The 56,294-nt window shown below is 61.4% G+C and carries 54 protein-coding genes and 1 pseudogene; 43 read left to right on the top strand and 12 right to left on the bottom strand.

Annotation, left to right across the window (positions count from 1 at the left end; genetic code table 11):
• The first annotated feature begins 21 nt into the window (after positions 1 to 21).
• Positions 22 to 1,386, top strand: a complete 1,365-nt coding sequence (locus AC07W0_RS04865) for a DNA recombination protein RmuC (RefSeq protein ID WP_164887036.1) — start codon at positions 22 to 24, stop codon at positions 1,384 to 1,386.
• An 8-nt stretch (positions 1,387 to 1,394) separates the two neighbouring features.
• Here AC07W0_RS04865 and AC07W0_RS04860 read toward each other — a convergent pair whose 3' ends face one another.
• The 3 genes from AC07W0_RS04860 to AC07W0_RS04850 all read right to left on the bottom strand — a co-directional run bounded on the left by AC07W0_RS04860 (position 1,395) and on the right by AC07W0_RS04850 (position 5,989).
• Positions 1,395 to 4,865 (bottom strand): hybrid sensor histidine kinase/response regulator, encoded by a 3,471-nt coding sequence (locus tag AC07W0_RS04860; RefSeq protein WP_017845345.1) that lies wholly within the window; start codon positions 4,863 to 4,865, stop codon positions 1,395 to 1,397.
• Between the two features lie 132 nt (positions 4,866 to 4,997).
• Positions 4,998 to 5,381 (bottom strand): YbaN family protein, encoded by a 384-nt coding sequence (locus AC07W0_RS04855; protein ID WP_026139819.1) that lies wholly within the window; start codon positions 5,379 to 5,381, stop codon positions 4,998 to 5,000.
• A gap of 20 nt (positions 5,382 to 5,401) precedes the next feature.
• Positions 5,402 to 5,989 (bottom strand): UPF0149 family protein, encoded by a 588-nt coding sequence (locus AC07W0_RS04850; RefSeq protein WP_017845347.1) that lies wholly within the window; start codon positions 5,987 to 5,989, stop codon positions 5,402 to 5,404.
• Between the two features lie 275 nt (positions 5,990 to 6,264).
• Here AC07W0_RS04850 and recQ point away from each other — a divergent pair, with 275 nt between their 5' ends.
• Entirely contained in the window at positions 6,265 to 8,391 is a 2,127-nt protein-coding gene (gene recQ / locus AC07W0_RS04845) for a DNA helicase RecQ (RefSeq protein WP_017845348.1), read from the top strand.
• Positions 8,392 to 8,512: 121 nt separating this feature from the next.
• A complete protein-coding gene (locus tag AC07W0_RS04840) occupies positions 8,513 to 8,947 on the top strand; it encodes a MarR family transcriptional regulator (protein ID WP_017845349.1) in 435 nt (144 codons plus the stop codon).
• 135 nt (positions 8,948 to 9,082) lie between these two features.
• Here the strand turns inward: AC07W0_RS04840 and AC07W0_RS04835 are convergent, their stop codons facing one another.
• The gene (locus tag AC07W0_RS04835) at positions 9,083 to 11,272 is read right to left on the bottom strand and encodes a patatin-like phospholipase family protein (protein ID WP_102618103.1); all 2,190 of its coding nucleotides are present in this window, start codon (positions 11,270 to 11,272) and stop codon (positions 9,083 to 9,085) included.
• An 84-nt stretch (positions 11,273 to 11,356) separates the two neighbouring features.
• On the opposite strand from AC07W0_RS04835, the gene AC07W0_RS04830 reads away from it, so the two are divergent.
• Positions 11,357 to 11,644 carry an Rdx family protein gene (locus AC07W0_RS04830; protein ID WP_017845351.1) on the top strand — a complete coding sequence of 96 codons (288 nt, stop codon included), beginning with the start codon at positions 11,357 to 11,359 and terminating at the stop codon, positions 11,642 to 11,644.
• A gap of 41 nt (positions 11,645 to 11,685) precedes the next feature.
• Here the strand turns inward: AC07W0_RS04830 and AC07W0_RS04825 are convergent, their stop codons facing one another.
• The 3 genes from AC07W0_RS04825 to AC07W0_RS04815 all read right to left on the bottom strand — a co-directional run bounded on the left by AC07W0_RS04825 (position 11,686) and on the right by AC07W0_RS04815 (position 13,828).
• Positions 11,686 to 11,967, bottom strand: coding sequence for a hypothetical protein (locus tag AC07W0_RS04825; RefSeq protein WP_102618104.1), 282 nt, complete (start codon positions 11,965 to 11,967; stop codon positions 11,686 to 11,688).
• 127 nt (positions 11,968 to 12,094) lie between these two features.
• Positions 12,095 to 12,979, bottom strand: a complete 885-nt coding sequence (locus AC07W0_RS04820; protein ID WP_102618105.1) for a DMT family transporter — start codon at positions 12,977 to 12,979, stop codon at positions 12,095 to 12,097.
• 96 nt (positions 12,980 to 13,075) lie between these two features.
• Positions 13,076 to 13,828 carry an AraC family transcriptional regulator gene (locus AC07W0_RS04815; RefSeq protein WP_017845354.1) on the bottom strand — a complete coding sequence of 251 codons (753 nt, stop codon included), beginning with the start codon at positions 13,826 to 13,828 and terminating at the stop codon, positions 13,076 to 13,078.
• Positions 13,829 to 13,965: 137 nt separating this feature from the next.
• Here AC07W0_RS04815 and AC07W0_RS04810 point away from each other — a divergent pair, with 137 nt between their 5' ends.
• On the top strand, positions 13,966 to 14,775 hold the full coding sequence (locus tag AC07W0_RS04810; RefSeq protein ID WP_017845355.1) for a UDP-2,3-diacylglucosamine diphosphatase: 810 nt from the start codon (positions 13,966 to 13,968) through the stop codon (positions 14,773 to 14,775).
• Positions 14,776 to 14,906: 131 nt separating this feature from the next.
• On the opposite strand, the gene AC07W0_RS04805 is transcribed toward AC07W0_RS04810, so the two are convergent.
• The 3 genes from AC07W0_RS04805 to phhA all read right to left on the bottom strand — a co-directional run bounded on the left by AC07W0_RS04805 (position 14,907) and on the right by phhA (position 17,356).
• Entirely contained in the window at positions 14,907 to 16,103 is a 1,197-nt protein-coding gene (locus AC07W0_RS04805) for an amino acid aminotransferase (RefSeq protein ID WP_017845356.1), read from the bottom strand.
• Complete coding sequence (locus AC07W0_RS04800) at positions 16,103 to 16,459, bottom strand: 4a-hydroxytetrahydrobiopterin dehydratase (RefSeq protein ID WP_017845357.1); 357 nt, start codon at positions 16,457 to 16,459, stop codon at positions 16,103 to 16,105. The genes AC07W0_RS04805 and AC07W0_RS04800 overlap by 1 nt, the downstream gene beginning before the upstream one ends.
• A gap of 105 nt (positions 16,460 to 16,564) precedes the next feature.
• The gene (phhA, locus tag AC07W0_RS04795) at positions 16,565 to 17,356 is read right to left on the bottom strand and encodes a phenylalanine 4-monooxygenase (RefSeq protein ID WP_046382503.1); all 792 of its coding nucleotides are present in this window, start codon (positions 17,354 to 17,356) and stop codon (positions 16,565 to 16,567) included.
• Positions 17,357 to 17,612: 256 nt separating this feature from the next.
• Between phhA and AC07W0_RS04790 the strand changes: the two genes are divergently transcribed.
• Positions 17,613 to 19,196 (top strand): sigma-54-dependent transcriptional regulator, encoded by a 1,584-nt coding sequence (locus tag AC07W0_RS04790; protein ID WP_102618106.1) that lies wholly within the window; start codon positions 17,613 to 17,615, stop codon positions 19,194 to 19,196.
• A gap of 43 nt (positions 19,197 to 19,239) precedes the next feature.
• On the opposite strand, the gene AC07W0_RS04785 is transcribed toward AC07W0_RS04790, so the two are convergent.
• Positions 19,240 to 20,028, bottom strand: coding sequence for a hypothetical protein (locus AC07W0_RS04785; RefSeq protein WP_102618107.1), 789 nt, complete (start codon positions 20,026 to 20,028; stop codon positions 19,240 to 19,242).
• A gap of 596 nt (positions 20,029 to 20,624) precedes the next feature.
• Between AC07W0_RS04785 and AC07W0_RS04780 the strand changes: the two genes are divergently transcribed.
• From AC07W0_RS04780 to cspE, 35 genes are all read left to right on the top strand, one after another.
• Positions 20,625 to 21,365 carry a flagellar basal body rod protein FlgF gene (locus AC07W0_RS04780; protein ID WP_026139820.1) on the top strand — a complete coding sequence of 247 codons (741 nt, stop codon included), beginning with the start codon at positions 20,625 to 20,627 and terminating at the stop codon, positions 21,363 to 21,365.
• 67 nt (positions 21,366 to 21,432) lie between these two features.
• Entirely contained in the window at positions 21,433 to 22,218 is a 786-nt protein-coding gene (flgG, locus tag AC07W0_RS04775) for a flagellar basal-body rod protein FlgG (RefSeq protein ID WP_017845362.1), read from the top strand.
• Between the two features lie 53 nt (positions 22,219 to 22,271).
• On the top strand, positions 22,272 to 22,967 hold the full coding sequence (gene flgH / locus AC07W0_RS04770) for a flagellar basal body L-ring protein FlgH (protein ID WP_017845363.1): 696 nt from the start codon (positions 22,272 to 22,274) through the stop codon (positions 22,965 to 22,967).
• Between the two features lie 27 nt (positions 22,968 to 22,994).
• Positions 22,995 to 24,083 carry a flagellar basal body P-ring protein FlgI gene (locus AC07W0_RS04765; RefSeq protein ID WP_162231513.1) on the top strand — a complete coding sequence of 363 codons (1,089 nt, stop codon included), beginning with the start codon at positions 22,995 to 22,997 and terminating at the stop codon, positions 24,081 to 24,083.
• A gap of 4 nt (positions 24,084 to 24,087) precedes the next feature.
• Positions 24,088 to 25,353, top strand: a complete 1,266-nt coding sequence (gene flgJ, locus AC07W0_RS04760; protein ID WP_017845365.1) for a flagellar assembly peptidoglycan hydrolase FlgJ — start codon at positions 24,088 to 24,090, stop codon at positions 25,351 to 25,353.
• Positions 25,354 to 25,363: 10 nt separating this feature from the next.
• Positions 25,364 to 27,406, top strand: a complete 2,043-nt coding sequence (flgK, locus tag AC07W0_RS04755; protein ID WP_102618108.1) for a flagellar hook-associated protein FlgK — start codon at positions 25,364 to 25,366, stop codon at positions 27,404 to 27,406.
• Positions 27,407 to 27,420: 14 nt separating this feature from the next.
• Positions 27,421 to 29,022, top strand: coding sequence for a flagellar hook-associated protein 3 (locus tag AC07W0_RS04750; RefSeq protein ID WP_057003861.1), 1,602 nt, complete (start codon positions 27,421 to 27,423; stop codon positions 29,020 to 29,022).
• 279 nt (positions 29,023 to 29,301) lie between these two features.
• Positions 29,302 to 30,231: a ketoacyl-ACP synthase III gene (locus AC07W0_RS04745; protein ID WP_017845368.1), complete on the top strand. Its 930-nt coding sequence runs from the start codon at positions 29,302 to 29,304 to the stop codon at positions 30,229 to 30,231.
• Positions 30,232 to 30,508: 277 nt separating this feature from the next.
• Positions 30,509 to 31,924: a flagellin N-terminal helical domain-containing protein gene (locus AC07W0_RS04740; RefSeq protein ID WP_102618109.1), complete on the top strand. Its 1,416-nt coding sequence runs from the start codon at positions 30,509 to 30,511 to the stop codon at positions 31,922 to 31,924.
• 73 nt (positions 31,925 to 31,997) lie between these two features.
• Positions 31,998 to 32,348, top strand: a complete 351-nt coding sequence (locus AC07W0_RS04735; protein WP_057003864.1) for a flagellar protein FlaG — start codon at positions 31,998 to 32,000, stop codon at positions 32,346 to 32,348.
• 80 nt (positions 32,349 to 32,428) lie between these two features.
• Positions 32,429 to 33,832 carry a flagellar filament capping protein FliD gene (gene fliD, locus AC07W0_RS04730; RefSeq protein ID WP_102618110.1) on the top strand — a complete coding sequence of 468 codons (1,404 nt, stop codon included), beginning with the start codon at positions 32,429 to 32,431 and terminating at the stop codon, positions 33,830 to 33,832.
• Between the two features lie 140 nt (positions 33,833 to 33,972).
• A complete protein-coding gene (fliS, locus tag AC07W0_RS04725) occupies positions 33,973 to 34,377 on the top strand; it encodes a flagellar export chaperone FliS (RefSeq protein ID WP_102618111.1) in 405 nt (134 codons plus the stop codon).
• A gap of 24 nt (positions 34,378 to 34,401) precedes the next feature.
• Positions 34,402 to 34,698 carry a flagellar protein FliT gene (gene fliT, locus AC07W0_RS04720; RefSeq protein ID WP_057003867.1) on the top strand — a complete coding sequence of 99 codons (297 nt, stop codon included), beginning with the start codon at positions 34,402 to 34,404 and terminating at the stop codon, positions 34,696 to 34,698.
• Positions 34,699 to 34,868: 170 nt separating this feature from the next.
• Positions 34,869 to 36,344, top strand: coding sequence for a sigma-54 dependent transcriptional regulator (locus AC07W0_RS04715; protein ID WP_017845374.1), 1,476 nt, complete (start codon positions 34,869 to 34,871; stop codon positions 36,342 to 36,344).
• Between the two features lie 111 nt (positions 36,345 to 36,455).
• Positions 36,456 to 37,667 carry a sensor histidine kinase gene (locus AC07W0_RS04710; RefSeq protein ID WP_076963048.1) on the top strand — a complete coding sequence of 404 codons (1,212 nt, stop codon included), beginning with the start codon at positions 36,456 to 36,458 and terminating at the stop codon, positions 37,665 to 37,667.
• A 6-nt stretch (positions 37,668 to 37,673) separates the two neighbouring features.
• On the top strand, positions 37,674 to 39,050 hold the full coding sequence (locus AC07W0_RS04705; protein WP_017845376.1) for a sigma-54-dependent transcriptional regulator: 1,377 nt from the start codon (positions 37,674 to 37,676) through the stop codon (positions 39,048 to 39,050).
• A 131-nt stretch (positions 39,051 to 39,181) separates the two neighbouring features.
• Entirely contained in the window at positions 39,182 to 39,511 is a 330-nt protein-coding gene (gene fliE, locus AC07W0_RS04700; RefSeq protein ID WP_046382518.1) for a flagellar hook-basal body complex protein FliE, read from the top strand.
• 16 nt (positions 39,512 to 39,527) lie between these two features.
• Positions 39,528 to 41,306, top strand: coding sequence for a flagellar basal-body MS-ring/collar protein FliF (gene fliF, locus AC07W0_RS04695; protein WP_017845378.1), 1,779 nt, complete (start codon positions 39,528 to 39,530; stop codon positions 41,304 to 41,306).
• Complete coding sequence (fliG, locus tag AC07W0_RS04690; RefSeq protein ID WP_010563975.1) at positions 41,299 to 42,318, top strand: flagellar motor switch protein FliG; 1,020 nt, start codon at positions 41,299 to 41,301, stop codon at positions 42,316 to 42,318. The genes fliF and fliG overlap by 8 nt, the downstream gene beginning before the upstream one ends.
• A 10-nt stretch (positions 42,319 to 42,328) precedes the next feature.
• Positions 42,329 to 43,093 carry a flagellar assembly protein FliH gene (fliH, locus tag AC07W0_RS04685; RefSeq protein ID WP_017845379.1) on the top strand — a complete coding sequence of 255 codons (765 nt, stop codon included), beginning with the start codon at positions 42,329 to 42,331 and terminating at the stop codon, positions 43,091 to 43,093.
• The gene (fliI, locus tag AC07W0_RS04680; RefSeq protein ID WP_017845380.1) at positions 43,083 to 44,441 is read left to right on the top strand and encodes a flagellar protein export ATPase FliI; all 1,359 of its coding nucleotides are present in this window, start codon (positions 43,083 to 43,085) and stop codon (positions 44,439 to 44,441) included. The genes fliH and fliI overlap by 11 nt, the downstream gene beginning before the upstream one ends.
• A 3-nt stretch (positions 44,442 to 44,444) precedes the next feature.
• On the top strand, positions 44,445 to 44,894 hold the full coding sequence (fliJ, locus tag AC07W0_RS04675; RefSeq protein WP_017845381.1) for a flagellar export protein FliJ: 450 nt from the start codon (positions 44,445 to 44,447) through the stop codon (positions 44,892 to 44,894).
• Positions 44,895 to 45,012: 118 nt separating this feature from the next.
• Complete coding sequence (locus AC07W0_RS04670; RefSeq protein ID WP_017845382.1) at positions 45,013 to 45,318, top strand: STAS domain-containing protein; 306 nt, start codon at positions 45,013 to 45,015, stop codon at positions 45,316 to 45,318.
• Positions 45,315 to 47,033: an ATP-binding SpoIIE family protein phosphatase gene (locus tag AC07W0_RS04665; RefSeq protein ID WP_102618112.1), complete on the top strand. Its 1,719-nt coding sequence runs from the start codon at positions 45,315 to 45,317 to the stop codon at positions 47,031 to 47,033. Before AC07W0_RS04670 ends, AC07W0_RS04665 begins: the two co-directional genes overlap by 4 nt.
• Positions 47,034 to 47,063: 30 nt before the next feature.
• Positions 47,064 to 47,408 carry an Hpt domain-containing protein gene (locus AC07W0_RS04660; RefSeq protein ID WP_017845384.1) on the top strand — a complete coding sequence of 115 codons (345 nt, stop codon included), beginning with the start codon at positions 47,064 to 47,066 and terminating at the stop codon, positions 47,406 to 47,408.
• 98 nt (positions 47,409 to 47,506) lie between these two features.
• The gene (locus tag AC07W0_RS04655) at positions 47,507 to 48,883 is read left to right on the top strand and encodes a flagellar hook-length control protein FliK (RefSeq protein WP_102618113.1); all 1,377 of its coding nucleotides are present in this window, start codon (positions 47,507 to 47,509) and stop codon (positions 48,881 to 48,883) included.
• Between the two features lie 290 nt (positions 48,884 to 49,173).
• Positions 49,174 to 49,674, top strand: coding sequence for a flagellar basal body-associated protein FliL (gene fliL, locus AC07W0_RS04650; protein ID WP_017845386.1), 501 nt, complete (start codon positions 49,174 to 49,176; stop codon positions 49,672 to 49,674).
• 9 nt (positions 49,675 to 49,683) lie between these two features.
• Complete coding sequence (gene fliM / locus AC07W0_RS04645; protein ID WP_017845387.1) at positions 49,684 to 50,652, top strand: flagellar motor switch protein FliM; 969 nt, start codon at positions 49,684 to 49,686, stop codon at positions 50,650 to 50,652.
• A 56-nt stretch (positions 50,653 to 50,708) separates the two neighbouring features.
• Positions 50,709 to 51,176: a flagellar motor switch protein FliN gene (gene fliN, locus AC07W0_RS04640; protein WP_017845388.1), complete on the top strand. Its 468-nt coding sequence runs from the start codon at positions 50,709 to 50,711 to the stop codon at positions 51,174 to 51,176.
• Between the two features lies 1 nt (position 51,177).
• Entirely contained in the window at positions 51,178 to 51,642 is a 465-nt protein-coding gene (gene fliO / locus AC07W0_RS04635; protein ID WP_102618114.1) for a flagellar biosynthetic protein FliO, read from the top strand.
• Positions 51,642 to 52,385 carry a flagellar type III secretion system pore protein FliP gene (gene fliP / locus AC07W0_RS04630; protein ID WP_017845390.1) on the top strand — a complete coding sequence of 248 codons (744 nt, stop codon included), beginning with the start codon at positions 51,642 to 51,644 and terminating at the stop codon, positions 52,383 to 52,385. Before fliO ends, fliP begins: the two co-directional genes overlap by 1 nt.
• A 4-nt stretch (positions 52,386 to 52,389) precedes the next feature.
• Complete coding sequence (gene fliQ / locus AC07W0_RS04625; RefSeq protein WP_003175300.1) at positions 52,390 to 52,659, top strand: flagellar biosynthesis protein FliQ; 270 nt, start codon at positions 52,390 to 52,392, stop codon at positions 52,657 to 52,659.
• A 4-nt stretch (positions 52,660 to 52,663) separates the two neighbouring features.
• Positions 52,664 to 53,449 carry a flagellar biosynthetic protein FliR gene (gene fliR / locus AC07W0_RS04620; protein WP_017845391.1) on the top strand — a complete coding sequence of 262 codons (786 nt, stop codon included), beginning with the start codon at positions 52,664 to 52,666 and terminating at the stop codon, positions 53,447 to 53,449.
• A 3-nt stretch (positions 53,450 to 53,452) separates the two neighbouring features.
• Positions 53,453 to 54,589 carry a flagellar biosynthesis protein FlhB gene (flhB, locus tag AC07W0_RS04615; RefSeq protein WP_017845392.1) on the top strand — a complete coding sequence of 379 codons (1,137 nt, stop codon included), beginning with the start codon at positions 53,453 to 53,455 and terminating at the stop codon, positions 54,587 to 54,589.
• A gap of 378 nt (positions 54,590 to 54,967) precedes the next feature.
• A complete protein-coding gene (cspE, locus tag AC07W0_RS04610; RefSeq protein ID WP_017845394.1) occupies positions 54,968 to 55,171 on the top strand; it encodes a transcription antiterminator/RNA stability regulator CspE in 204 nt (67 codons plus the stop codon).
• A gap of 105 nt (positions 55,172 to 55,276) precedes the next feature.
• Here the strand turns inward: cspE and AC07W0_RS04605 are convergent.
• A pseudogene (locus AC07W0_RS04605) lies at positions 55,277 to 55,438 on the bottom strand (DUF6124 family protein); the annotation flags it as partial.
• 447 nt (positions 55,439 to 55,885) lie between these two features.
• Here AC07W0_RS04605 and AC07W0_RS04600 point away from each other — a divergent pair.
• Together AC07W0_RS04600 and AC07W0_RS04595 are read left to right on the top strand one after the other, a co-directional pair.
• Positions 55,886 to 56,011, top strand: a complete 126-nt coding sequence (locus AC07W0_RS04600) for a hypothetical protein (RefSeq protein ID WP_256580924.1) — start codon at positions 55,886 to 55,888, stop codon at positions 56,009 to 56,011.
• On the top strand, positions 56,008 to 56,294 hold a 287-nt coding region (locus tag AC07W0_RS04595), incomplete at its 3' end, for a PAAR domain-containing protein (RefSeq protein ID WP_495029326.1). The genes AC07W0_RS04600 and AC07W0_RS04595, both read left to right, overlap by 4 nt.

Genomic DNA, 56,294 nt, shown 5'->3' with positions numbered 1-56,294 from the left:
GCGCGCATGGCTGGCTGGGAATTGCTTGAAGAGCGCCTGACCACCGCGCAACTGGCCCAGGAAGGGTTGGCGGCCCAACTGGACGCCAGCCGTGACGAAATCAGCGACCTCAGCCAGGCCAACGCCGCCAAGCAGGCAGACCTGGCCGCCGTGCGCCGCGAAGTCGAATTGCTGCAGATCGATCGCGACAATGCCCGCGACGCCGCCCACGCCTGGAACCTCGACCGCAGCGCCAAGGAAGCCGAACTGCGTCGCCTTGACGCGTTGTCGGCGGCCTTGCGTGCGGAGCTGCGCGAGCAACAGGACAGCCATCAGCAACGCCTCGCCGACCTGCAGGGCTCGCGGGACGAATTGCGGGCGCAGTTCGCCGAACTGGCCGGGAAGATTTTCGACGAGCGCGAACAGCGCTTCGCCGAAACCAGTCAGGAGCGCCTCGGACAGTTGCTCGATCCCTTGAAAGAACGCATCCAGTCCTTCGAAAAACGTGTCGAAGAAAGCTATCAGAATGAAGCCCGCGAGCGCTTTTCCCTGGGCAAGGAGCTTGAACGCCTGCAGCAACTGAACCTGCGTCTGTCGGACGAAGCCACGAATTTGACCCGTGCGCTGAAAGGCCAGAAGACCCAGGGCAACTGGGGTGAACTGATTCTTGAGCGCGTGCTGGAACACGCCGGCCTGGAGAAGGGCCGCGAGTACCAGACCCAGGTCAGCCTGAAAGGTCCGGACGGTGAGCGCTTCCAGCCGGACGTGCTGATCATGTTGCCCGGTGACAAGCAGGTGGTGGTGGACTCCAAGGTCAGCCTGACGGCCTATCAGCAGTACGTGGCGGCGGACGACGAGGTGATCGGCCAGGCGGCGCTCAAACAGCATGTGCTGTCCCTGCGCAATCACGTCAAAGGCTTGGCCGGTAAGGACTACAAACGCCTGGAGGGCTTGCACAGCCTGGATTTCGTGTTGCTGTTCGTGCCGATTGAAGCCGCTTTTTCGGCGGCCTTGCAGGCTGAGCCCAACCTGTTCCAGGAAGCCTTCGACCGTCATATCGTCATCGTCAGCCCCACCACCTTGCTCGCCACCCTGCGGGTCATCGACAGCCTGTGGAAGCAGGAACGCCAGAGCCAGAACGCCCGGGAAATCGCTGAGCGCGCCGGCTGGCTGTACGACAAGTTCGTGCTGTTTATCCAGGACCTGGATGAAGTGGGTAACCGTCTGCAGCAATTGGATAAGGCTTACAGCGCAGCGCGGAATAAGCTGACAGATGGTCGCGGTAATCTGGTCAGCCGCACCGAACAGTTAAGGTTGCTCGGCGCCCGCGCCAGCAAGAGCTTGCCCGCCGACCTGCTGGAGCGGGCAATGACCGACTCCGACGGGGTGGCGCACCTGCCCGAATAGGTGGCTGATCAAAGGGGCAAATGCCGGCTGAGCAAGGCGCGCAACGCCGCCGGCTTCACCGGTTTGGCCAGATAATCCAGCCCCGCCGCATGCACTTGCGCCACCATCTCCGGACGACCGTCGGCGCTGATGACCACGCCGGGAATCGGCTCCGCCAACTGTGTGCGTAACCAGCCCATCAACTCCGTGCCGGTTTCGCCGTGGTCCAGGTGGTAATCCACCAGCGCCAGTTGTGGGCGCACGCCGTCGGCCAGCAGCGCCGCGCACTGTGCCTGGTCGGTGGCGGTCCATACTTCGCAGCCCCAGCGCGTCAGCAGGCTGCGCATGCCTATCAGGATGCTTTCTTCGTTATCCACACACAGCACCCGCGCGCCGCTCAGGGGCAGACCGGTTTCCTGCGCGGTCTTGATCGGTGTGCTGGTCTGGTTGCGAGCCAGCGGCACGCGCACGCTGAATACGCTGCCCTTGCCCGGCCATGAGCGCACGCTCAGGCGATGGTCCAATACGCGACACAGGCCATCGGCAATCGCCAGGCCCAGGCCGAGGCCCTTTTCGGCGCGGGTCTGGTGGCTGTCCAGGCGTTTGAACTCCTCGAAAATCACCTTCTGTTTATCCAGCGGAATGCCGGGGCCGCGATCCCAGACTTCCAGGCTCAACTCGCCCTGGTGTCGGCGTACACCCAGCAGCACTGGGCCGTCGGCATAGCGGAACGCATTCGTCAGAAAGTTCTGCAAAATCCGGCGCAGCAACTTGATGTCACTGTCCACGCGCAAATGACTGCCGCGCAAGCGGAAGCGCAGGCCTTGTTCCTGGGCGAGCGCCTTGAATTCGGCGCCGAGGGTGTCGAACAGTTCGTTGAGCACGAACGGCTGGCGTTGTGGGTTGATCTTGCCGTTTTCCAAGCGTGAGATGTCCAGCAGGTCGCTGATCAGGTCTTCGGCGGAACGCAGCGAGCTGTCGAGGTGTTGCACCAGTTGCCGGGCTTCGCTCGACAGGCCGTCGTTCTGGTGGGAGAGGGCGGCGGAGAACAGGCGTGCAGCGTTCAGCGGTTGCATCAGGTCATGGCTGACCGCTGCGAGAAAGCGCGTCTTCGATTGGTTCGCGGACTCGGCCACGCCCTTGGCATCGGTGAGCGCCACGTTGAGCTGCGATAGCTCGTGTGTCCGCTCGGTGACCCGTCGTTCCAAGCCCTCGTTCGCCTCGGTCAGTGCGTGTTCGGCCTCGCGGAACGCGGTGATGTCGGTGAAGCTCATGACGAAACCGCCGCCGGGCATCGGGTTGCCGATCAGTTCAATCACCCGTCCATTCGGGAACAGGCGTTCGGAGGTGTGCGCGCGGCCTTGGCGCATCCAGTGCAGGCGTCGCGCCACATGCACTTCGGCCTCGCCCGGTCCGCACAAGCCGCGCTCGGCGTTATAGCGAATGATGTCGGCAATCGGCCGGCCGACGCTGATCAATCCCTCGGGGTAGTTGAACAGCTCCAGGTAACGGCGGTTCCACGCCACCAGCTTGAGAGACTGATCCACCACGCTGATGCCCTGGGTGATGTTTTCGATGGCGCCTTGTAGCAGGGCCCGATTGAATTGCAGCACTTCGGAGGCTTCGTCGGCGATCCGTACTACGTCCTCCAGCAGCATGTCCCGACCTTCAATCGCGGCCTTTACGACTGCGCGAGTCGAGGAGGCGCCGAGTACACCCGCCAGCAGGCGTTCGGTATGCGCGATCCAATCGTTATCGGCATTCTGGTTGGGGTTGAAGCCTTTGCCCTGGCGATAGGCGAAGCGGATAAAACTCTGCTGCGCGCGTTCTTCGCCGACAAAGCGCGCCGCCAGGCTCAGCAGGTCGCTGATCTGGACCGACAACATGGAGCGAGTGCTGGCGCGTTGGCTGGTTTCCTGGCCGATGAAGCGCCCGGCCTGCCAGTGTTCGGACACCCGGGTACGCGAAAGCATCGAAACCCAGACGAACAGTGTGAAGTTGCCCGCCAGGGAGAACACGGTGCCCAGGGTCAGCGACGTGAGGGGCAAGCCGAGCGGGTGGGAATGCAACCAGGTCAGACCGGGGAAAAGGCTGAGCGACCAGCCCAGGCTTTTCGCGGTAACCGGTAGGACCAAGGTGTAGAACCACAGGAACGTGCCTGCCGCCAAGCCGGCAAACACGCCGCGTCGATTCGCCGGTTTCCAATACAGCGCGCCGAGCATGGCAGGTGCCAGTTGGGTCACCGCGGCGAAGGCAATCTGGCCGATCGTCGCCAGGCTCGCGCTGGAGCCGAGCAATCGGTAGCTGACATACGCCAGCAGCAGGATGAGCACAATGCTGACGCGGCGTACCGAGAGCATCCAGTGGCGGAATACTTCAAACGGCCGTTCTGCGCTGGAGCGGCGCAACAGCCAAGGCAGCAGCATGTCGTTGGACACCATGGTCGACAACGCGATGCTCGCCACAATCACCATGCCGGTGGCGGCTGACGCGCCGCCAATGAACGCCAGTAGGGCGAGGATCGGATGGGCCTCAGCCAAGGGCAGGCTGATCACGTAGGAATCGGGTAGCACCGAGCCGGGCAAGAGCATTTTGCCGCCGAGGGCGATCGGTACGACAAACAGCGCGGCGAGGATCAGGTACGCAGGGAAAACCCATTTGGCCAGGCGCAAATCCTGGGGGTCGATGTTTTCCACGACGGTGACGTGAAACTGCCGGGGCAGGCAGATGATCGCCATCATCGCGACGCCGGTCTGTACCACCATCGTTGGCCAGTTGACGGTTTCGTTCCAGTATTCCTCCAGGCGTGGTGCCAACATCGCCTGGCTGAACAAGTCGTCGAAACCGTCGTAGAGGCCGTAGGTCACAAACACGCCGACTGCGAGAAACGCGAACAGCTTGACCAGCGACTCGAAGGCAATCGCCAGCACCATGCCGCGGTGGTGTTCGGTGGCGTCGAGGTTGCGCGTACCGAAGACAATGGTGAACAGCGCCAGCACCAGCGATACGATCAGCGCCGTGTCCTGGGCGCGGGTGCCGGTGGTATCCGCGCCGGCGCCGATCAGCAGGTTCACCCCGAGTACGATGCCCTTCAGTTGCAGGGCGATGTAAGGCAACACGCCGACCATGCAGATCAGCGCGACCACCACCGCCAACGACTGGGATTTGCCGTAGCGTGCGGCGATAAAGTCAGCGATGGAAGTGATGTTTTCCTGCTTGCTGATCAGAATCATCTTTTGCAGGACCCAGGGGGCGAATACCAGCAACAGCACCGGTCCCAGGTAGATAGGTATAAACGCCCACAGTTGTTCGGCCGCCTGGCCTACGGCGCCGAAGAAGGTCCAGCTGGTGCAATAAACGGCCAACGACAGGCTGTACACCCAGGCACGCATGCGCGGTGGCAACGGCGCATGGCGGCGGTCACCGTAAAAGGCGATGGAAAACATAATGGCCATATAGGCCAAGGCAACGGCGGCGATCAGCCCGCTGGACAGCGTCATGGTAACTCCGGACAGAAACACGCCCAGGCATTTCGGGCCCGGTTGGACAGTCTCGCATGATGCCTGGGGATTAGTCAGTGTCGACCAAGGTCTTGTGAGCACTAATGTCGCAGGGCACGGTGTTAAAGAGGCTCAGCGCGGCGGCAGGGTTTTCTGGCGCAGGATGTAGATCGTCACCAGTACCGCGCTGGTCAGCATGAAGCCGCGGGCCCACGGCAGAGGCACCAGGTAGCAGGAAAAACCGATACTCAGCCACATCAGGCCGATGGCGTAGACCTTACCCTTGAGCGGGATGCCATTGCCGTCCAGGTAGTCACGAATCCATGGGCCCAGGCGCGGGTGTTCCACCAGCCAGGCATAGAAACGCGGGGAGCTGCGCGCGAAGCAGGCGGCGGCAAGAAGCAGGAAGGGGGTGGTGGGCAATACCGGCAGGAAGATGCCGATCACCCCCAGCGCTACGCTCAGCCAGCCGATGGCCAGCAGTGCGTAACGCAGGAGCGGCGAGCGCTTGCCCATGGCGATCACGGGCGTGCGACTCAGTGGTGACGTGGCTTGAGGAGCGCCGGTTTTTCGTCGGGGGCGTTGCACAGCAGGTACAGGGCGGTCAGGGCTTCCGGGATCTGTACGATCATGTCGTCCATCAGATTGGCGTCGGCGGCGATGTCGGAGAACTCCGGCTGGTCGTCGAACAGGCCCGAACCGACCATGATCGGCAGCAGCATTTCGCTGACTTCTTCTTCGGCGGTTTCGAACCAGGCGGCTTCGCGCAGGAACACACCTTCCATGAAGCCGATGCACCAGCCGCGCAGGTCGGAGTCGTCCGGCTCTTCGCCCAGGTCGAGGTCGCACGGCAGCTCGAATTCCTCGTCGGAGGCCAGTTGGCGACCGATGTGGGCCTTGAGGGCGAGCAGGGTGGCTTCGATCTCTTCGCGCTGGGCGGCGTCAGCGTAATGAGGCTCTTCGGCGAACAAGGCGTCGATCCACTCACGGTCCGGCACGATGTCGGAAGAAATCGACAGGGCGGTCAGGTAGCCGTGGGCGGCCACGTAGTCCAGCGCCTCGTCATGCAGCTCATCGGCGTCGAGGAAGGCTTGCAGGCGGGTTAGTTGCTCAGCGAAGGACATTGAAGGACTACCTTGGGAATAAACGATGCTGAATTCTAGGCTTTCTTGAGCGCCCAGGCCAGCCACACTGCATATTTGGCCGGTTTTAGATAGCGGCCGCTGTTCGTCAGCCGCGCCCTTTGCCGGCCGACGCTCGGGTATACTGCCGCGTTTTGTGATGCCCCCTGCAGGCCAGCGCCAATCCGAGAAAACTTCGCTTACGGATTATTTTCCGTAGATACGCGCTTTTTCGGCCAGCCTGTATGGAGGGATTTCGGCGATATTTGGAGTTTTACATGCTCGAGCAGGCTCAACGCGTCCTCAAGGACATCTTCGGCTACGACAGTTTTCGTGGCCGCCAGGGTGCGATCATTGAGCGCGTGGCCAATGGCGGTGATGCCCTCGTCCTGATGCCGACCGGCGGTGGTAAGTCGTTGTGTTTCCAGGTGCCGGCGTTGCTGCGTAACGGCCTTGCCGTGGTGGTCTCGCCGTTGATCGCGCTGATGGACGATCAGGTGGCGACCCTTGAGGAACTCGGCGTTGCTGCCGCCGCATTGAACTCCACGCTCAGCGCCGAACAGCAGCGCGACCTGGCCGCGCGTATCAAGCGCGGCGAAGTGAAAATGCTTTACCTGGCCCCCGAGCGCCTGGTGCAGCCGCGCATGCTGGCCTTCTTGCAGAGCCTGGAAATCGCCCTGTTCGCCATTGATGAAGCGCACTGCGTATCGCAATGGGGGCATGATTTCCGTCGCGAATATTTGCAGTTGGGGCAGTTGGCGGAACTGTTCCCCGACGTCCCGCGTATCGCCCTGACCGCCACCGCCGACAAGCGCACTCGCGAAGAAATCGTCGAGCGCCTGCATTTGCAGAACGCCGAGCGCTTCCTGTCGAGCTTTGACCGGCCGAATATTTTCTATCGCATCGTGCCCAAGGAGCAGCCGCGCAAGCAGTTGCTGGCGTTCCTGTCCGAGCGGCGCAGCGATGCGGGCATCGTCTATTGCCTGTCGCGCAAGAAGGTCGACGAAGTGGCCGCCTTCCTGTGCGAGCAGGGTTATCCGGCGTTGCCCTACCATGCAGGCTTGCCCAACGACTTGCGTGCCTATCATCAGAAGCGCTTCCTCAACGAGGAAGGCCTGATCATGGTGGCAACCATCGCGTTCGGCATGGGCATCGACAAGTCCAACGTGCGCTTCGTGGCCCATATGGATCTGCCCAAGTCCCTCGAGGCGTATTACCAGGAAACCGGGCGCGCCGGGCGTGATGGCCTGCCGGCCGATGCGTGGATGGTCTACGGCCTGCAAGACGTGGTGATGCTCAAGCAAATGCTGCAGAACTCCGAAGGTGACGAGCGCCACAAACGCCTGGAACAGCACAAGCTCGACGCCATGCTGTCACTCTGCGAAGAGACGCGTTGCCGCCGCCAGACCTTGCTGGCGTATTTCGACGAAGACATGCCCGAACCCTGCGGCCATTGCGACAACTGTGTCGACGGCGTGCAAACCTGGGATGCCACTGAACCGGCGCGCCAGGGTTTGTCCGCCATCTACCGCACCGGCCAGCGTTATGGCGTCGGCCATCTGGTGGATGTGTTGCTGGGCAAGGACAACGAGAAGGTGCGCAGCTTCGGCCACGAGAAACTCTCGGTCTACGGCGTCGGCAAGGCCCGTGCCGAAGGCGAATGGCGATCGCTGTTCCGCCAGATGGTCGCGCGCGGCCTGGTGGACATCGACATTGAAGGCTACGGCGGCCTGCGCCTGAACGACAGTTGCCGGCCGTTGCTCAAGGGGGAAGTGAGCCTGGAACTGCGCCGCGACCTCAAGCCGCAGACCACCGCCAAGAGCAGTACCAGCCAGGCCAGCCAACTGGTGCGCTTCGAGGAGCGTGAACAGTGGGAAGCCTTGCGCGCCCTGCGGCGCAAACTGGCGCAGGAACACAGCGTGCCGCCTTACGTTATTTTCCCCGACTCGACCTTGCTGGAGATGTTGCGCGAGCAGCCGACCACCCTGGCCGAAATGGGCCGGGTCAGTGGCGTGGGCGCGCGCAAGCTGGAACGTTATGGCCAGGCCTTCCTCGAAGTGCTCGGCGGCCAGGCCGAAGCGCCGAAGGAAATTGCCGATATTCGCCACGAATTGATCAGCCTGGCGCGGGCCGGCATGACCCCGATCCAGATCGCTGGCCAGTTGCAATGCTCGGAAAAAAACGTCTACACGCTGCTGGCCGAATCCATCGGTAAGCAACAGTTGTCGTTAGAGCAGGCCCTTGATTTGCCAGAAGATTTGCTCGGTGAAATCCAGGATGCCTTCCTGGACGGTGAAGGCGAACTGCCACCAGTTGCGGAGATTGCACCGTTGTTCACGGGGCGGGTTCCCGAGGGTGTTTTGTACTGTGTGCGTGCCGCGTTGCAGTCTGAGTTCGAAATTTAGTGTGCCAATTGCGACGATGAAACGAATCAGTACAGACGAGCGCTTGCCTACTGACATGGCTCATGCTTAGCTGACTAATAATTAGTCATACTTTGTTTTCAGTCTAAACCATGAGTTTTTTATGCCGTTAACCGATCAACACCGTTTTGGCATGCAGTTGGCGCAAATGTCCCGAGGTTGGCGCGCCGAACTGGATCGCCGTTTGGCGGGGCTGGGCTTGTCTCAGGCACGCTGGCTGGTGCTGCTGCACTTGGCGCGTTTCGAAGAAGCGCCGACGCAGCGTGAGCTGGCACAAAGTGTCGGCGTCGAAGGGCCGACACTGGCACGCTTGCTCGATAGCCTGGAAAGCCAAGGGCTGGTGCAGCGCCAGGCGGTGGTGGAAGACCGGCGCGCCAAGCGCATCCTGCTGTGTGACAGCGCCCGACCGTTGATCGAGCAGATTGAAACCATCGCCACTGCATTGCGCCATGAGTTGTTCGTGGGCGTGAATGAAGAGGACCTGCGGGTGTGCATGCGCGTGCATGGGCACATTCTGGCGAATCTGGAAAAGTCCTGACGTCAGGCGCAACAGAGATCGAATAGGTGGGAGTTGGCTTGCCTGCGATAACGGACATTCAGTCAATTGATCTGGCGACTGAAATACCGCCATCGCAAGCCAGCCAGCTCCCATGTTGGTTTTACGGTCAGCGTTTCAGAAGGTCTGGCCGAGGTTCAGGTACACCGCCTGCTGATTGTCGTCGTTGAACCCGTAGCTGAAATTCAGCGGCCCCAACGGTGTGTCGAAGCCCAGGAAAATACTCGCGGCGTTGATATAACCGCTGTCGAACTCATTGTCGTTGTTCCACGCCCGTCCGCGTTCCAGCGACGCGCCCAGGTACAGCGGGAAATCCAGCGGCAAGTATGAGCGCGGCGTCAGGCGGCGGTAGTACACGGCGCGCATCAAGCTGACGTTCTGTCCCGAGATCGCGTCCTGGCGGAAGCCCGACAGCTGCCGTGCGCCGCCGAGCAGGAAGCTGGATGTCACCACGTCCGTATTATCCATGGTGCGTCCGTAACGGCCGCCCAGTACGAGTGTGTCCGGGCCGTGGCTCATGGCCTTGTCCAGCTTGAATTCCCATTGCCGGTAGCGTTGATCGGACCCCAGCCCCGGTTCGAATTCGCGCCAAGCCAGGCCGATGTCTTCGCCGGTGTGGGGGAAGTACACGTTGTCCAGGGAGTCGAAGGAGTACTTCAGTTCGTAGAAGCCTTCGCTGAAGCTCACGCTTGGCAGGTCGCGGTCGCCGATGCGTACATCCGCCTTGCCCCAGGCTTCGCCGACGCCGAAACGCAGCTCGCCACTGTTGCCGATCTGGCGCCCGACGTTCAGGCCGAAACCGTAGCGTTCCAGGCGGTATTCGGAGATGGGGTCGTTGTCCAGAATCAGTTCGACGTTCTGCGCCTGGGCCTTGAGGTAAGGGGCGACGAAATAGCGCGAGCCGGTGTCCATCGGTTGGTAGAACTCGCTGTACAGCTCTTGCCGATCGCCGATCTGCACCCGCGTCAGCCATTCCGCGCCGAGGCGGTTGATGCCATTCATGCGGTAGCTGGCGCCGAGGTTGAAGGCGCTGTCGCCACGCATGTCGTCCGACAGGTTCAGGCCCAGGCGCAGGTAGTCGGTGCCGCTGCGTTTGCCGCGTGCGCTGATCACCAGGGTGTTGTCGTGGCCTTTTTTCACCACGCGGTATTGCACCTGTTCAAAGTAATCCAGGCCATACAAGGTGCCCATGTCCACTTGCAGGCGGCTCAGGTTCAGCGGCTCGCCGAGGGTTTGGCGGATGTAGTAGCGGATCACGTCTTCGCTGACTTTCGAGTCGTTCTCCACGCTGATCGCAGTGATGATCGGGGTCCGTTCGCCCGGCGCGCGCGCGGCCACCAGTTCCGGGTCGATCGGCTCGGCGGGACGCAGGTGGGCCAGGCGCACATCGAGGGCGCGGGTGGCGCGGTAGCCGGCGTCGATCATGTCCTTGGCGCGGCCGAAGTCGGTGACGCCGTAGGCGGCCAGAGGCGGCTGGATCAGCACATCCTTGGGGTGCAGGGCCTTGAGTTGTTCTTCGGAATTGCGCCGGGTCATCAGGGTGATGGACTGGTTGAGCACGTCCACCACCGTGGCCAGTTGCTTGCGCGAGCGCAGCGGCGTGCCGATGTCCACCACGATGGCGATGTCGACGCCCATCTCCCGCGCCACGTCCAGCGGGATGTTATCGGTCATGCCGCCGTCCACCAGCAGCCGGCCGTCGAGTTCCACTGGCGCGAACACGGCCGGGATCGACATGCTGGCGCGGATCACCTGGGGCAGGTGGCCTTTGCTGAACACCACTTTTTCGCCGGTGGTGATATCGGTTGCGACAGCGCGGAAGGGGATCGGCAGCTTGTCGAAATTTCGCGTGTTGCTGCTGTGGGCAAACATGCTTTCCAGCAGCAGCGCGAGGTTCTGGCCCTGGATGACGCCCAGCGGCAGGCCGAGGCTGCCATCGTCGCGGAAACTGAGTTTCTGCTTGACCAGGAAGTCCCGGTCATCCTGCTTGCGGCGAAACGGTACGTCCTCCCGGGGTGGCGCATCGGAGAGTGCCTGCTGCCAATCGATACCCAGTGCGAGCTTTTCCAGCTCATCGATCTTGTAGCCCGACGCGTACAGCCCGCCGATCACCGCGCCCATGCTGGTACCGGCAATTGCATCGATATGAATCCCTTGTTCCTCCAGGGCCTTGAGCACGCCGATGTGGGCCAGCCCGCGCGCGGCGCCGCCGGACAGCACCAGGCCGATTTTCGGGCGTGGAGTTTCAATCGCCTCGGCAAGAAGGGGCAGCAGGCACAGCAACAGGCAGGACAACAGGCGGCGCATCATGAATCTCAGGGCTGGACGATAAAGGCCGGTATTATAGCCACCCGACCCTCCCAGCCCGTTACGCCAGGAACCTGTCAAATTATGTCGCCGAATAAACCCGAGATCGTCATCACCTATTGCACCCAGTGCCAGTGGCTGTTGCGCGCCGCATGGTTGGCCCAGGAACTGTTGAGTACCTTTGCCGACGACCTGGGCAAAGTGGCGCTGGAACCGGCTACCGGCGGCGCTTTTCGCATCACCTGCGACGGTGTGCAGATCTGGGAGCGCAAGGCTGACGGCGGCTTTCCGGAGGCCAAGGTGCTCAAGCAGCGCGTGCGCGACCAGATCGACCCGCAGCGCGACCTGGGGCACAACGATCGCAAGGCGTGAAGGTCACCGCCGCACAGGGGCGGTGACCGGGCGATGTGCCCCTACTTGGCGGCCATCTTGCTCTTGATGAAACCGACGACCCACGTCAGCACCAGGCCGCCGACGCCACCGCCGACGATGTTGCTGCCGACCGTCGCCACATCCATGGCTTCGCCGCCGGATGTGCCCGTCAGCGCCGAGACGAGCTGGCCCAGCACCAGGCCGCCGACACCGCCGAGGAAGGTATTGAGCCCGGTGCCCAGGCTCTGCTTGGTCATCCCCGCCAGATTACCGCCGACGGCACCGCTGATGATCTGAACCAGCAAGCTGATAACTGTTTCCATGATGCAACTCCTGCATAGCGTTAATGGCGTGACCACTCGCTTGCAGCACCGTTAAACACCCTGGCTGTCGTCGAGAAGTCTTTATCCGTCGACGACGACACACTGTTGCGGATGGGCAGAGTATAGATCAGGCCGTTGCAGCCGGCTGTTTGGCCTGGCTGGCGCTGCCCAGCAGGCCGGAAAGCACGATGGCGACGATGATCAGCGCGCCGCCCAGCAGCATGCGCAAGGTCGGGGTTTCGGCAAACAGCAGCCAGGCGACGGTGATGCCGTAGACCGGTTCCATGGCGAACACCACCGAGGCGGTGCGGGCCTTGATCACCGCGAGGCTGGCGACAAACAGGCTGTGGGCCAGGCCGGTACAGAACACACCGAGCAGGCCGATCCACAGCCAGTCGAGCGCGCGCACATCCGCCAGCCCCGGCGCCGCCACGGGCAGCAGGCACAGCGCGACCACCACGTTCTGGCACAGCGCCGCCTGTACCGCTGGAACCCGCCCGGAGCTGGCGCGGTTATTCAGTGACAGCAGGGAGAACAGCAACCCCGAGGCGATGCCCCAGAGCAGGCCGCCCGTGGCTTGGCTGGCGAGGTTGAAGTCCGGTGTCACCAGCACCAGGCCCACCGTGACCAGAGCCACCAGCAGCACTTCGTTGGCGCGGATGCGCTCGCGGAAGATCAAGCCTTCGAGGATCACGGTAAACGCCGGGAACGCGGTAAACCCCAGGGTGGCGACGGCCACGCCGGCGACCTTGACCGCGATGAAGAACGTGACCCAGTGCGCCGCCAGCAATACACCGCTGGTCAGCAGCCGGCGCCAGTCGCGCATCTGCAGCTGTTTCCACGGCGCATTGCTGGCGAACCGCGCAAAGATCGCCAGGGCAATCACCGCAAACGCGGCACGGCCGAACACGATGATGGCCGGCGAGGCGGCCGCCAGTTTGCCGAATACGCCGGTGAGGCCAAACATCAATGCGCCGATATGCAGGGCGCCGAGGGCTGAGCGGGGAGTCATTGCGATCCTTGAACCAACGGGGTGACAGGCGCGCAGTCTAGAGGCTGGGGGCGTGAGTGTCTGTCGCCCGACTGGCGATTTTTAGCGCAGGACTCGCTATTTTGTGGTGCGCCGCAGCGCGCTGGGCGCGGCGCCGAATTCGCGCAGCATCGCTGCGGCAAACGCGCTTTGCGAGGCATAGCCGACGCGCTCGGCAATTTCGCCGATGGGCAACGGCGTTTCCCTTAACAGGCCCAAGGCCTTATGCAGGCGGCGACTGCGGATGAAGTCCATGGGCGTCTGCCCGCACTCGGCGATGAAACGGGCATGCAGGCGCGCCACCGACAGGTCGGCGAGGCGTGCCAGGTCCGCGACTTGCAGAGGGTGGGCGGCGTGCCGTTCGATATGTGCATTGAACGCGGCGTAGGGCAGGCGGCGGCCCGGCACGCTGGGGGCCAGCGGATGATTGAGGCTGGCCAGCAGCAGTACCGCGCCTTGCTGGACGATCAGCGGGTCGTCCACCGGGCTGTGCGCCAGCCATTGCACCAACTGGCTTTGCCGCGAATCCAGGGCCAGGCGCGCCGGTTGGTCGAGCAGGCGGCGGCTGGCATCGGCATGCTCGCCCAACGATTGCAGCACCCAGTGTTCGGTGGGCACGTCCAGCACCAGGCATCGGCTGCCATCGCGACTGCCGCAGGTGTGGTGGGCCGAGAAGGGCAACACCATCACGCTGCTCTCGCGGACCTGGCTGCCGCGCCCCTCCACTTCAAGGTCCAGGTGCCCGGACAGGCCGAAGACCAACTGCGCATGGTCATGGCTGTGGGCAATGGGTGCTTCGATGTAGTGGCGTAGCGTGAGGGACGCTCTCATCGCGGTCTCCTGGGCAGCAGGTTGCCAGTCTACAACGCTTCGCCGTCGGCAGGCGCTGTCATCAGACTGACGCACAGCTGTCATGGGCTATTAATCGCCAGGGCGCAAGCTCGCGAAAACACCGTCGAGGGATGCCCATGACCCGTGCCGAATTCGCTACACCCAGCCGCAAGCAACGGGTTCGTACCCTGTGGATTTCCGATGTACATCTGGGCACTCGGGATTGTCAGGCCGAACACTTGGCGCAATTCCTCAAGGGCTACCACGCCGACAAGGTGTACCTGGTGGGCGATATCATCGACGGCTGGAAGCTGCGCGGCGGCATGTATTGGCCCCAGGCCCATACCAACGTGATCCGCCGCCTGTTGACCATGGCCAAGCGCGGCACCGAGGTGATCTATGTCACCGGCAACCACGACGAGTTCCTGCGTCGCTACTCCAAGCTGATCCTGGGCAACATCCAGTTGGTGGACGAAGCCATCCATGTCACCGCCGATGGCCGCCACCTCCTGGTGATCCACGGCGACCAGTTCGATGTGATCACGCGTTATCACCGCTGGCTGGCGTTCCTCGGCGACTCGGCCTACGAGTTCACCCTGACGTTGAACCGTTGGTTGAATCACTGGCGTGCGCGGTATGGCTACGGTTACTGGTCGCTGTCGGCGTATCTGAAGCACAAGGTGAAGACGGCGGTGAGCTTTATCAGCGATTTCGAAGAAGCCATCGCCCATGAAGTGACCCGGCGCGAATTGCATGGGGTGGTGTGCGGGCATATTCACCATGCGGAGATTCGCAAGGTGGGCGAGGTGGATTACCTCAACTGCGGGGATTGGGTGGAGTCGTGCTCGGCGTTGATCGAGCACTGGGATGGGCATATCGAGTTGTATCGATTGGCGGATGCGCAGGCCAAAGAGGCGCTGCTGAAATCGGAGATGGTCGCGGGTTAAGGCCTTGCTCGGCCCAACAAGTGGGAGCGGGCTTGCTCGCGATCGTGCAGTGTCAGTCACTGCATTTGGCGACTGATCCATTGCTATCGGGAGCAAGTCCCCTCCCACATTGGGTTTTGCATTTTATTCGGTTAAGTGTGCGAAACGTCTGCAATGGCTTGCGCCAGCAGCGTCAATCGCGTCGCATCGATCCCCGCGACGTTGGCCCGCCCCGAACTGACCATATACACGCTGTGTTTCTCGCGCAGTTGCTTGACCTGTTCGGCGCTCAAGCCGGTATAGGAAAACATCCCACGTTGTGCGCCGATATGTGCAAAGCGTTCGGCCAGCCCGTGTGGCGCGAGCGCCTCCACGAGCCCGGCGCGTAACTGTGCGATGCGCGAGCGCATGGCTTCGACTTCGTCGCTCCACTGTGCCTTCAGCTTGGCATCGCCGAGGATCGTCGCGACGACTGCCGCGCCGTGATCCGGCGGAGTCGACCACAGGTTGCGCGCGATATTCGCCAACTGGCTGCGCACATCCGTCAGCTTTTCGGCATCCGCCGCACACACGATCAGCGCGCCGACGCGGTCGCTATACAGGCCGAAGTTCTTCGAGCAGGAGCTGGTGATCAACACTTCCGGCAGCTCGCTCGCGAACAGGCGCACCGCCCAGGCATCCTGCTCCAGGCCGTCGCCAAAGCCCTGGTAGGCGAAGTCGATCAGCGGCAGCAGGTGGCGCTCGCGCACGATCTGCAGGACCTGGCGCCAGTCAGCCTGGGACAGGTCGAAACCGGTCGGGTTATGGCAGCAGGCGTGCAGCAGCACCACGTCGCCCTCGGGCACCGTGGACAAGGTCGCCAGCATCGCGCTCACATCCAGGTGATTGTCCGCGCCGACGTAAGGGTAGTGACTGACCTTGATCCCGGCCTTGGCGAAGATGCTTTCGTGGATCGGCCAGGTCGGGTTGCTCAGCCATACGCCGCGGCCGGGCAGGCTGTGGGCGATAAAGTCGGCGCTCAGGCGCAGGGCGCCGGTGCCGCCTGGAGTCTGGGTCGCACCGGCACGGTGTGCGCGCAGCAGCGTGGACTCGGCGCCGAGCACCAGTTCGCTGATCAATCTGCCGAACGCAGCGTCGCCGTGGCCGCCAATGTAGGTCTTGGTGGTTTGCTGCTCCACCAGGCGCTGCTCGGCGAGTTTCACGGAAGGGAGGATCGGTGTCAGCCCCTGGTCGTCCTTGTACACGCCCACGCCGAGGTCGAACTTGTTCGGGTTGGCATCCTGGGCATACAGGTCCATCAGCCCGAGGATCGGGTCGCCGGGCACGCGGCCAATCGCATCGAAGTGCATTATTTGCGGCCCTCGGCATCCTTGGCCACTTCGTCGGTGCGCGCGGCCATGATGAAGTCGTTGCGGTGCAGGCCTTTGATGGAGTGGCTCCACCAGGTCACCGTGACCTTGCCCCACTCGGTGAGCAGGCCTGGGTGGTGACCTTCGGCTTCGGAGATGGCGCCCATGGCGTTGGTAAAGGCCAGGGCGAACTTGAAGTTCTTGAACAGGAAAACCTTTTCCAGTTGCATGACGCCATCGCGGACTTCGATGTTCCAGTCGGGGATCTGCTTGAGCAGCACCGGCAGTTCTTCATCGCTGACTTGCGGGGCATCGGCGCGGCAGGCTTCGCAGTGGGCTTGGTTCAAGGTGGTCATGTGGGGTGTCCTGAATTCGAGTGTCTGGAAAACGGTCGTCAGTGGCGTCACCCTAAAGCAACGCGGGGCCAGGGAACAGATTCACCTGGTATCAAAACCTACGGTTCACGCCGCTTTGGGTTTGGGTGGGAACTTCGGTGCGTGCAGACCCAACTGCATGCCGCGCTCGACCATGCCCATGATGTCTTCCTGGGCGACATCGAACAGGCGCTTGAGCTCGGGCAAGACAAAATATAGCGGTTGCAGGATGTCGATGCGATACGGTGTACGCATTGCCTCCAGCGGGTCGAAGGCCTGGTGCTCGGGTTCGGACGACAGGCTGTACACCGTTTCCTTGGGCGACGACAAAATACCGCCACCGTAGATGCGCCGGCCTGCGGGCGTATCCACCAGGCCAAACTCGATGGTCATCCAGTACAGGCGCGCCAGGTACACGCGCTGCTCTTTGGTGGCCGCGAGGCCGAGCTTGCCGTAGGTGTGGGTGAATTCGGCGAACCAGGGATTGGTCAGCAGCGGGCAGTGGCCGAAGATCTCGTGGAAAATATCCGGCTCTTGCAGGTAGTCCAGTTCTTCGCGGGTGCGAATAAAAGTCGCCACCGGAAACTGCTTGTTGGCGAGTAATTCAAAGAACGTCTGGAAGGGGATCAGCGCCGGCACGCGGGCGACTTGCCAGCCGGTGGTCTCGGCCAGCACCGTGTTGATTTCGCTCAGTTGCGGGATGCGGTCCAGGGGCAGGCCGAGCTTGTCGATGCCGTCCAGGTATTCCTGGCAGGCCCGGCCCTCGATCACCTTCAACTGGCGTGTGATCAGGGTGTTCCACACCGCGTGTTCTTCCGGCGGGTAGTGGATAAAACCTTGCGCATCGGGCTCGCGGGCCACGTAGTGCGTCTGCTTCATACGGCTCTCCTGCTAGGCATTCGTTCTTGTTATGTCCTGCGATGTACGTATTGATAACCCGATTGGGGCGAGATTTCAGCGGCCTGCGCAAGGGTGCTGTAGGAAAGTTTACCGATATTCGTAAAGTATTCGTTACGGATTGGCCGTTCATTGATGCGTCGGGCTGTGAAAAGACGGCTGACTGTCACATAATCTTGACGACTATCTGCGCCCAGCGACAAAAAGACGCGGCGCCTACCCTTCTTCGGGCCTTTTCATGCGTATCAAAGTGCATTGCCAGAACCGCATCGGCATCCTGCGGGACATTCTCAACCTGTTGGTGGAGTACGGCGTCAACGTCGCCAAGGGCGAGGTCGGCGGTGAGCATGGCAATGCCATTTACCTGTTCTGTCCGAATCTGGTGAACATGCAATTCCAGGCCTTGCGCCCGCAGTTCGAGGCGATTGCCGGGGTGTTTGGCGTAAAGCGTGTGGGGCTCATGCCCAGCGAACGTCGGCACATGGAACTCAATGCATTGCTCGGGGCCCTGGAGTTTCCGGTGCTGTCCATCGACATGGGGGGCTCGATCGTTGCCGCTAACCGCGCGGCCGCGCAGTTGCTCGGGGTGCGGGTGGACGAGGTGCCGGGCATTCCGCTGTCGCGCTACGCCGAGGATTTCGACTTGCCGGAACTGGTGCGCGCGAGCAAATCGCGGATCAATGGCCTGCGGGTCAAGGTCAAGGGTGACGTATTCCTGGCGGACATCGCGCCGCTGCAATCCGCCGAACACGACGACAGCGAAGCCATGGCCGGCGCAGTGTTGACCCTGCACCGTGCCGACCGCGTCGGTGAGCGCATCTACAATGTGCGCAAGCAGGAGCTGCGTGGCTTCGACAGCATCTTCCAGAGTTCCAAGGTCATGGCTGCCGTGGTCCGTGAGGCCCGACGCATGGCGCCGCTGGATGCGCCGCTACTAATAGAAGGCGAAACCGGCACCGGCAAGGAGCTGCTTGCCCGCGCCTGTCACTTGGCCAGCCCTCGTGGCCAATCGCCGTTGATGGCGCTCAATTGTGCCGGCTTGCCGGAGTCGATGGCCGAGACCGAGCTGTTCGGCTACGGCCCCGGCGCTTTTGAGGGGGCACGGGCCGAGGGCAAGCTGGGGCTGCTGGAGCTGACGGCGGGCGGTACGCTATTTCTTGATGGCGTCGGGGAAATGAGCGCGCGCCTGCAGGTGAAGTTGCTGCGGTTCCTGCAGGACGGTGGCTTTCGCCGAGTCGGCAGCGATGAAGAGGTGTACCTGGATGTGCGGGTGATCTGCGCAACCCAGGTGGACCTCTCGGAACTCTGCGCGCGGGGCGAATTCCGTCAGGACCTTTATCACCGCCTGAACGTGCTGTCGCTGCATATCCCGCCGCTGCGCGAATGCCTCGATGGCCTGGCGCCGCTGGTGGAACACTTCCTCGATCAAGCCAGCCGGCAGATCGGCTGCCCGTTGCCCAAACTGGCTTCGGCGGCCATGGAGCGGCTCAGCCATTACCACTGGCCGGGCAATGTACGGCAACTGGAAAACGTCCTGTTCCAGGCGGTGTCGCTGTGTGAGGGCGGGACGGTCAAGGCTGAACACATTCGTCTGCCGGACTATGGCGTGCGTCAGCCGCTTGGCGATTTCTCTCTGGAGGGCGGCCTGGAAGCCATCGTCGGCCGGTTTGAAAAGGCCGTGCTGGAAAGTCTGTATGCCGAACATCCCAGCAGTCGGCAGTTGGGCAAGCGCTTGGGCGTTTCCCATACAACGATTGCCAACAAGTTGCGGGATTATGGTTTGGGCAAAGAGGGCAAAACCCCTGAACACGCTGCTCGATAGACGCCATGTCCAGGGTTTTTCTGCGAGGGGTGACACGGCGGCGTCAATACATCGCGTAGCTTGGATCTTGATGGATGAGCACGGTGTCATCTGTTTTTTTCTCAACCCAGGCCATGTAAGGCGCTTCATTGGGTGGGGGGGGAAAGAGTGTGGTCAGTGCGTAGTCTTTATGGTTCTGCAGTTTTTCAAGGCTCTGATTGATCTCTGGGGGAAGGCGCCCGTACTTTCCGGATCTCAGTTCGTTGGCAGAAACCCCTTCGTTGTTATAGGTGGGTATAAGCATTGATAAGTCGATATGTTCAAGCAACGCTGAGCCATTGGGCGGAAATACCGTTCCCTCTGTAGAACTTTCGATTTCAATGGGGCTGCCGCCGTTTTCAGGGAACCATGCCAATGATCCGCTCATTGAGTCATTCTCCTCTTTAACACGGGAGACCAATTGGTAGTTTTGGTTCTTATCCAGTTTTTCCAGTTCCCTGAGTGCGCTGTGCGATAACGCTCCAAACTTGCCGCTGCGTACATCGTTGGCGGACACGCCCAGGCCGGTCTCGATGGTCCTGCCGGGGATGTTGTCCAGCAGCTCCAGGAACGCCGAGGTCGTCGGGTCTAGGTCGCAACAGGGCGGCAGTGTCCCGGCATCGTATTCCCCAGCTCGGCTTTCCCAGTATTCTTTATTGTTAGGATTCAGCTCCGGGTGTATCTCCAACTCGCGCCGTTGTTCGGGTGATAGGCTGCTTAATGGCTCGAACCGGTCTAGAATTTCGTTATAAGAAAATTGTTTTTGCCAAGTTGTCGTCATGTGCGTATGGGGTGCATTATCAATACCAGGCATTTCAGTATCCTTGGAAAATAATAAGTTGATAAGGTGCGAATGATCGGAAAGTAGTCGTGACCGCTTTGCGTCGCACCGAAGTTACGGGTGCTGTATTTGAACGCCAAGTGGGTTTTGATCAGTAAATGTAAAAAGCTATCGGACTATTCTTGTTTGGAGTTGGCTTTGTCGGGGTTTTATAAAAAACAAGCCAGCTACATATGTACTCACGCATTTACGGGGCCGTCAGGCATATGGTTTTTTTGGCGCTTGTAATGGTCGGACAACAAAACCTCGGCCCCATCGTTTTGAGGTGACCAACGGGGAGGCAAGTGCCCAGTGGCTTGCCAAGTGTTTCAGCGGTTCGGCGTGCTCCGCGCTCCACCCATGCGTAGCGCTTGAGCGCCGGGAAAAGCCTGCGGGACACCAACCGTTGCCGTCTGCGGCATAACTCCGCCGTTTTTTCGACTCCGCCTGGGCCTGCCTTTTTTCACGCCTTGCCGCAAACCCTTGCCCCGCTTGGGCTTTCTGCACTTTTTGAAAGTTGGTTCGCAAATTGCTTAAGCCTCATCAGTACAGCGGTGGGCGGCAAACGTCCGTCAGAAAGAGGATAGAGCGTGGACAAGTACCTTTACGTGGCAATGACCGGCGCCAGCCAGAATGCTCTGGCGCAGAAGGCCCATGCCAACAATCTGGCGAACATTTCCACCAACGGCTTCCAGCGTGACCTTGAGCAGGCGCGCTCGATGCCGGTGTTCGGTGACAGCTTTCCGGCGCGGGCGTTTGCCATGACCGAGCGGCCTGCCACCGACTTCTCTCCGGGTGCCATGATCGAAACCGGTCGTGACCTCGATGTGGCGGTCAGTGGTGACGGTTGGATGGCCGTGCAAACCCCCGATGGCGGCGAAGCCTACGTGCGCAGCGCCAGCATGAATGTGGATGCGCTCGGCGTGCTGCGGGCCGGCAATGGCATGCCGATCATGGGCAACGGTGGTCCGATCGCCGTGCCGCCGCAGCAGAAGATCGAAGTAGGCGCCGACGGCACCGTCAGCATCCGCGCAATGGGTGAAGGCCCGCGGGTGATGGCTGAAGTGGACCGGATCAAGCTGGTCCAGCCCGATCTCAAGAACATGACCAAAGGCCTGGACGGCACCATCCACACCAAGGACGGCCAGCCGGCCCAGGCCGACGCGAACGTCAAGCTGACCTCGGGGTTCCTGCAGGCGAGCAACGTCAATGCGGTGGAAGAAATGACCGCGGTGCTGGCGCTTTCCAAGCAGTTCGAGCTGCACATCAAGATGATGAACAGCGCTAAAGAAGACGACCAGGCCATGACCCGCGTTCTGGCGATGAGCTGATAGCGGTTTCACTGAATACTAATTTTGCGGCGCAGCGCCAACAAACAGGCGCACGAAGGAGAACAGCATGCTTCCGGCTCTATGGGTTGCCAAAACAGGTCTGTCCGCCCAGGACACCAACCTGACCACCATCTCCAACAACCTGGCGAACGTTTCGACCACGGGCTTCAAGCGTGATCGCGCCGAGTTCCAGGACTTGCTCTATCAGATCAAGCGCCAGCCAGGCGCCCAGTCGACCCAGGACAGCGAACTGCCGTCGGGCCTGCAATTGGGTACCGGTGTGAAGATCGTCGGCACCCAGAAGAACTTCACGGCCGGTAACCTGCAGCAAACCGGTCAGCCTCTGGATATGGCGATCAACGGCAAAGGGTTCTTCCAGATCCTGCAACCAGACGGGACGACGTCCTACTCTCGTGATGGTTCTTTCCACTTGGACTCCAACGGCCAGATCGTCACGTCCAACGGTTTCTCCCTGGAACCGGCCATTATCGTGCCGGCCAATGCCCAGACCTTCACCGTCGGCAACGATGGCACCGTGTCCATCACCGTGGCGGGCAACCCGGCGTCGCAAGTGATCGGCAACCTGCAAACCGCCGACTTCATCAACCCGGCCGGCCTGCAAGCCATCGGCGGCAACCTGTTCCTGGAAACCGCCTCCAGTGGCGCGCCGCAAATCGGCACCCCGGGCTTGAACGGCTTCGGCACCACGCTGCAAAGCACCCTGGAAACCTCCAACGTCAGCACAGTGGAAGAGATGGTCAACATGATCACCACTCAGCGTGCCTACGAGATGAACTCCAAGGTGATTTCCACCGCCGACCAGATGCTTTCGTTCGTTACGCAGAATCTGTAATCAAGTCTATGGGGCGCTCCTGAGGGCGCCTGCAACACCGTGAGGTTAGGGTCATGAATCGCTATGTTTCCGTTCTGGCATTGAGTGGGATTGCCGTGCTCGCGGGCTGTGTCGCCCCGACGCCAAAACCCAATGACCCGTACTACGCGCCGGTGTTGCCACGCACACCGCTGCCGGCGGCGGCCAATAACGGCTCGATCTACCAGGCCGGTTTCGAACAGAACCTGTACAGCGACCGCAAGGCGTTCCGGGTCGGTGACATCATCACCATCACCCTCAACGAGAAGACCACGGCCAGCAAGAACGCCAACTCGCAGGTGGGCAAGACCAGCAAGACCGGTATTGGCCTGACCTCGTTGTTTGGTGCCGTGCCGAACACCAACAACCCCTTGGGCAGCGGTGACTTGAGCTTGAGCGCAGGCTACAGCGGTGACCGCGCCACCAACGGCAAGAGCTCCTCTGGACAGAACAACAGCCTGACCGGTTCGATCACCGTGACGGTGGCCGATGTATTGCCCAACGGCATCATCGCCGTGCGCGGTGAGAAGTGGATGACCCTCAACAGTGGTGACGAGCTGGTACGCATCGCCGGCATGGTCCGTGCCGATGACATTGCCACCGACAACACGGTGCCTTCGACGCGTATTGCCGATGCGCGCATTACCTACTCGGGTACGGGTTCGTTTGCTGATGCGAGTCAGCCGGGCTGGTTCGACCGTTTCTTCCTTAGCCCGCTGTTCCCTTTCTAGGTGGCCACTTTGAAATTCAAACAGCTGATGGCGGCGGCACTGTTGCTGTCCCTGAGCGCAGTCGCCCAGGCTGAACGCCTGAAAGACATCGCCAGCATTTCCGGCGTGCGTTCTAACCAGTTGATCGGCTACGGCCTGGTGGTCGGGCTTAACGGTACGGGTGACCAGACCACCCAGACCCCGTTCACCCTGCAGACCTTCAACAACATGCTCTCGCAGTTCGGCATCAAGGTGCCGTCGGGCTCGGGCACCGTGCAGCTGAAAAACGTCGCGGCCGTGTCCATCAGTGCCGACTTGCCGGCGTTCTCCAAGCCGGGTCAGGTGGTGGACATTACCGTGTCGTCCATCGGTAACTCGAAAAGCCTGCGCGGCGGTACCCTGTTGATGACGCCGCTCAAAGGTATCGACGGCAACGTCTACGCCATCGCCCAGGGCAACCTGGTGGTGGGCGGGTTTGACGCTGAAGGCCGCGACGGTTCGAAGATTACGGTGAACGTGCCATCGGCCGGGCGCATCCCTGGCGGCGCCACGGTTGAACGCACCGTGCCCAGTGGCTTCAACCAGGGCAACAGCCTGACCCTGAACCTCAACCGTTCCGACTTCACCACCGCCAAGCGTGTGGTCGACAAGATCAACGACATGCTCGGCCCTGGCGTGGCCCAGGCTATCGACGGTGGCTCGGTCCGGGTCACCGCGCCGCTGGACCCAAGCCAGCGCGTGGATTACCTGTCGATCCTGGAAAACCTCGAGGTCGACCCCGGCCAGGCAGTGGCCAAAGTCATTATCAACTCGCGCACCGGCACTATCGTGATCGGCCAGAACGTCAAAGTGTCGCCGGCCGCGGTGACCCACGGCAGCCTGACCGTGACCATTACCGAAGACCCGATCGTCAGCCAGCCTGGGCCGTTGTCCAATGGCCAGACCGCCGTGGTACCGCGCTCGCGGGTGAACGCCCAGCAAGAAGCCAAGCCAATGTTCAAGTTCGGCCCCGGCACCACCCTGGACGAGATTGTCCGCGCGGTGAACCAAGTGGGCGCGGCGCCCGGCGACTTGATGGCGATCCTCGAAGCATTGAAACAGGCCGGCGCCTTGCAAGCCGACCTGATTGTGATCTGAGGCCATGGCCATGGATATGCGCAACAGCGGGATCAGCAGCACGGCGGACTCGGGGTCTTATTCCGACCTGAACCGGCTTAACCAGCTCAAGGTCGGCGCCGACAAGAACAGCGACGGCAACATGCGCAAAGTGGCGCAGGAGTTCGAGTCGCTGTTCCTCAGCGAGATGCTCAAGTCGATGCGCTCGGCCACCGACGCCCTGGGCAAGGACAATCCGCTGAACACTCCGGCCGCCAAGCAGTACCAGGAAATGTACGACCAGCAGTTGGCTGTCTCGATGTCCCGCGAAGGCGGGGGTATCGGCCTGGCCGACGTGCTGATGCGTCAGATGCAGAAGAACAAGCCGGTGGACGCCCAGGCGGCCACCTTGCAGGGCCCGGCGGCGGCTGAGCCGGTGAAGAAAGTCGACGTACCGACGGAAATCGCCGCCGGCACCCAGGCGGCCGGGCCGCTGGGCCGCTCCAATGGCCAGCGCCCACTGTGGGCCTACCGCGTGGCAGTCCCCGAAGGCGCCAGCGCTCACACCAACGACGTGGCTCTGATGAACCAGCGCCGTCTCGCCTTGCCGAGCAAACTGACCGATCGACTGCTCGCCGGCATCGTGCCGAGCGCGCCGGTCGCGATCGATGCCAATCGCGCGCCACTGCGTAACAGCGTCGCCGATGACAACGTGATCAACAGCAGCGCACGCAGTTTTGCCGTGCCCAGCGGCCGCATGCAGGTCTACGGCCGCGCCGTGGCCCAGCCGCCGTTGGCGCCGGCGAAGAAAGCCTTCAGTTCCCAGGACGAATTTGTCGCCACCATGTTGCCGATGGCCAAGGCTGCCGCGGCGCGTATTGGTGTCGATCCGAAGTACCTGGTGGCCCAGGCCGCCCTGGAAACCGGTTGGGGCAAGTCGGTGATGCGCGCCGACGACGGCAGCAGCAGCCACAACCTGTTCGGTATCAAGGCCGGCCAGAGCTGGCAGGGCGGCCAGGCCCGCGCGATCACCAGCGAGTTTCGCGATGGCGCGATGGTCAAGGAAACGGCGCAGTTCCGTTCCTACGATTCCTACCAGGACAGCTTCCATGACCTGGTGACGTTGTTGCAAAGCAATGATCGCTATAAAGAAGTTGTGAAGTCAGCCGACAACCCGGAACAGTTTGTGCGCGAGTTGCAAAAAGCCGGGTATGCCACCGATCCGGACTACGCCAGCAAGATTTCGCAGATCGCAAAAACGATGAACAGTTACCAGAACTACGCTGTCGCGGGCGCGACCACTCATTTATAAGGTCTGAACCATGAGTTTGCTCAATATCGGGATGTCGGGGCTCAACGCCGCTCAAGGATCGTTGTCGGTCTTAAGTAACAACATCGCCAACGCCAATACCGCAGGCTACTCGCGTCAGCAGACCACTCAGAACGCCAGCGCTTCGAACCAGTACGGCGGTGTGTTCATCGGCAGTGGCACGACGTTGGCGGATGTGCGGCGGGTCTATAACGAATTCCTGGACGCGGCCTACCAGAACAGCACGTCGCTCAACAGCGATGCCAAGGCTTATGCCGGTCAGGTCAGCGCTGTCGACAAGACCTTATCGGACAAGACCACCGGTATGTCCTCGGTACTCAGTGCTTTCTTCTCCGCGGTGCAGACCGCGGCCGCCAACCCCAGTGACACGTCCGCCCGGCAGGTGCTGTTGACCAGCGCGCAGACCCTGAGCAACCGGTTCAACTCGATCTCCTCCCAGTTGAACCAGCAGAAAGAGTCGATCAACGGCCAGTTGAGCACCATGAGTGATCAGGTCAATCAGTTGACCTCCTCGATTGCCTCGCTCAACAAGCAGATCAGTCAGGTCCAGGGCTCGACCAACACCGCGCCGGCCAATCTGCTGGATGCGCGTAATGAGGCCGTGCGCTCGCTCAATGAGCTGGTAGGGGTGACCACCAGTGAAAAGAACGGTGTGTTCAGTGTCAGCACCGGCTCGGGCCAGTCCCTGGTGCTGGGCGACCAGTCCAACAGCATTTCCGCCGTGCCGAGCAAGAGCGACACTAGCCAGTACACCATTGAGATGAACGCGGGCGGCGGGACCTCTATGGACCTGGGCAACGTGCTGTCCGGCGGCAGCATCGGCGGGTTGCTGCGTTATCGCAGTGATGCACTGATGCCGGCGATCAACGATCTGGGGCGTATCGCCCTGGCGACGGCCGATACGGTCAACAATCAGTTGGGCCAAGGCCTGGACCTGAATGGCGACTTCGGCACCTCGCTGTTCAAGGACATCAACAGCGCGACAGCGATTGCCCAGCGCAGCCAGGGCGCCGTGGGTAACAGCAGTGCCGGCAACCTGAATGTGAGCATCGCCGATACCAGCAAGCTGTCGACCTATGACTATAAGGTCACCTTCAGCAGCGCCAACAATTACACCGTGGTGCGTTCCGACGGCAAGGCCATGGGCGCGTTCGACGTCACCACCACGCCGCCGCCGGTGATCGATGGGTTCACCTTGGCGTTGGATGGCAAGGGGGCGATGGCGGCGGGCGATAGCTTCAAGGTCAGCCCCACCGCGACTGGCGCCACCCATATCGGCACCGATATGACGGACTCCAATAAAATCGCGTTTGCCGGGCCTTTACTGGGCGAAAGCAGTAAAACCAATCAGGGGACTGGCACTTTCACACCACCGAGCCTGACGCTGCCGATCGACATTCATGGCGGCGCGACTACCGCTCAACTGCGCGCCGGGATTGAACACTCAATGCCGGTGAAGATGGTCTTCGGCAAGCCGGCAGCCGACGGTACCCAGGCCTACACGCTCAACGATGCTCAGGGCAACTCGATAGGCAGCGGCACGATTGTGCCGGGCCAGGGTAACAAGATCACCGTCAACGTACCGATGCGCGATGCCAGTGGTGCGCTCGTCGTACCGGCCGCGAGCTTCGGTTTCGATACGACCGTCGGCGGCTCGCCGACCGATGGCGACAGCACCACGTTCTCGTTCAATGCCTCCGGCAGGTCGGACAACCGCAATGCCCAGGAACTGCTCAATCTGCAGACCAAGGCCTCGGTCGGTCTGGCCGATGGCAGCGGGGGCGGGGTGAGCCTGGTCGCGGCCAACAGCCGCCTGGTGTCCACCGTGGGGGCCAAGGCCGCCTCGGCCACTACTGACACCACGGCCACTGGCGCGTTGTTGACGGCCAACAAAAACGCACGCAACTCGGTGTCCCAGGTCAACCTGGATGAAGAGGCGGGCGACATGATCAAGTTCCAGCAGTACTACACCGCGTCGTCGCAGATCATCAAGGCTGCGCAAGAAACCTTCACTACGCTGATCAATAGTCTTTAAGGGAGTCTGGGGCGATGCGAATTTCTACACAGCAGTATTTCGAAACCAGTTCCGCCAAGTATTCGGATAACTATTCCAGTGTGGTGAAGGCCCAGGATCAGGCCAGTTCCGGTGTGCGTGTGCAAACCGCCGCGGATGATCCGGTGGCGGCCGCCCGTTTGTTGTTGTTGCAACAGCAGAAAGACATGCTGGGTCAGTTCAATGGCAATATCACCAGCCTGAAAAACTCCCTGACCAACGAAGAAAGCGTGCTCAGCTCGATCAACGACGCCTTGCAGCGCGCCACTCAGTTGGCCCTGCGTGCCGGCGGCTCGATCAGCGATGCCGATCGCCGCTCGATTGCCAGTGAAGTCGGGGCGATCGAGGATCAGGTCCTGGGCATGCTCAACAGCAAGGATTCTTCCGGCAACTACCTGTTTTCCGGTTCCAAGACCCAGACCCCGCCCTACAGCCGCAACAATGACGGCACTTACAGTTATCAAGGCGATGAAACGCCGCTGACCCTGCAAGTCTCCAATACGTTGAAGATCAGCGCCGGTGATACTGGCAAGACCATTCTGGAGGGCGCCGCCAACACCAGTCGCACCCAGGCCACATGGCTTGCCCCTGTGCCTCAGACGGTGCCGCCGACGGTCAATGACAACAAGGTTGCGCTGTCGGCCGGCTTGGTGACTTCAAGCGCCGACTACTCCAACAAGTTCGCCGACGGCCAGCCGTACAAGCTGACCTTTACCAGCAGCACCCAATACAAGGTGTCCGATAAGAACGGCACTGACGTGACCTCGGAGATTGCGGGTAACGGCACCTTCGATGCCACCAAGGAAGGCAGCACCAGCGTGGCACTGCGTGGGGTGAAGTTCGACATCACCATGGGCCTCGGGGATGTTGCCCCGGGCGCCAACTCCGATGCGCTGGTCAAGGATCGCTCGTTCAGCCTGGAAGCCAAGCCGGATACGTTCAGTATCTCGCGCACGCCAAGCAACACGTCCACTGCGCAATTGAACGGGGCCACCGTGTCCAACCAGACGGACTATGCCAGCACGTTCCCGAGCAACAGCGGGGCGCTGATCAAGTTCACCAGCGCGACCGCCTACGAGGTGTACGCCCAGCCCTACACGGCCGCTAGCAAAACCATTGCCACCGGTGATACCGGTGGCGGTACGACCTTGACGGCGGCCGGGGTGACGTTTGACATCAGCGGCGGTACGCCACAAGCGGGCGATCAGTTTTCCGTCGGTGCCAATACCCAGAAAACGCAGAATGCGCTGGACACCCTCGGCCAATTGCGCAAGGCGCTGGAGCTGCCGGCCGACGGTAATCCGGCGGCGACGGTCAAGCTCAAGGACGTGCTGGATGCCTCCATCAGCAACTTGGCCAACTCAATGTCCCAGATCACTAACGTGCGCGGTGATATCGGTGCGCGGGGGAACGCCCTGGATATTCAGTCCGGCGAAAACACCAGCATCGGTCTGGCCAACACCAGCACCATGAGTGACCTGGCTAACGTCGACATGGGAGAGGCGGCGATCAATCTGACGCTGCAGCAGACCATGTTGCAGGCTTCACAACTGGCCTTCGTTAAAATTTCCCAGTTGAGCCTGTTCAGCAAAATGTGATTTCAGCGTGACAACACCGCGGCCCGCTCTGGAAACAGGGTGGGCCGTTGTCGTTTTTACGGCTCAATTGTTCAAAGGTTTTGCACAAACCGCACAAAATTGAGTGACCTGTGAGTCATAAAGCGCATCTTCACTGTATCGTATGAAAAGGATAAGTCGTCACAGGGTCCTTGCTGGGCGGCTTTCAGCGAAATTGTCATGGGGTTATCCCCTTTATTGTCAGCACTCCAGGCGTCGTCCGAGGGGTGTTCTCCAGCTATTTAGTATTGGGAAGCCACAATGATTGGCATAAAAAGCATCGCCAGTTACGTGCCGGCCGACGGGATCGATAATTACGCCCAGGGTGCCAAATTCGCCAAGGATGAAGAGTTCATCATTGGCAAGATCGGGTCGGCATTCCTGCCGCGCAAGGAAGCTGGGCAGGAGACCTCCGACCTGTGTGTCGAAGCGGTCAATGCATTGTTTGCCAACAACCCGCAGTTGAAGCGTGAGTCCATCGACGCGCTGATCGTCGTCACCCAGAACGGCGACGAAGAGGGCTTGCCCCACACCGCCGCCATCGTCCAGGACAAGCTCGGCCTGCCGACTCACGTCGCCGCCTTTGACCTTTCCCTGGGTTGCTCCGGCTACGTCTATGGCATCTACGCGATGAAGGGCTTCATGGAGGCCACCGGCCTGAAGAACGGCCTGCTGATCACCGCCGATCCGTATTCGAAGATCGTCGACCCGGAAGACCGCAACACCACCATGCTGTTCGGCGATGCCGCCACTGCGACCTGGATGGGTGAAGATGCCTCGTGGTTGCTCGGCAAGGCCAAGTTCGGCACCGACGGCTCCGGCGCACCGCACTTGAAAGTCAGCGACGGCGTGTTCTTCATGAATGGCCGCCAGGTGTTCAACTTCGCCTTGCTCAAAGTGCCGGCGCACTTGCATGCGCTGCTCGATGAGTCGGACCTCAAGGCCGACGACATCGATGCCTTCTGCATTCACCAGGGCAGTGCGGCGATCGTCGACGCCGTGGCGCGGCGTTTCGAAGATGCGCCAGTGGACAAGTTCATCAAGGACATGGTCGAGACCGGCAACACCGTGTCGTCGAGCATTCCGTTGCTGCTGGAAAAGCACGCGCTGGACTCCACCTGGAAACGCGTGGCAATCAGCGGATTTGGTGTGGGCCTTTCCTGGGGCTCGGCGATTCTCTATCGTCCGTGATGCTTAAATAGGTTGCACGCGCTTCAAGCATGAAGACGCCGATGATCGAACGATCATCGGCGTTTTTTATTTGGCGCCAGAAAAACCAATGAAATCAGGCCTTTTTGCCGGACTAAGCCCTTGAATTACAAGGGGTGGCACGGTGCTAGTAAAAAAAATCAAAAAACTCCTCAAGCAACCGGCTACCACGACGATAACTATTACGTAGGTTCTCTAGGCCACACCCGGCGGTTGCCAGGGCCGGAAGCCGCAGTATCCATCCAACGAGGATTTCGTCATGGCTTTAACAGTAAACACCAACATTGCTTCCATCACTACCCAGGGCAACCTGAACAAAGCTGGCAGCTCCCTGGCCACTTCCATGCAGCGCCTGTCTTCCGGCCTGCGTATCAACAGCGCTAAAGACGACGCTGCCGGCTTGGGTATTGCTACCCGCATGACTAGCCAAATCAACGGCCTGGGTCAAGCAGTCAAGAACGCCAACGATGGTATCTCCATCGCGCAAACCGCTGAAGGCGCAATGCAGGCTTCGACCGACATTCTGCAAAAAATGCGTACCCTGGCTCTGTCTTCGGCTACTGGCTCCCTGAGCACCGACGACCGTAAGTCGAACAACGACGAATACCAGGCTCTGACTTCGGAACTGACCCGTATCTCGCAAACCACCACTTTCGGCGGCCAGAAACTGCTGGACGGTTCGTACGGTACCAAAGCTATCCAAGTTGGCGCCAACGCTAACGAAACCATCAACGTAAGCCTGGACAACGTTGCTGCCAACAACATCGGTTCGCAGCAGATCAAAAGCCTGGGCATCACGCCTGGTGCTGGTGTAGCTGGTGGCGCAATCGCTGTGACTGGTAACGGTCAGACTACCAGCGTAACCGTAGCTGCCGCTGCTTCCGCTAAAACCATCGCTGCCCAGCTCAATGGCGCCATCGGTGGCCTGAGCGCTACCGCCAGCACTGAAGCTCAGTTCGTTGTCGGCGCTGCTGCTGCAACTACTCCGGCTTCGTTCACCATGACCGTTGGCGGCCAAGCCACCACGTTCGTCGGCGTGAGGGATACCGCCAGCCTGGCTGACCAACTGAAATCGAACTCCGCCAAACTGGGTATCAGCGTTAACTACGATGAATCCAAAGGCACCCTGTCGATTAAATCCGATACCGGTGAAAACCTGGCCTTCAGTGCTTCGACCGATGCCGGTTCCATCACTGTTGCCACTAAAGACGGTTCCGGTACCTACGGTACTGCCGCTGCCTTGGCTGACGGCATCATCGCTACCGGTGCTGTGAACATGAACTCCTCCAAGGGCTACTCCCTGGAAGGTGCTGGTGTGACCGGTGTCTTCGGTGCCGCGACTTCCGCTGCCTCGGCCAAGACCTCCGTATCGCAGACCGACGTGACTGACGCCACCAAGGCTCAGAACGCTGTGTCCGTGATCGACCAGGCTATCGCTACCATCTCCAGCTCCCGTTCGGGCCTGGGTGCTGTTCAGAACCGTCTGACCAGCACTGTGGATAACCTGACCAACATCCAGAAAAACACTACATCTGCCCGTAGTACTGTTCAGGACGTCGACTTCGCTTCCGAAGCCGCTGAACTGACCAAGCAGCAAACCCTGCAGTCGGCTTCCACCGCGATCCTGTCGCAGGCTAACCAACTGCCATCCGCTGTACTGAAGCTGCTTCAGTAATCACGGCGCAGGGTAAATGATGGGGGGCGCGTTTACGTGCCCTTTCGTCTTTTCCAATCAGAGGAGATTGGGCATGGACATGAATGTAAAACTGAACTTGTCTTATCCGCCACAGGCCCCTCAAGGACCCGTGGCACCTGTGGTTGCTGACAAAGACAAGACTAAGGTTGAGCCGGCCGCGCCAACCACGGACAAGCCCCAAAAGGGCGATCTGGAAAAAGCGGTCACCGATATTAAAGAATTCGTACAAGCGGCCCAGCGTAATCTGGATTTTTCCATTGATGATTCCACCCATAGGGTTGTGGTCAAGGTCATTGCCACCGACACCGGTGAAGTGATCCGCCAGATTCCCTCGGAAACGGCCTTGAAGTTGGCGCAAAGTTTGTCCAGCGCCAGTCACGTATTGTTTGACGACAAGGCTTGAGCTGGCATGAAAATTGTTGCTGTTACGGCTTGAAGTGTTCTTCGTCAAGATAACGGCAGCCACCGTAAAGGAGAAAGATGATGGCGGGTACAACGATTACTGGCGTGGGGTCGGGCTTCGACACCCAGGCAATTGTGAAATCCCTGGTGGATGCCGAGCGAGCGCCGAAACAGGCGCAGATCAACACCCAATCGCAAAAGGCAACTACCCAGCTGTCGTCGATCGGCAAGATCCAGGCAGCCCTGGACGCCTTTCGTGGTGCGCTGACCAGCATGGGCACCGATAACAGCTTCAGTGGTTTGACCGGCACGTCTTCGGATGAAAAAGTCGCCACCATGACGGCCAACCAGGGGGCGTCGAACGGCAGCTTTTCGCTGATCGTCAACCAGTTGGCGAAGCCTTCGAAGTTGTCGACCACCAGTTTTGCCGGTGGCCAGTCGACGGTCGTCAACAGCACCACCAGCGCAAAGACGCTGACCATCTCGCAGTCGGGCAAGAACTTCGATCTGAGTGTGCCGGCGGGCGCAACCCTGCAACAGGTGCGCGACTCGATCAACTCGCAGTTCAGCACCGCAGGCCTGAGTGCCAACATCCTCACCGACTCCAATGGTTCGCGTCTGATCCTGACGTCCACCAAGGGCGGGGTAGGTTCGGACCTGACGATGTCGGGCAATTCCGGGATTGATACCGGCTATACCGTGGTCGACGCGCCTCAGAACGCCAAGTACACCATCGATAACATTCCTGCGGAATCCACCTCCAACAACATCACCGATGCGGTCAGTGGGGTGAGTATCAAATTGCTGTCGCTGTCGCCCACGGTCACGGCCAACGATCCGAATCCAACTCCGCTTCGTACAGCCATGACCATCTCGGTCAGCACCAGCGCCACCGCGCTGAAGTCCGGGGTCAAGGGCTTCGTCGACACCTACAATGCTCTGCTCAAGGCTATGAACGCCGAGACCAAGGTCACCAAGGATGCTGCCGGTAACTCCATCGCCGCAACCCTGACCGGCGACTCGACCATGCGTACCTTGCAGTCGGCGATCCGCAATGAGTTCAACGCACTGTCCGGCAACGGCACCTTGAAGTCCCTGGCGCAGTTCGGCGTCACGACCGACCAGGACACCGGGGCGCTGAGTATCGACAGCAAGCAGTGGGATAAGGCTGTCGCCACCAATGCTGCCGACATCAACAGTATTTTCAGCGGCAAGACCGGCTTGCTGGCGCGCCTGACGGCGGCTACCGATGGCTACGCCAAGGCCTCCACCGGGATTCTGGCGACGCGCACGACGTCGTTGGCCGACAGCCTGAAAGACCTGACCAAGCAACAATCCGATCTGGATGGTCGTCTCACGACGATGCAGGACGCCTTGACCCGCAAGTACACGGCCATGGACACGCTGGTGGCGCAGTTGCGGCAACAGAGCAGCAGCATCCTTGGTACGCTCAGTGCGCTGAGCAACTCCAAAAGCAGCAGCTGATTGAATGTGCGTGAAAAAGCCCGGGTCCATTGACCTGGGCTTTGTTCTTTATAGCGCCGGCGGGTTAAAGTTTTTTGCGATCCAGTCGACATAATGGTTACTGCAACCCATCTAGCTGTTGCCTGTCACGAGGTAGAAACATGAATCCCATGAGAGCCCTTCGCCAATATCAGAAGGTCAATTCCCATGCTCAGATCTCCGAAGCCAGCCCGCATCGCCTGGTGCAAATGCTGATGGAGGGCGGTCTGGACCGTATGGCGCAAGCCAAGGGCGCCCTGGCGCGTGGCGATATCGCTCAGAAGGGCCTGATGCTCGGCAAGGCTTCTGACATCCTCATTGGCCTTCGTGATGGCCTGGATGCGGAAAAAAGCGACAACAAGGAATACGTCCAGCAATTGGACGGTCTATATGTCTATATGACCAACCGTCTGATGGAAGCCAATTTGCACAACGATGTCGACATGATCGACGAAGTCGCTCGTCTGTTGATTACCGTCAAAGAAGGCTGGGATGGCATTGCCGCACCACAAGGTGCCGCACAGTAAGGCCTCGGCCTTGAGGAACTGATCATGAGCCAAGCACTGCAACGCATCGATGAAACCCGCGAAGCCCTGATCGGCGCGCTGGCGGAGCGCAACTGGGAAGCCGTTGGCGAACTGGACCTGGGCTGTCGCGCAGTGATTGATCAGGTACTCAGTGAAGCGCCGGTGGACGAGGACGCCCTGCGGGAAAAGCTGGAGAGCTTGCTGGCGGTGTATCAGCAGTTGCTTGAGGTGACGACCGGTGAGCGCCAAGCGATTTTCGAAGAGATGTCGCAGATCAATCGAGCGGAAAGTGCGTCAAAGGTTTACCATTTGTTCGGCTGAATGGGCTCAGTTAATCCGAACGGTGCGTCATATATTTGACTGTGCCAGCATTTTTGACTTAACTAGTGCTGTTTTCAGATTTCAGACGTCTAGTAAGGTAAGAAATCTTACAAGCGTCTAGATTGCCCTCACTCTGGGGCAGAGCGTTTTACTAGGGAAGTTGCTATTGCATGTGGCGTGAAACCAAAATTCTGCTGATTGATGACGATAGCGTCCGCCGCCGCGATTTAGCGGTGATTTTAAATTTTCTTGGCGAAGAAAATCTGCCCTGCGGTAGCCATGATTGGCAGCAGGCGGTCAGCTCGTTGTCCTCGAGCCGTGAAATCATTTGTGTGCTGATCGGGACGGTAAACGCTCCTGGCGCAGTTCTGGGCTTGTTAAAGACACTGTCAACCTGGGATGAGTTCCTTCCGGTGTTGCTGATGGGCGATATTTCTTCGCTCGACCTGCCGGAAGACCAGCGCCGCCGGGTGTTGTCCGCCCTGGAAATGCCGCCCAGCTACAGCAAATTGCTCGACTCCCTGCACCGCGCCCAGGTCTATCGCGAGATGTACGACCAGGCCCGTGAGCGCGGTCGTCACCGCGAACCCAACCTGTTCCGCAGCCTCGTCGGCACCAGCCGGGCGATCCAGCACGTGCGCCAGATGATGCAGCAAGTGGCCGATACCGACGCCAGTGTGCTGATCCTCGGCGAGTCGGGCACCGGCAAGGAAGTGGTCGCGCGCAACCTGCACTATCACTCCAAGCGCCGCGACGGGCCCTTTGTGCCGGTCAATTGCGGGGCGATCCCGGCAGAGCTGCTCGAAAGCGAATTGTTCGGCCACGAGAAGGGCGCCTTTACCGGGGCGATCACCAGCCGTGCCGGGCGTTTCGAGCTGGCCAACGGCGGCACCCTGTTCCTCGACGAAATCGGCGACATGCCGCTGCCGATGCAGGTCAAGCTGTTGCGCGTGTTGCAGGAGCGCACCTTCGAACGCGTGGGCAGCAACAAGACCCAGAGCGTCGACGTGCGGATCATTGCGGCTACCCACAAGAACCTCGAAAGCATGATCGAGGTCGGCAGCTTCCGCGAAGACCTCTATTACCGCCTCAACGTGTTCCCGATCGAGATGGCCCCGCTGCGTGAGCGCGTGGAAGACATCCCGCTGCTGATGAACGAACTGATCTCGCGCATGGAGCACGAAAAGCGCGGTTCGATTCGCTTCAATTCGGCAGCGATCATGTCCCTGTGCCGTCACGGCTGGCCGGGCAACGTCCGCGAGCTGGCCAACCTGGTGGAGCGCATGGCGATCATGCATCCCTACGGTGTGATCGGCGTGGTCGAGCTGCCGAAGAAATTCCGCTACGTCGACGAAGAAGACGAGCATCTGGTGGACAGCCTGCGCAGCGACATGGAAGAGCGGATCGCCTTCAACGGCCATACCCCGGACTTCGGTGCCAACGCGATGCTGCCGCCGGAAGGCCTGGACCTCAAAGACTACCTCGGCAACCTCGAGCAAGGGCTGATCCAGCAGGCCCTGGACGACGCCAACGGCATCGTCGCCCGTGCGGCCGAGCGCCTGCGTATCCGTCGAACCACCCTGGTGGAAAAGATGCGCAAGTACGGGATGAGCCGCCGAGACGGTGATGAACAGGCAGATGATTGACGCCTGTTTTTCAAGTAACTGAAAAATAAGCGTATTTTTTTTAGGCACGGGTATTGCTACAGCCCTCGCAACGTTCCGTTTAACTGACGGTCAGCCAAGCGAGAGAGCATGATGCCCCACGCCGCCCAACTACCTTTGGCCCCTGAACTCCAGGGGCCTGTCCCGTCCGCCGAACAGCTCAGCCGGCATGGCCTTGAGCAGGCGTTCTCGCTGTTCAGTCAGATGTCCAGCCAGTTGACCGACTCCTACAGCCTGCTGGAAGCGCGGGTCTCCGAGCTCAAGGGCGAGTTGGCGGTGGTCAGTGCCCAGCGCATGGAAGAGCTGGCCGAGAAAGAGCGCCTGGCCAACCGTCTGCAGAACCTGCTCGATCTGTTGCCTGGTGGTGTGATCGTCATCGACGACCAGGGCCGTGTGCGCGAAGCCAACCCGGCCGCCTGCGACCTGCTCGGGCTGCCGTTGGAGGGCGAACTGTGGCGCCATGTGATCAGCCGCTGCTTCGCGCCGCGTGAAGATGACGGCCATGAAATCTCCCTCAAGGATGGGCGCCGCTTGTCCATCGCCACTCGCTCCCTGGACGCGGAGCCCGGTCAACTGGTGCTGCTCAACGACCTGACTGAAACCCGTCACCTGCAAGACCAACTGGCGCGCCATGAGCGCTTGTCGTCGCTGGGTAGGATGGTCGCTTCTTTGGCGCATCAGATCCGCACGCCGTTGTCGGCGGCGTTGATCTACGCCAGTCATTTGACTGATGAGCAATTGCCCGCCGACACCCACCAGCGTTTTGCCGGACGCCTCAAGGAGCGCTTGCATGAGTTGGAGCACCAGGTGCGCGACATGCTGGTGTTTGCCCGCGGCGAATTGCCGCTGACCGACCGCATCACGCCGTCCGGCCTGATGCAGGCGTTGCAAGCGGCGGCCGCCACCCATGTGCAGGACGCCAATGTGCGCTGGCAGTGCGACAGTCACCAAGGCGAATTGCTGTGCAACCGCGACACCCTGGTGGGCGCGCTGCTCAACCTGATCGAAAACGCGACCCAGGCCAGCGGCCCCGGTGCGCGGCTCAAGGTGCATGTGTACGCCCGTGCGCAAACCCTGCGCCTGTGCATCAGCGACAGCGGCAGCGGTATCGAGCCGCAAGTGCTGCAGCGCCTGGGCGAACCGTTTTTCACCACCAAGACCAACGGTACGGGCCTCGGCCTGACGGTGGTCAAGGCTGTGGCGCGCGCCCATCAGGGAGAATTGCAACTGCGTTCCCGCTTGGGGCGTGGCACTTGTGCATTGATGACCTTGCCGCTGTTTTCATGCGCGGCAAGCGCGGAGTAAAAGGCTATGGCTATCAAGGTTCTGTTGGTGGAAGACGATCGTGCCCTGCGTGAGGCATTGGCTGACACGCTGCTGCTGGCGGGCCATGACTATCGGGCGGTCGGTTCTGCCGAGGACGCCTTGGCGGCGGTGGAGCAAGAAGCCTTCAGCCTGGTGGTCAGCGACGTGAACATGCCTGGCATGGACGGCCATCAGTTGCTCGCGCTGCTGCGCGCACGCCAGCCGCAGTTGCCGGTGCTGCTGATGACCGCCCATGGCGCCGTCGAGCGCGCAGTGGATGCCATGCGCCAGGGCGCGGCGGATTACCTGGTCAAGCCGTTCGAGCCCAAGGCGCTGATCGAGCTGGTGGCGCGGCATGCCCTGGGGGTTATTCCAGTCGGCGAGGCAGACGGCCCGATTGCTTTTGAGCCGGCCAGCGCACAATTGCTGGAGCTCGCGGCCCGCGTGGCGCGCAGTGATTCCACCGTGTTGATTTCCGGCGAGTCGGGCACCGGCAAGGAAGTGCTGGCGCGCTATATCCACCAGCAATCGGGGCGCGCCCAGCAGCCCTTTATCGCGATCAATTGCGCGGCGATCCCCGACAACATGCTCGAAGCCACGCTGTTCGGCCACGAAAAGGGCTCCTTCACCGGCGCCATCGCGGCCCAGGCGGGCAAGTTCGAGCAGGCCGACGGCGGTACCATCCTGCTCGACGAAATTTCGGAAATGCCCCTGGGTCTGCAAGCCAAACTGCTGCGGGTGCTGCAGGAGCGTGAAGTGGAGCGGGTCGGTGCGCGCAAGCCGATCCAGCTGGATATCCGCGTGGTCGCCACCACCAACCGCGACCTGGCGGGTGAAGTGGCGGCGGGGCGCTTTCGTGAAGACTTGTTCTACCGCCTCTCGGTATTCCCCCTGGCCTGGCGCCCACTGCGCGAGCGTCCGGCGGACATCATCCCGCTGGCCGAGCGCCTGCTGAACAACCACGTCAAAAAAATGAAGCACGCCCAGGCGCGGCTGTCGGCCGAAGCCCAGGCATGCCTGATCGGCTACCCATGGCCCGGCAACGTGCGGGAACTGGACAACGCCATTCAGCGCGCGTTGATTCTGCAGCAGGGCGGCTTGATCCAGCCTCAGGACTTCTGCCTGGCCATGGGCAGCGGCGCCGCGCCGTTACCGAGCCTGGCGCCCGCGCCGCTGGTCGCCGAAGCCGAATCCGCCGGGGCCCTGGGCGACGATCTGCGCCGCCGCGAATTCCAGATGATCATCGACACCCTGCGCGCCGAACGCGGCCGTCGTAAAGAAGCGGCCGAGCGCCTGGGCATCAGCCCACGCACCCTGCGCTACAAGTTGGCGCAGATGCGGGATGCGGGGATGGACGTGGAAGCTTATCTGTTTGCTATCTGAGCGGTAACAAGGCCGACAAGTTTTGTCGCCTTTTCTTACAGGTTGATACAGAGCTGGCACCCTTGTTGCTACCACCCCTAGTAACCGCTGCGTAGTGTCAAAAAATTGCGGGTCGTCGGAGAGAGAAGGTCATGAGCCAGGGTATTGAGTTCAATCGGTTGATGTTGGATATGCGCTCCATGCAAATGGACGCCATGGCTCAACCGAAATCCGTCGCACAAGCGCCGGAATTGGGCCAAAGCAGTTTCGCCGATATGCTCGGCCAGGCCATCAACAAAGTCAGTGACACCCAGCAAGCCTCCAACCAGTTGGCGACCGCGTTCGAAATCGGCAAGAGCGGCGTGGACCTGACCGACGTGATGGTCGCTTCGCAGAAAGCCAGTGTGTCCTTTCAAGCCTTGACCCAGGTGCGCAACAAACTGGTCCAGGCTTATCAAGACATCATGCAGATGCCGGTTTAAGGACGAGATTTAAGTCATGGCAGAAGCAGTCGTGGACAACGTACCCGCCAAGACAGACGGCAAGCCGCCGCTGTTTGGCCTGTCGTTCCTGGAAAACCTCTCGGAAATGACCATGCTGCGTCAGGTGGGCCTGATGGTCGGCCTGGCGGCCAGCGTGGCGATTGGTTTTGCTGTGGTGCTGTGGTCGCAGCAACCCGATTACCGGCCGCTGTACGGCAGCCTGGCCGGTATGGACTCCAAGCAGATCATGGAAACCCTGGCCGCCGCCGACATCGCCTACACCGTGGAGCCCAACTCCGGGGCACTGCTGGTCAAGGCCGATGACGTCGCCCGGGCGCGCATGAAGCTGGCCGCCGCCGGCGTGACCCCGTCCGACAGCAACATCGGTTTCGAGATCCTCGACAAGGACCAGGGCCTGGGTACCAGCCAGTTCATGGAAGCCACCCGCTACCGTCGTGGCCTGGAAGGCGAACTGGCGCGTACCATCTCCAGCCTCAACAACGTCAAGGGTGCGCGGGTCCACCTGGCGATTCCGAAGAGTTCGGTGTTTGTGCGCGACGAGCGCAAGCCAAGTGCCTCGGTATTGGTCGAACTGTTTTCCGGCCGCTCCCTGGAGCCTGGCCAGGTACTGGCGATCATCAACCTGGTGGCCACCAGCGTTCCCGAATTGAGCAAGTCGCAAATCACCGTGGTCGACCAGAAGGGCAACCTGTTGTCCGACATGGCCGAAAACTCAGCGCTGACCCAGGCCGGCAAGCAGTTCGACTACAGTCGCCGCATGGAAAGCATGCTCACCCAGCGTGTCCACAACATCCTGCAACCGGTGCTGGGCAACGACCGCTACAAGGCTGAAGTGTCCGCCGACGTGGATTTCAGTGCCGTCGAGTCGACCTCCGAGCAATTCAACCCGGACCAGCCGGCCCTGCGCAGCGAGCAGTCCACCAGCGAACAACGCACCGCCAGCAACGGCCCGCAAGGCGTACCGGGTGCCCTGAGCAACCAGCCGCCGGCCCCGGCCTCGGCACCGCAAACCACTGGCGGCGCCGCCGCGACCGCGGGCGCCATCGCTCCCGGCCAGCCACTGTTGGACGCCAACGGTCAACAGATCATGGACCCGGCCACCGGCCAGCCGATGCTCGCTCCGTACCCGGCGGACAAGCGTAACCAGTCGACCAAGAACTTCGAACTCGACCGTTCCATCAGCCACACCAAGCAGCAACAGGGCCGGATCAACCGCCTGTCGGTGTCGGTGGTGGTCGATGACCAGGTCAAGGTCAACGCCGCTGACGGCGCCGTCACCCGCGCACCGTGGAGCGCCGACGAATTGGCGCGCTTCACCCGCCTGGTGCAGGATGCCGTCGGTTTCGACGCCAGCCGTGGCGACAGCGTCAGCGTGATCAACATGCCGTTCTCCGCCGAGCGTGGCGAAGTGATCGCCGAAGCGGCGTTCTACACCCAGCCGTGGTTCTGGGACATCGTCAAGCAAGTGCTGGGCGTGTTGTTCATCCTGGTGCTGGTGTTCGGCGTGCTGCGTCCGGTGCTCAACAACATCACCGGCAATGGCAAGAAACAACTGGCGGCCTTCGCTGGCGGCGACGTCGAGTTGGGTGGCATGGGCGGCCTGGACGGCGAACTGGCCAACGACCGCGTCAGCCTCGGCGGCCCGCAAAGCATCCTGTTGCCAAGCCCGAGCGAAGGCTATGACGCTCAGTTGAACGCAATCAAGAGTCTGGTGGCAGAAGACCCGGGCCGTGTGGCCCAGGTCGTGAAAGAGTGGATTAACGCAGATGAGTGATAATCGAGCCGCTGTTGCCAAACTCACCAAGGTCGACAAAGCCGCAGTCCTGCTGCTGTCCCTGGGTGAAACCGACGCCGCCCAAGTGCTGCGCCATATGGGCCCCAAAGAGGTTCAGCGGGTCGGCGTGGCCATGGCGCAAATGCGCAACGTTCACCGTGAGCAGGTCGAACAGGTGATGAGCGAGTTCGTCGAGATCGTCGGCGACCAGACCAGCCTGGGCGTCGGCTCCGACAGCTACATCCGCAAGATGCTCACCTCGGCCCTCGGCGAAGACAAAGCCAACGGCCTGATCGATCGCATCCTGCTGGGCGGCAACACCAGCGGCCTCGACAGCCTCAAATGGATGGAACCGCGCGCCGTCGCCGACGTGATCCGCTACGAACACCCGCAGATCCAGGCGATCGTGGTGGCGTACCTCGACCCGGACCAGGCTGGCGAAGTGCTCGGCCACTTCGACCATAAAGTGCGCCTGGACATCATCCTGCGCGTATCGTCGCTGAACACCGTGCAGCCGGCGGCCCTGAAAGAACTCAACACGATTCTCGAGAAGCAGTTCTCGGGCAACTCGAATGCTTCGCGCACCACCTTGGGTGGTATCAAGCGCGCCGCCGACATCATGAACTTCCTCGACAGCTCGGTCGAAGGCCAGTTGATGGACTCGATTCGCGAGATCGACGACACCCTGTCCGGCCAGATCGAAGACCTCATGTTCGTGTTCAACAACCTCTCCGATGTCGACGACCGCGGCATCCAGGCGCTGTTGCGCGAAGTCTCCTCCGACGTGCTGGTACTGGCCCTCAAGGGCTCGGACGAAGGCGTCAAGGAGAAGATCTTCAAGAACATGTCCAAGCGCGCCTCGGAACTGTTGCGCGACGACCTGGAAGCCAAAGGCCCGGTGCGCGTCAGCGACGTGGAAACCGCCCAGAAGGAAATCCTCACCATTGCCCGCCGTATGGCCGAAGCCGGAGAAATCGTTCTCGGCGGGAAGGGCGGCGAAGAAATGATCTAAGGCGCCTCGCATGTCGAACAAAGATGAGACGCCCAGCGATCTGATTCGCGCGCGGGACGTGGGCGGGTTCGACATCTGGTCGTTGCCCAGCTTCGATCCGCATGTGCCGGAGCCTGAACCCGAGCCTGTGGAAGAACTGCCGGCGGAAATGGAAGAAGTGCCGCTGGAGGAAGTCCAGCCACTGACCCTGGAAGAGTTGGAAAGCATCCGCCAGGAGGCCTACAACGAAGGCTTCGCCGCTGGCGAAAAAGATGGTTTTCGCAGCGCCACGCTCAAGGTCCGCCAGGAAGCCGAGGTCGCCTTGAGCGTCAAGCTGGCCAGCCTCGAACGCCTGATGGGCAGCCTGTTCGAGCCCATCGCCGAGCAGGATTCGCAGATCGAAAAAGCCATGGTCGGGCTGGTCGAGCACATCGCCCGTCAGGTGATCCAGCGTGAGCTGGTGCTGGACTCCAGCCAGATCGAAAGCGTCATGCGCGAAGCCCTCAAGCTGCTGCCCCTGGGCGTCGGCAATGTGCGGCTGCACATCAACCCGCAGGATTTCGAACAGGTCAAAGCCCTGCGCGAGCGCCATGAAGAAACCTGGCGCATCGTCGAAGATGCCGATCTGCAGCCCGGTGGTTGCCGCGTCGAGACCGAATACAGCCGCATCGACGCCACTGTGGAGACGCGCATCAGCCAGATCATGGCCCAACTGCTGGATCAGGTCCACGAGCAGCTCCTGAACCCGGCCGAACCGGACATGAGCGTGGACCTGGACGCCGCCGATGCGCCTTGATCGCACCAGCTTCGCCAAGCGCCTGGGCGGTTACATCGAGGCCACCGGGTTGCCCGGCCAGCCGATTCTCGAAGGGCGCCTGCTGCGCATGGTCGGCCTGACCCTCGAAGCCGAGGGCCTGCGTGCCGCCATGGGCAGCCGCTGCCTGGTGATCAACGACGACAGCTACCACCCGGTGCAGGTCGAAGCCGAAGTCATGGGTTTTTCCGGCAGCAAGATTTTCCTCATGCCCGTTGGCAGCCTGGCGGGCATCGCCCCCGGTGCCCGCGTGGTGCCGCTGGCCGATACCGGCCGCCTGCCCATGGGCATGAGCATGCTCGGCCGCGTGCTGGACGGCGCCGGGCGCGCGCTGGACGGCAAGGGCGGCATGAAGGCCGAAGACTGGGTGCCAATGGACGGCCCCACCATCAACCCGCTCAAGCGCAACCCGATCAGCCAGCCGCTGGACGTGGGCATTCGCAGCATCAACGGTTTATTGACGGTCGGCCGCGGCCAGCGCCTGGGCCTGTTCGCCGGTACCGGCGTGGGTAAGTCGGTGTTGCTCGGCATGATGACCCGCTTTACCGAGGCCGACATCATCGTGGTGGGGCTGATCGGCGAACGGGGCCGGGAAGTGAAGGAGTTCATCGAGCACAGCCTCGGTGAAGAAGGCCTCAAGCGTTCGGTGGTGGTGGCCTCCCCGGCGGACGATGCGCCGCTGATGCGTTTGCGCGCGGCCATGTACTGCACGCGCATCGCCGAATATTTTCGCGACAAGGGCAAGAACGTCCTGTTGCTGATGGACTCCCTCACGCGTTTCGCCCAGGCCCAGCGGGAAATCGCCCTGGCCATTGGCGAGCCGCCGGCCACCAAGGGGTATCCGCCGTCGGTGTTCGCCAAGCTGCCCAAGCTGGTCGAGCGCGCCGGTAATGCCGAGGCGGGCGGGGGCTCGATCACTGCGTTCTACACCGTGTTGTCTGAAGGCGATGACCAGCAGGACCCGATCGCCGACTCGGCGCGCGGCGTGCTCGACGGTCACATCGTGCTGTCGCGGCGCCTGGCGGAAGAGGGGCACTACCCGGCGATCGACATCGAAGCCTCCATCAGCCGGGTGATGCCATCGGTGGTTACGCCCGAGCACATGGCCCGCGCCCAGCAGTTCAAGCAGCTGTGGTCGCGCTACCAGCAGAGTCGCGACCTGATCAGCGTCGGCGCCTATGTGGCCGGTGGCGATCGTGAGACCGACCTGGCGATTGCCCTGCAACCGCAGTTGGTCACCTACCTGCGCCAGGGCCTCAACGACAACATCAGCATGGGCGAAAGCGAAGCACACCTGCAGTCCATCTTCGCCCCCGCGCCAGGCGGCTAAGCCATGGCCAGCAGCCGCTCCTCACGCCTGGCCCCGGTGGTGGACATGGCCGAAAAGGCCGAAAAAACCGCGGTCCAGCGCCTGGGTTACTTCCAGGGCCAGGTGCGCCTGGCAGAAAGCAAGCTCGGCGACCTGGAGCGCTTTCGCGGCGAGTACCAGCAGCAGTGGATCGAGCGCGGCACCAAGGGCGTGTCCGGCCAGTGGCTGATGGGCTACCAGGGCTTTCTCAACCAACTTGAGACTGCCGTCGGCCAGCAGCGCCAGAGCCTGGCCTGGCACCAGAACAACCTCGACAAGGCCCGCGAGAGCTGGCAGCAGGCCTATGCCCGGGTCGAAGGCTTGCGCAAGCTGGTGCAGCGCTATATCGACGAAGCGCGGGCGATCGAGGATAAGCGCGAGCAGAAGCTGCTCGACGAGTTGTCCCAGCGCCTGCCGCGGCAGAATCCCTACTAGCGCCAGGCCCGCTGTTCAATGTGGGAGGGGGGCTTTCCCATATTTGATTCGCCGTGTTGCCCATAGCCCATTCGCCTGCTACACCTTCTATCTAGACCCATGACAAGGAAGCAGTCACATGTCAGTCGTGTCAGAAGTATCCCTGGATGGGACGAAGTTGACGATTGCAATCAAAGGCCGGTTCGATTTCGGCAGCCACCAGATCTTTCGTGAGGCCTACGAGCGTTTCTACAAGGTGCCGGACGTGTACGTGGTCGACCTGAAGGAAACCACCTACATGGACAGTTCGGCCCTGGGCATGCTCCTGCTGCTGCGCGATCATGCCGGGGGCGATGATGCGGAAGTCCAGGTGATCAACATCAGCTCCGACGTGCGCAAGATCCTCGCGATATCCAACTTCGATAAACTGTTCGATATCAATTGAGCGCTCTGGCTCCGGTCCTCGAACCGCTGACCGTCCTGATCGCCGAAGACAGCGCCACCGACTTGCTGTTGCTGTCGACCATCATTCGGCGCCAGGGCCACCAAGTGCTCACCGCCAGCAACGGTGTGGAAGCGGTTGACCTGTTCGCCCGCGAACGCCCGCAACTGGTGTTGATGGACGCCCTGATGCCGGTGATGGATGGCTTTGAGGCCGCGCGCCGGATCAAGCAACTGGCGGGCGAAGCCCTGGTGCCGATCATCTTCCTCACCTCCCTGCGCCAAAGCGAAGCCCTGGCCGAATGCCTGGATGCCGGTGGCGATGACTTCTTGCCCAAGCCCTACAACCCGCTGATCCTCGCGGCCAAGATCAATGCGATGGACCGCCTGCGCCGCCTGCAGGCCACGGTATTGCAGCAGCGCGACCTGATCGCCAAGCACCACGACTACCTGCTGCATGAGCAACGCGTGGCCAAGGCGGTGTTCGACAAGGTTGCCCATTCCGGCTGTATCAACGCGGCGCCGAACATTCGCTACCTGCAATCGCCGTATGCGCTGTTCAACGGTGACTTGTTGTTGGCGGCCTACACGCCGGCGGGTGATATGCATGTGCTGCTCGGCGATTTCACCGGGCATGGCCTGCCGGCGGCGGTCGGCGCGATGCCGTTGGCGGAAGTGTTCTACGGCATGACGGCCAAGGGCTACGGGCTGACGCAGATCCTGCGGGAGATGAACGCCAAGCTCAAACGCATCCTGCCGGTGGACATGTTCTGCTGCGCCGCGCTGTTGTGCCTGAGCACGCAGCGGCGCGTGGTGGAGGTCTGGAATGGCGGCATGCCTGATGGCTATGTACATGAAGTCGCCACCGGCAAGCGGACACCGTTGGTGTCACGGCATTTGCCGTTGGGTGTGCTGTCGGCGCAGGCGTTCGAGGACCATACCGAAGTCTGGCCGATGGCCCTGGGCGACCGCGTGTTTCTGCTCTCCGACGGCGTACTGGACACCGCCGACGCCAACGAACAGCTGTTCGGCGCCGAGCGCTTGCAGCAGGTGTTTGCCGCCAATCGCGAGCCCGACCGCCTGTTCGAGGATATCGAGCAGGCTCTGGCGGCGTTTCGCGGTGAGGTGCGGGATGATGTGAGCATGGTCGAAATCACCCTGCAGGCCGGCCAGTCGATGCGCGCGACGGGGCCGTTGTACGCCGACAGCGGCCAGTCGTGCCCGTTGGATTGGTCGGTGGGTTTTGAATTCCGCGCCGAGACCCTCAAGCGTTACAACCCGCTGCCCTATCTGTTGCAACTGCTGCTCGAGATCCACGGCCTGCGCGAGCAGAGCGGGGCGCTCTACAGCGTGATGGCCGAGCTGTATTCCAACGCCCTCGAGCATGGCGTGCTGGGCCTGGACTCGCGGCTCAAGCGCGATGCCAAAGGGTTCGCGCAGTATTACCGCGAGCGCAACGAACGGCTGATGCAGCTCAACAGCGGTTATGTGCGCGTGCAGGTGCAGGTGGCGCCCACCGTTACCGGCGGCAGGATGAGCTTGCGCATCGAAGACAGCGGCCCCGGGTTCGATGTGGAACAGGTACTGGCGCGCCCGCTGGATGTCGACCGCCTGTCCGGTCGCGGCTTGAGCCTGGTACGGCAACTGAGCAGCGATGTACGCTGGTCCGACGGCGGGCGTAGCGTCTGCGTGGAGTTTTGCTGGGAGGCTCTGGCATAATCCGCCGATTCTTGATCAAGGAGCGAACAAGTGGTTGAGGTTCATCTGGACCCGGACGTGTTATCGGGTTTGCAGGAAGTCATGGAAGGCGAGTACCCCAAGTTGCTCGATACCTTTCTCGATGATTCGCAAAAGCGCGTCGAAGCGCTGCGCAAGGCGCGCGACGATGCCAAGGCATTGGCGCTTATCGCCCATAGTTTCAAGGGCAGCAGTGGCAACCTCGGGGCGGTGCGGTTGGCGCACTTGTGCCAGCGCCTGGAGGTTGAGTCCGTCGAGGCGGCGGCGGACCTGGGGGCCTTGGTCGATCAGATTGATCATGAGTTTGCGCTGGTCAAGCCGCTGTATGAGTCGGAGCGCCAGCGCTTCCAGCTTTAATTTCAGGCGCGGGACGGCTTTTCGATAGGAGCTGGCCCGACTCTTGCTCTATCTCCTGATACTGCATCCCCGATCCCCATGCAGTGGAGACCTTACCTATGCCAGTCGCCCCTAATTCGCTCCTTCAGGCTGCCTCCGCGGCCAAGCCTCAAGCGCCTGCCGCCAATCCACCGGCGGCGGCTGCGGAGCCCCGGGATAAGGGCCCTGGCTTTGCTCAGGTGTTCGCCAGCCAAGGTTCGAAGCCCTCGGCCAAGGCCGACGACAACTCGGCCAAACCCATGCGCGACAAGCCTGCCGACGCGAGTGCCAAACCGGTTGCCGGCAACGATAAGCCTGTCGCGAACAACGATAAACCTGCCGCCGGTACGCCAGCGGTTGCCGATAGCGGCAAACCCTTGCCTGCCGACCCGCCGGCCAAGCCGGCCGACAGCGCCAGCAGTGATCAAACTCCGCCCGCCGACCCGGCCTTGGCGCAGCAGCCTGCGGCAGACCCGACGGTTGCGCCGGTGGTTGATCCCGCGTTGATTGTCACGGTCACGCCAGTTGCTGTGCCGGTGCCGGTGGAAACGCCAGCCCCGGCCGCCGCCAAGGATGACAAGGCCCAGCCGCTGGTCACGACACCGCCGGCAGTGACCGATGCGGCCAAGCCAGCCTTCGATCCCGCGGCAGACCCTCTGGACGCCCTGCCGGCGGTACGCCTGGCGATGGAGCAGGGCGGCCATGTGTCGGCCAGCAGCCAGACGCCGCAGAAAGCCGCGCCGACGTCCCAGGACCAGCCGACTGTCGCGCAGAACTTCGCCACGGGCCTGGCTAACATGGTGGATCAGCAAGCCAGCAAGGACAGCACCGACCAGGGCGGCGACAAAGCCTTTGGCGGGTTGATCGAAGAAGGCCTCAAGGATTTGAAGGGTGCCAGCAGCGACACCCGTGTCGATGACTTCGCCAACCGCCTGGCCGCGCTGACCCAGGCCGCCACGCCGAAAACCGCCAACGCGTTGCCGCCGGTGACCAACGCACCGCTGGCCATGCACCAGAGCGGCTGGACCGAGGAAATCGTCAACCGCGTGATGTACCTGTCCAGCGCCAACCTCAAGTCGGCAGAGATCCAGCTGCAACCGGCCGAACTCGGGCGTCTGGATATCAAGGTCAACATGACAGCGGACCAGCAGGCCCAGGTCACGTTCATGAGCGGTCACGCCGTGGTGCGTGACGCGCTGGAAAGCCAGTCCGGCCGGTTGCGCGAGATGTTCGCCCAGCAGGGCATGGGGCAGGTCGACGTCAACGTGTCCGACCAATCCCGCGGCTGGCAGGGCCAGGGTCAGGGCCAACAGCAACAGAACCAGGCGAACGGTATCAGTGGCCGTGGCGGTCGGGGTGACAACGGCGACGTTGCCGATCACGCCGAAGTGGCAGCGGCCGTCGCGCCGGTGACGTCCACCGTGATCGGCTCCAGCGCCGTCGACTACTACGCCTGATTCAGGGCCAACACCGGCCTGAGTGTGGGAGGGGGCTTGCCCCTGATGATCACGACCATTAAGCCTGGCCTGAGTCGATCGCAATCCAAAGGTGGGAGGGGGCTTGCCCCCGATGGCGGTGTGCCCGTCAACGGATCGGTCGACTGGAACTCCGCTATCGGGGGCAAGCCCCCTCCCACAATGGATCTGTGGCATGGCCGCTGTCCTGCTCTGCCTGACAACTCTGGCATAACACTTGCTCTTGCCTTTCCGTAGATCTATGAATCCCCGAATAGTGACGGATTATTGGCATGGCGAAGAGCGACGACGCAGCAAAAGCACCTGCAGGCAAGGGTAAGCTCAAGCTTATCCTGTTGATTGTCCTGGCCCTGGTCCTGGCCATCGGCGCCTCTGTGGGCGGCACTTGGTACATCATGCACAGCAGTGCGAGCAAACCGGCGCCCGCCGCCGAAACTGCCAGCAACGTCAAGCAACCGGCAATCTTCGAACCGATGCTTCCGGCCTTTGTCGCCAACTTCAACCAGAACGGTCGTCAACGCTACCTGCAGGTGAGCATCACCTTGCTGGCGCGTAACCAGGCAGACCTCGATGCGCTCAAGGTGCATATGCCGGTGATCCGCAACAACCTGGTGATGTTGTTTTCCGCGCAAAGCTTCGACAACCTGGCCACCCCGGTGGGCCAGGAAATGCTGCGCCAGAAGGTCACTGCCAGCGTGCAGGAAGTGGCCCAGAAAGAGCTCGGCAAAGTGGTGGTCGAGCAGGCGCTCTTCACTAATTTCGTATTGCAGTAGGATCACCACATGGCCGTGCAAGACCTGCTGTCCCAGGATGAAATCGATGCGCTGCTGCATGGCGTGGACGATGGTCTGGTACAGACCGAAACGGCTGCCGAACCCGGCAGCGTCAAAAGTTATGACCTGACCAGCCAGGATCGCATCGTCCGTGGACGCATGCCGACCCTGGAAATGATCAACGAGCGTTTCGCCCGTTACACCCGCATCAGCATGTTCAACATGCTGCGCCGCTCGGCGGACGTGGCGGTGGGCGGCGTGCAGGTGATGAAGTTCGGTGAATACGTACACTCGCTGTACGTGCCTACCAGCCTCAACCTGGTCAAGATCAAGCCATTGCGCGGCACGGCGTTGTTCATCCTCGACGCCAAACTGGTGTTCAAGCTGGTGGACAACTTCTTCGGCGGCGACGGCCGTCACGCCAAGATCGAAGGCCGGGAATTCACCCCCACGGAACTGCGGGTGGTGCGGATGGTGCTGGAGCAGGCCTTCATCGACTTGAAGGAAGCCTGGCAGGCGATCATGGAAGTCAACTTCGAGTACATCAACTCGGAAGTGAACCCGGCCATGGCCAACATCGTCGGCCCCAGCGAAGCGATTGTGGTGTCGACGTTCCACATCGAACTCGATGGCGGTGGCGGTGACCTGCACGTGACCATGCCGTACTCGATGATCGAGCCGGTGCGCGAAATGCTCGATGCCGGCTTCCAGTCCGACCTCGACGATCAGGATGAACGCTGGGTCAAGGCCCTGCGCGAAGACCTGCTGGACGTCGACGTGCCGCTGAGCGCCACCGTGGCGCGTCGTCAGTTGCGCCTGCGGGATATCTTGCACATGCAACCGGGCGACGTGATTCCCGTCGAGTTGCCGGAAGAACTGATCATGCGCGCCAACGGCGTGCCGTCGTTCAAGGTCAAGCTCGGTTCCCACAAGGGCAACCTGGCGCTGCAAGTGGTGGAGCCGATCAACCGGCGTTGAGTCACCCGTATTGATGCACCCCTATTTATGAATGTTTGCTCCGCCGAGGACATGTAATGGCTACCGAACACGAAAACACTTCCGCCGAAGACCAGGCCCTGGCCGACGAATGGGCTGCGGCCCTGGAAGAAACCGGCGATGTCGGCCAGGACGATATCGACGCGCTGCTGGCGGCCGATGCCTCTACTGCGCCGGCCAGTAACCGCCTGCCCATGGAAGAATTCGGCAGCGTGCCGAAGAACAACGACCCGGTGAGCCTCGACGGCCCGAACCTGGACGTGATTCTCGACATCCCGGTGTCGATCTCCATGGAAGTCGGCAGCACCGACATCAACATCCGCAACCTGCTGCAGCTCAACCAGGGCTCGGTGATCGAGCTTGACCGCCTGGCCGGCGAGCCGCTGGACGTGCTGGTCAACGGCACGCTGATCGCCCATGGCGAAGTGGTGGTGGTCAACGAAAAGTTCGGCATTCGCCTGACCGACGTGATCAGCCCGAGCGAACGCATCAAGAAGCTGCGCTGACATGAAGTATTCGATGGCGGGACTGTTGCTGGCGCTGCCATTGAGCGCCCTCGCGGCCGAACCGGTCGCGCAGGCGGCCGAACCGGTCGCGCAGGCGGCCGCGGCGGCGGCACCGGTGGTGAGCAGCGGTATCGGCGGTCAGTTGACCCAACTGGTACTGGGCCTGCTGCTGGTGGTCGGGCTGATTTTTGTGCTGGCCTGGCTGATGCGTCGGGTGCAGAACATTGGCCCGGGCAACGCCCAGGTCATCGAGATGATCGGCTCGCGCGCCCTCGGCCCGCGTGACCGGCTGGTGCTGGTGCAGGTGGGCGAGGAACAGATCCTGCTGGGCCTCACCCCCGGCCGCATCACCCCGCTGCATGTGCTCAAGACCCCGGTCAACGTCGCCCCGACCCAAGCCGCCACGCCAGAATTCGCCCAGCGCCTGATGGAGTTGCTGGGCAAGGATCAGAAGGATAAGAAGTAATGCGCGTTTTATTGACGCTCATGCTGTGGCTGGCCGCGCCATTGGCGTTCGCCGCCGACCCGTTGTCGATCCCGGCGATTACGCTCGGCACCAACGCGGCCGGGGCCCAGGAGTATTCGGTCAGCCTGCAGATCCTGCTGATCATGACGGCGCTGAGTTTTATCCCGGCGTTTGTCATGCTGATGACCAGCTTCACCCGCATCATTATCGTGTTCTCGATCCTGCGTCAGGCCCTGGGCCTGCAACAGACGCCATCGAACCAGATCCTCACCGGCATGGCGCTGTTCTTGACGCTGTTCATCATGGCGCCGGTCTTCGACAAGGTGAACCAGCAAGCCCTGCAGCCTTACCTCGCGGAAAAGCTCACGGCGCAAGACGCCATCGACAAGGCCCAAGGCCCGATCAAAGACTTCATGCTGTCGCAGACCCGCTCCAGCGACCTTGAGCTGTTCATGCGCCTGTCCAAGCGCACCGACATCGCCACGCCGGACCAGGCGCCGCTGACGATCCTGGTGCCGGCGTTCGTCACCTCGGAACTGAAGACGGCGTTCCAGATCGGTTTCATGATCTTTATCCCGTTCCTGATCATCGACCTGGTGGTGGCGAGCGTGCTGATGGCCATGGGGATGATGATGCTGTCGCCGCTGATCATCTCGTTGCCGTTCAAGATCATGCTGTTTGTGCTGGTGGACGGCTGGGCACTGATCATCGGCACGTTGGCCAGCAGTTTCGGCGGAGTGTAGGGCTATGACCCCAGAAGTTGCCGTCGACCTGTTCCGTGAAGCGTTGTGGCTGACCACGATGATGGTTGCCGTGCTGGTGGTGCCGAGCCTGTTGGTTGGCCTATTGGTGGCGATGTTCCAGGCCGCGACCCAGATCAATGAACAAACCCTGAGCTTCCTGCCGCGCCTGTTGGTGATGCTGGTCACGTTGATTGTCGCCGGCCCGTGGCTGGTGCAAACCTTCATGGAATATATCCTGCAGCTGTACGGCAGTATTCCGCAGTTGATCGGCTGACCGCATGCAATCGCTGCTGGCGTTGACCGACACCCAGATCAGCACCTGGGTGGCGTCGTTTATCTTGCCGCTGTTCCGGGTCACGGCGGTGCTGATGAGCATGCCGGTGTTCGGCACCACCCTGGTACCACGGCGCATCCGCCTGTACTTCGCGGTGGCGATCACCGTGGTGCTGGTGCCGGGCTTGCCGCCGATGCCTGCGGTCAATGCGCTGGACCTCAGTGCGCTGATGCTGATTGCCGAGCAGATCCTGATCGGCTCGCTGCTGGGTTTCTCTCTGCAACTGTTCTTCCAGGCATTCGTGATCGCCGGGCAAATCATCTCGATCCAGATGGGTATGGGTTTTGCGTCGATGGTCGACCCCACCAACGGCGTGTCGGCGGCGGTGATCGGGCAGTTCCTGACCATGCTGGTGACCTTGATGTTCCTGGCCATGAATGGCCATCTGGTGGTGTTCGAGGTGCTGACCGAAAGTTTCACCACCTTGCCGGTCGGCTCGGGGTTGGTGGTCAATCACTTCTGGGAACTGGTGGGGCGCCTCAGTTGGGTGTTGGGCGCTTCGCTGTTGCTGGTGCTGCCGGCGATCACCGCGCTGCTGGTGGTCAACATCGCGTTTGGGGTGATGACCCGCGCGGCGCCGCAGCTGAATATCTTCTCTATCGGTTTCCCGTTGACCCTGGTGTTGGGCATGGGGATTTTCTGGGTCGGCATGGCCGACATTCTCAATCAGTATCAACCGCTGGCGAGCGACGCCTTGCAGTTCTTACGTGATCTGGCACGGGCGCGCTGAGCCATGGCCGAGAGCGAGAGCGGTCAGGACAAAACAGAAGACCCCACGGAGAAACGTAAAAAGGACTCCCGGGAAAAGGGCGAGATTGCCCGCTCCAAAGAGCTCAACACCGTTGCGACGATGATGGCCGGTGCCGGCGCCTTGCTGATCTACGGCGGCGGCCTGGCGCTCGACCTGATGGAGTTGATGAAACTCAACTTCAGCCTGCCCCGTGAAGTGCTGCTCAGCCCCGGCGCCATGGGGCAGTACCTGCTGCATTCGGGGAAAATCGCGATCCTGGCGGTGCAGCCGATTTTGATCACCTTGCTCCTGGCCGCGCTGATAGGCCCCGTCGCCCTTGGCGGCTGGCTGTTCGCCGCGAGCAGCATGGCGCCAAAATTCAGCCGCATGAACCCCGCCGCCGGGCTCAAGCGCATGTTTTCCACCAAGGCGTTGGTGGAACTGCTCAAGGCCCTGGCCAAGTTCATCCTGATTCTGTTCGTGGCCTTGGTGGTATTGTCCTCCGACATCGATGACCTGCTGCGCATCGCCCATGAGCCGCTGGAGTCGGCGATCATCCACAGCGTGCAAGTGGTGGGCTGGAGTGCGTTGTGGATGGCCGCCGGGCTGATCCTGATCGCCGCCGTGGATGCGCCGATCCAGCTGTGGGAAAGCCACAAGAAACTGCTGATGACCAAGCAGGAAGTGCGCGACGAACACAAGGACCAGGAAGGCCGCCCCGAGGTCAAGCAGCGCATTCGCCAACTGCAGCGCGAAATGTCCCAGCGCAAGATGATGGCTTCGGTGCCCGACGCCGACGTGGTGATCACCAACCCGACCCACTACGCCGTGGCTCTCAAGTACGACCCGGAGAAGGGCGGCGCGCCGATGCTGCTGGCCAAGGGCAGCGACTTCACGGCGCTGAAAATCCGCGAAATCGCCGTGGCCAACGACATCCTGTTGCTGGAGTCGCCGGAGCTGGCGCGGTCGATCTTCTACTCCACCGACCTCGACCAGGAAATCCCCGCCGGGCTGTACCTGGCCGTGGCCCAGGTATTGGCCTACGTCTACCAGATCCGCCAGTACCGTGCGGGCAAAGGCAAGCGCCCCGATCCGCTCAAGGACCTGCCGATTCCGCCGGATTTGCGGCGCGATTCCTGACCAACTGTTCAAATTGGCACCGTGCCATTCGTCGTAAACCTTCCTGACCTGTCAACTTTGACAGTCGTCACTTTCGCCTTCTCGCGGTTCTATTGCCTCAGGTACTGCGAAGTAAAATGCCGGGAGTGGGGCGATGCAGCTATTCACAGGCCGGGTTAAGTCTTATGACCAGCAGACCGGATTGGGTTCGATTGCGTTGGATAGTGGGGGAGACGATGTGTTGGTAGATCTGTGCAGTTCGGATGGATGCCTGCTTTCGGAGGGGCAGAAAGTGCAGTTTTGGATGATCCATCGACCGGCGGGCATCTATGCATGCGACATTCAACTGATCTGACGACACCTGTGTAAGTTCTTAATTGAAGTGTACGGAGAACGGCCATGGCAACGGGCACTGTGAAATGGTTTAACGCGGAGAAGGGGTTTGGTTTTATTTCTCCCGACGACGGCAGCACGGACGTGTTTGTCCACTATTCAGCAATCACCGGCACCGGTTTCAAAAGTTTGGAAGAAAATCAAAAAGTGGAATACGACGTGACGCAGGGCCAAAAAGGCCCGCAGGCCGAGAATGTGCGTCCTGTATAAAGATCGCCACTGATAGCATCCCTTCGCCGCGCCCCTCAGCGCTCTGCCCCCTTGAAGCAAAAGTTGATCGTTCCCACCGGCGGGAACGATCACTGGGTTGGATGCCCGTGATCCTTCCAGATTAAAGGCGAAGTCGCAGGTCAGGGCGTGGGCGCGAGCCAGGGTTTCGGTGAGGTTGACCAGCAGGTCTTCGGTGCTGATGCCGTCGATGAGCACGGTGGGTGGGGTATTGGTGCCGCGCGGGGGATTTGGGGTTGGTTTAACCATTGTGACGCTCCTGATTTAAGTGGAGCTGCCACTGATCGCCGCGATGCGATGGGGTGGCAGCTGTACGCAGGTTCGCGGACCGGAATCAGGAAACCGGCTTACCCGAAGGTATCCCGCGCACAGCCACCATAGCGCCGCACAGTAGACGATAAAAAAACGTCAACTGAAAGCGGACAATGGCACTTTGCGCCTGAATTTACATGGGCCGCGACGCCCGCCCGCTGCGTGTGCAGCGAAGTACGGAGACTAGAGAGCGAGTTTCCTAGGAGCAACTTCAAACACTTGTCGGAAGTTTCTGTTTTTACAAACACCTAGCCGAACGGTCAATTGTTTGGTCCTTCATCATTCAGCAGCCTCTTCCTGGCGCCACTCCCGGCGCGATCCCCTCTGCACGACTCAACACCACGATGGTGTGTGAGGCCTCTGCACGCAAAAAAAGGAAGTGACATGAACAGCTCCGATAACACACTGATCGGCAGCCTGCAAAACCTGGCTCAGGTGGTGGAATACGCGGACGACGATGGCCTCCCTGACCTTCTGCAGCCTGGATATCGCGTAGAGAGCCAGATGTGAAGCGCTACAACATCACCACTGGCGCGACGACCACGGCGGGCGGCAAAGTGATCAGTGGCCTGGAGCGCACCAGCTTCAACGGCCAAATGATCGCCAGGGAGGGTGACCGGGTCGCTTGTCCGGCATGCGGCACTGAAGGCGTCATCGCGCTCGTTGGGCCTCGCCTGCACGAAGACTGGGGCGGTAAACAAGCGGCGCTTGAGGGTGATCTCTGTCTGTGCAAATGCGACCCGCCACCGGAGCTGATCGCCTGCCAGCGCTTCAAGTGTCAGGTGTTCGAAAC

The organism is Pseudomonas sp. GW704-F2 (genome assembly GCF_059423025.1).
Note: the sequence above shows the minus strand (reverse complement) of the source record. Positions and strands in the feature narration are given on the sequence as shown.

Excerpts from the sequence above, each read along its gene's own strand:
- AC07W0_RS04860 (WP_017845345.1), bottom strand. The coding sequence starts at position 4,865 with ATGACGCTGTCCAGCGGGCTGATCGCCGCCGTTGCCTTGGCCTATATG.
- AC07W0_RS04855 (WP_026139819.1), bottom strand. The coding sequence starts at position 5,381 with ATGGGCAAGCGCTCGCCGCTCCTGCGTTACGCACTGCTGGCCATCGGC.
- AC07W0_RS04850 (WP_017845347.1), bottom strand. The coding sequence starts at position 5,989 with ATGTCCTTCGCTGAGCAACTAACCCGCCTGCAAGCCTTCCTCGACGCC.
- recQ (WP_017845348.1), top strand. The coding sequence starts at position 6,265 with ATGCTCGAGCAGGCTCAACGCGTCCTCAAGGACATCTTCGGCTACGAC.
- AC07W0_RS04840 (WP_017845349.1), top strand. The coding sequence starts at position 8,513 with ATGCCGTTAACCGATCAACACCGTTTTGGCATGCAGTTGGCGCAAATG.
- AC07W0_RS04835 (WP_102618103.1), bottom strand. The coding sequence starts at position 11,272 with ATGCGCCGCCTGTTGTCCTGCCTGTTGCTGTGCCTGCTGCCCCTTCTT.
- AC07W0_RS04830 (WP_017845351.1), top strand. The coding sequence starts at position 11,357 with ATGTCGCCGAATAAACCCGAGATCGTCATCACCTATTGCACCCAGTGC.
- AC07W0_RS04825 (WP_102618104.1), bottom strand. The coding sequence starts at position 11,967 with ATGGAAACAGTTATCAGCTTGCTGGTTCAGATCATCAGCGGTGCCGTC.
- AC07W0_RS04820 (WP_102618105.1), bottom strand. The coding sequence starts at position 12,979 with ATGACTCCCCGCTCAGCCCTCGGCGCCCTGCATATCGGCGCATTGATG.
- AC07W0_RS04815 (WP_017845354.1), bottom strand. The coding sequence starts at position 13,828 with ATGAGAGCGTCCCTCACGCTACGCCACTACATCGAAGCACCCATTGCC.
- AC07W0_RS04810 (WP_017845355.1), top strand. The coding sequence starts at position 13,966 with ATGACCCGTGCCGAATTCGCTACACCCAGCCGCAAGCAACGGGTTCGT.
- AC07W0_RS04805 (WP_017845356.1), bottom strand. The coding sequence starts at position 16,103 with ATGCACTTCGATGCGATTGGCCGCGTGCCCGGCGACCCGATCCTCGGG.
- AC07W0_RS04800 (WP_017845357.1), bottom strand. The coding sequence starts at position 16,459 with ATGACCACCTTGAACCAAGCCCACTGCGAAGCCTGCCGCGCCGATGCC.
- phhA (WP_046382503.1), bottom strand. The coding sequence starts at position 17,356 with ATGAAGCAGACGCACTACGTGGCCCGCGAGCCCGATGCGCAAGGTTTT.
- AC07W0_RS04790 (WP_102618106.1), top strand. The coding sequence starts at position 17,613 with ATGCGTATCAAAGTGCATTGCCAGAACCGCATCGGCATCCTGCGGGAC.
- AC07W0_RS04785 (WP_102618107.1), bottom strand. The coding sequence starts at position 20,028 with ATGCCTGGTATTGATAATGCACCCCATACGCACATGACGACAACTTGG.
- flgG (WP_017845362.1), top strand. The coding sequence starts at position 21,433 with ATGCTTCCGGCTCTATGGGTTGCCAAAACAGGTCTGTCCGCCCAGGAC.
- flgH (WP_017845363.1), top strand. The coding sequence starts at position 22,272 with ATGAATCGCTATGTTTCCGTTCTGGCATTGAGTGGGATTGCCGTGCTC.
- AC07W0_RS04765 (WP_162231513.1), top strand. The coding sequence starts at position 22,995 with ATGGCGGCGGCACTGTTGCTGTCCCTGAGCGCAGTCGCCCAGGCTGAA.
- flgJ (WP_017845365.1), top strand. The coding sequence starts at position 24,088 with ATGGCCATGGATATGCGCAACAGCGGGATCAGCAGCACGGCGGACTCG.
- flgK (WP_102618108.1), top strand. The coding sequence starts at position 25,364 with ATGAGTTTGCTCAATATCGGGATGTCGGGGCTCAACGCCGCTCAAGGA.
- AC07W0_RS04750 (WP_057003861.1), top strand. The coding sequence starts at position 27,421 with ATGCGAATTTCTACACAGCAGTATTTCGAAACCAGTTCCGCCAAGTAT.
- AC07W0_RS04745 (WP_017845368.1), top strand. The coding sequence starts at position 29,302 with ATGATTGGCATAAAAAGCATCGCCAGTTACGTGCCGGCCGACGGGATC.
- AC07W0_RS04740 (WP_102618109.1), top strand. The coding sequence starts at position 30,509 with ATGGCTTTAACAGTAAACACCAACATTGCTTCCATCACTACCCAGGGC.
- AC07W0_RS04735 (WP_057003864.1), top strand. The coding sequence starts at position 31,998 with ATGGACATGAATGTAAAACTGAACTTGTCTTATCCGCCACAGGCCCCT.
- fliD (WP_102618110.1), top strand. The coding sequence starts at position 32,429 with ATGGCGGGTACAACGATTACTGGCGTGGGGTCGGGCTTCGACACCCAG.
- fliS (WP_102618111.1), top strand. The coding sequence starts at position 33,973 with ATGAATCCCATGAGAGCCCTTCGCCAATATCAGAAGGTCAATTCCCAT.
- fliT (WP_057003867.1), top strand. The coding sequence starts at position 34,402 with ATGAGCCAAGCACTGCAACGCATCGATGAAACCCGCGAAGCCCTGATC.
- AC07W0_RS04715 (WP_017845374.1), top strand. The coding sequence starts at position 34,869 with ATGTGGCGTGAAACCAAAATTCTGCTGATTGATGACGATAGCGTCCGC.
- AC07W0_RS04710 (WP_076963048.1), top strand. The coding sequence starts at position 36,456 with ATGCCCCACGCCGCCCAACTACCTTTGGCCCCTGAACTCCAGGGGCCT.
- AC07W0_RS04705 (WP_017845376.1), top strand. The coding sequence starts at position 37,674 with ATGGCTATCAAGGTTCTGTTGGTGGAAGACGATCGTGCCCTGCGTGAG.
- fliE (WP_046382518.1), top strand. The coding sequence starts at position 39,182 with ATGAGCCAGGGTATTGAGTTCAATCGGTTGATGTTGGATATGCGCTCC.
- fliF (WP_017845378.1), top strand. The coding sequence starts at position 39,528 with ATGGCAGAAGCAGTCGTGGACAACGTACCCGCCAAGACAGACGGCAAG.
- fliG (WP_010563975.1), top strand. The coding sequence starts at position 41,299 with ATGAGTGATAATCGAGCCGCTGTTGCCAAACTCACCAAGGTCGACAAA.
- fliH (WP_017845379.1), top strand. The coding sequence starts at position 42,329 with ATGTCGAACAAAGATGAGACGCCCAGCGATCTGATTCGCGCGCGGGAC.
- fliI (WP_017845380.1), top strand. The coding sequence starts at position 43,083 with ATGCGCCTTGATCGCACCAGCTTCGCCAAGCGCCTGGGCGGTTACATC.
- fliJ (WP_017845381.1), top strand. The coding sequence starts at position 44,445 with ATGGCCAGCAGCCGCTCCTCACGCCTGGCCCCGGTGGTGGACATGGCC.
- AC07W0_RS04670 (WP_017845382.1), top strand. The coding sequence starts at position 45,013 with ATGTCAGTCGTGTCAGAAGTATCCCTGGATGGGACGAAGTTGACGATT.
- AC07W0_RS04655 (WP_102618113.1), top strand. The coding sequence starts at position 47,507 with ATGCCAGTCGCCCCTAATTCGCTCCTTCAGGCTGCCTCCGCGGCCAAG.
- fliL (WP_017845386.1), top strand. The coding sequence starts at position 49,174 with ATGGCGAAGAGCGACGACGCAGCAAAAGCACCTGCAGGCAAGGGTAAG.
- fliM (WP_017845387.1), top strand. The coding sequence starts at position 49,684 with ATGGCCGTGCAAGACCTGCTGTCCCAGGATGAAATCGATGCGCTGCTG.
- fliN (WP_017845388.1), top strand. The coding sequence starts at position 50,709 with ATGGCTACCGAACACGAAAACACTTCCGCCGAAGACCAGGCCCTGGCC.
- fliO (WP_102618114.1), top strand. The coding sequence starts at position 51,178 with ATGAAGTATTCGATGGCGGGACTGTTGCTGGCGCTGCCATTGAGCGCC.
- fliP (WP_017845390.1), top strand. The coding sequence starts at position 51,642 with ATGCGCGTTTTATTGACGCTCATGCTGTGGCTGGCCGCGCCATTGGCG.
- fliQ (WP_003175300.1), top strand. The coding sequence starts at position 52,390 with ATGACCCCAGAAGTTGCCGTCGACCTGTTCCGTGAAGCGTTGTGGCTG.
- fliR (WP_017845391.1), top strand. The coding sequence starts at position 52,664 with ATGCAATCGCTGCTGGCGTTGACCGACACCCAGATCAGCACCTGGGTG.
- flhB (WP_017845392.1), top strand. The coding sequence starts at position 53,453 with ATGGCCGAGAGCGAGAGCGGTCAGGACAAAACAGAAGACCCCACGGAG.
- cspE (WP_017845394.1), top strand. The coding sequence starts at position 54,968 with ATGGCAACGGGCACTGTGAAATGGTTTAACGCGGAGAAGGGGTTTGGT.
- AC07W0_RS04600 (WP_256580924.1), top strand. The coding sequence starts at position 55,886 with ATGAACAGCTCCGATAACACACTGATCGGCAGCCTGCAAAACCTGGCT.